This is a genomic window from Adlercreutzia sp. ZJ242, assembly GCF_011038995.1.
GTDB lineage: Bacteria > Actinomycetota > Coriobacteriia > Coriobacteriales > Eggerthellaceae > CAAEEV01.
Window position 1 is genome coordinate 1 of the sequence record NZ_JAAKEE010000022.1, and the last position, 40,627, is coordinate 40,627.

Below are 40,627 nucleotides of genomic sequence, written 5' to 3' on the forward strand. Positions count from 1 at the left end.
CCGGAGGCGGGGGCGACGCGGGCCGGCGCCGCGCCGGGAACGGGGACCGCGGGGGTCGCGGCGGCGGCTGGCGGCACGGCACCCGCGGCGACGCCCGCAGAGGCGCCGGGGACGCCCTGCGCGCCCATGAGCGCCGCGCGCTTGCGGGAGAACAGCTCGACGCGCAGCCACTCGGCCTGCTGCTTGGTGAGGTAGGGCACCTGGACGGCCTTGTTCGACGCCCCGCCCGCCGTGTCGATGGACACCGTGCACACGCCGAAGAGCCGCTGCAGCAGGCTCGCGCGCTGGTCGACCGACTGGACGCGCTGGTAGGGCACGTGCACGCGCTTCTTGTTGATGATGCCGCTGTGCAGGTTGAACTCGTCAGCCGAGAGCATGAAGTAGAGGTGCTTGTAGGAGACGAGCTGGTAGGCCGCGAGCGCGCCGATGAGCACGACCACGCCCGCCACCGTCGCGGCGATGGCGATCGTCGCAGCGAAGGCGTCCTCAGCTGGGGCGCCCTCGCTCGCGCCCGCGATGAAGCTTATGACGCTCGAGAGGGAGGCGACCATGACGGCGAGCAAGACGGCGAGCGCCGTGCGGATGGAGCCGAGCCAGATATAGCTGTGGTGCACGTGGTGCTTCTGCAGCTCGCCGGGCGCGGGCGCCCCCGGCTGGGGCACGCCCTGCTGGGGCGCGGCGTACGCGGGCGGGACGGCCGCAGGGGCTCCAGACGCGGCGTATGCGGGCGGCGTGACCGCAGGTGCTTCGGGCGCCGCATACACGGGCGCCCCCTGCTGGGGCACGTCCGGCTGGGGCGCGGCGCCGTAAGGCTGCTGACGAGGATTGCGCGAGTCCATGCTACACGTCCTCCCGCGCGATGCGGGCGAGCTCGGCGGCGCGGTCGCGCAGGAGCTCGGCCTCCTCGTTGCCGAGGCCGGGGATCTCGTGCTCGCCCGCCGCCGTGGCCACCGTCACGCTCGACAGCCCGAACGCGCGCAGGATGGGCCCCTGGCGCGTGTCGGTATTCTGCACGCGGATGAACGGGATGATGAAGCGCTTGCGCCAGATGATGCCGCGCGCGATGTCGAGGTAGTCGTCGGAGAGCTCGTAGCGCCAGCGCGCGTAGCGAATGGGCGGCAGCACCACCAGGAACAGCACGGCGAGCGCCACGAACCCCGCAGCCACCACGGCGAGCACCATGAGCGCCCACCCGGCATCGGGGTCAACGGCCGCGGCGATGGCGAACGGCACGAAGCACACGAGGAAGCACACGGCGATCCACAGCCCGTCGCTGATTCGCCACACCATCTTGATCTTGGGGTTCAGCTGATGAGCTGGCATCTCCCGCATGGTCACTCCTTCTTCTTCACGTACTACCCTGTCCGAAACGCTTCGCCGCGCACGTGCGCCGGCTGGAAAGCGAAGGCTCCTTCAGATTCTGTCGGCTCCCATTGTGACATATCCTCTCCCGCCTCGACGCCGCATCCGACATTCTCGAAAGCAGTTGAGGTAAAGAACCGCAGCGCGAAAACCCCCTTGAGGCCGAGGCACCCTTCGGCAGCGGGCGCCGCGGCCCCTTCCCCTTACGGTTTTGCAAGGTTCACGGGAGCTGGTCTTCTCGGAGCTTCCCCGCGCGCTACAATGGCGAAGACGCCGAGGCGTCACGTCGCGCGAGCGCTCACCGCAGGGGCGGCAGGCGACGGCAGACCGGAACCGGCTGTCCCGCTGTTCGGCTGTTCCGCTGTTCCGCGCCATCCGCGGACGCTGCCCGTCGCGCGACGCAGCTTGACCAGGAGGTTCCCATGACCAGCCGGATATACATCATCGAGGACGACGCGGCGCTGCGCCGCGAGCTGGCCCACCTGCTGGAGCTCTCGGGATTCGAGGCGCGCTGCTGCGAGCAGTTCACGCACGCCGCAGCCGACGCGCTCGCGACCAACCCCGACTGCGTGGTGCTCGACCTGAAGCTTCCCGGCACCGACGGGCACACCGTCTGCCGCGACATCCGCGCGCGCTCAAGCGTGCCCATCATCATGCTCACCTCCTCGAACAGCGAGTTCGACGAGGTCATGGGCATGAACCTCGGCGCCGACGACTACGTGTGCAAGCCCTACAGCCCCGCGGTGCTCATCGCGCGCATCCAGTCGCTTTTGCGCCGCAGCTCGGCGGGAGCGGCCAGCCTCAGGATAGAGCACAAGGGCGTCACGCTCGACGTGGGCGCGGGCGCGGTGTCGTTCGAGGGCAAGCAGGCCGAGCTCACGCGCAACGAGCTGAAGATCCTGCACATCCTCATGCGCAACCCCGGGCTCGTGATCTCGCGCACCGAGATCATGTGCGACTTGTGGGAGTCCGACGCGTTCATCGACGACAACACGCTCACCGTGAACGTGAACCGCCTGCGCAAGACGCTCGGCCACCTCGGCGTTCCCGACACCTTCCTCGTCACCCGCCGCGGCCAAGGCTACATGGTGTAGGGCCCGCGCCCCTCAGCCCATCAGGTGCTTGCCGCGGTTGAGCGCCAGCACCTTCCGGCTGATGGAGTCATAGCGCTCGAACGCCCCGTCCTCCAAATCGCAGATGTCGGTTCGGAAGGTATCCACGATCCCCGGCGTCATGCGCTCGAGCTTCCCGAGGCCGTCTTCGGTGATGACGAGCAGGTTTACGCGACGATCAGCCGAGCTGCGGACCCGCGTGACGCGGCCATGCCGCTCGAGCTTCTCCGCTGCCACGGCAACCTCGTTCGAGCGCAGAAGCAGCGTGTTGCAAACATCCGACGGCCGCATGCCGCTGGGGCTCGTGCTCAGCAGATACAGGATGCGGTACTCGTTGAGGGATATGTTCGCACGACGCATGTGCCGACTCAACGCGTTCATCATGACCAAGCTGGCATCCACGTACGCGTTCTCCACGGAGAGCTCGCCGCCCTTCTGATAGGCCAGGCGATGCGCAATGGCGGTGTTGGCCGAGTCCTTGAACGTAAGCTCGAGCTCGTCAGCCGTGTACACCGACCAGAACTCATGGGCCAGGGCGTGGATCGACGGATCCGCCAGCTCAACTAGATGCCGTCCCTTCTCGCCGAGCTCCACGTGCACCACGCGCCGGTCGCTCTTGCTGTAGCGTCGCTTGACCGCCTTGCGGGACTCCAGGTCGTTGATGTTGAGCGTCACGGTAGACGTGGCGAGGTCCAGGTCCTGAGCCAACGAGCTGACGGTGCGGCTGCCTTCGGACATGATGAGGCGCAGCAAGATGCGGTACTGGGTCATGGAGATCCCCGCGCGCTCGTGAACGATTGCACCCGCTGCGCGGCTGAGCAGAACGACGGTGGTGATCCAATCGGAGTGACCCTCGTTGGCAAGCATGGCTGCCTCGTCTCAAGTAGTTTGGATAATGCCTCATTTTACGAGAATCTACTTGATCAATCTAGGTTCTCTTTTCTCCATATCCCCTTTTCACGGCTTTATCCTTATATCCGACGAAAGACCGTCAGCGCGTTCGGGAGGAGCATGTCGGCTTTTCTGGCAGCCGACACGCAGCCAACCGAGGCATGGCGGTCTCAAACGAGAGGAGGCAAGCCATGTCAGAGGAGAAGTGGGTTTGCACAGCCTGCCCTGGCTGGGGCGACCATGAGTTTTGCGCCATCAAGACCATCACCAAAGACGGCGAGATCGTTCGCACCGAGCACATCGACTACCAGGGCGCCGAAGCCGGCGAGGGCCACATCTGCCAGAAGGGCATCATGTCTTGGCGTCAAGTGTACGCCGATGATCGTCTGCTCTACCCCCTCAAGCGCGCCGGCGAGCGCGGAGAGGGAAAGTGGAAGCGCATCAGCTGGGACGAGGCGCTCGACGAGATCGCCGAGAAGCTGCTCGACATTCGCGAGAAGTACGGCGCCGAATCCGTCACGTTCTGGAACATCACCACGTCGCTGCCTCCGTCGCAAGGTCTGGACAGCCTGCTTGGCGAGCGCCTGAACTGCCTGTGGGGCGGTACTGACCCCTTGAACGCGTATGGCCTCGACAACGGCCCGTACTACTCCAGCTACTTCGACCTGGGCGAGTTTTACAAGTACATGATGATCGACCCCGTCAAGTTCGACGGCTCCCAGTACATCATCGTATGGGGCGGCAACCCCGTCGAGAACCAGCAGCGCGTAGCCAAGCACATCGTCGAAGCCAAGTCACGTGGAGCCAAGATCGTTGACGTGGGCTTGCTGTTCGACGGCACGGCCGGCTACGCCGACTGGTTCATCCCGGTCAAGCCCGGCTCTGACACGGCGCTGGCCCTGTGCATGGCGAACCAGATCGTGCAGCGCAAGGAGTACGACGAGCCCTACTTGATCAAATACACCGTCGCCCCCCTGATGGTCGATGTGGAGAGCGGGCTGTACGCTCAGCCCGAGGACGGCAAGTTCTACTGGTTCGACGAGGAAGCCGGCCAGATGAAGGTCGCTGAGCGCGGCCAGGAGGAGTACCCCGGCAAGCCGGCGCTCGAGGGCACCTACCAGATCGACGGCAAAGACGTCAGGCCCGCGTTCCAGATGCTCAAAGACCACCTGAGCACCTACACGCCGGAGTACCAGGAGTCCATCACCGGCGTTCCCGCGCACGACGCCGTCAAGCTGGGCGAGGAGTACTCCTCCCACCGTCCCGCCTTCATCGTGGGAGCCCTGGGGCTCCGCTACCAGAACCAAGGCGACGCGTATCGCGCGTTTTACCTGCTCGGCATGCTCACGGGCAACCTCGGCAAGCCGTGCGGCGGCGTGACCTCCGAGATTCAGCCCTGCGGCTTCCCGCTGCTCTTCAACAACCTGCCCATCGTCTACCCCGAGGGCCGCGAGAACGACAAGGCCCATTACGTGAAGCAGGCCGACTACTTCGAGGACGTGAAGAAGGGCAAGTACAAGGCGTTCCTGAACGTGTCAGGCAACCCGGTCCACAACTGCCCCAACCGCTCCCGTTGGATCGAGGACACCTTCCCGCAGATGGAGCTCATCGTCGACATAGACATATGGATGACCGACACCGGCGAGTACGCCGACTACGTGCTGCCCGCCTGCATGCCCTTCGAGCGCACTGAGCTGATCGCAGCCGCCCAGTACAACCACATCGTGCTGCAGGAGCCAGCGGTCGAGCCGAAGGGGGAGGCGAAGGATCCCAGCTACATCTACCGCGAGCTCGGTTGCCGCCTGGGCTTCGGCAAGTACTTCGAGGGCATGGAGGCAGAGGACTGGATCGCCATCCGCCTGGACAGCCAGTCTCCGTTCATCGCCAACATCGAGCCCAAGGTGACCGTCGAGCGCCTGAAGGAGGAGAAGATCATCCGGGCCGCCGTACCGCCTGTTCCGTGGGATCCTTTCCTGGGAATGAAGTTCCCCACGCCCACCGGCCACATGGAGTTCTACTCGAGCCGCCTGGCAACCATCGGCGTTCCCATGGCCTTCTACCATGAGCCCTACGAGGTTCCCACGCTCAAGACCGAGCGCGAGGGCACGTCCAAGTTCCCCTACCAGTTCTTCAGCGGCCGCCAACGCTTCTTCATGCAGTCCATGTTCACCGACGATCCGGTGATGGCCGAGCTCTCCGGAGGGAAGCCTACCGGGCGCATCAACCCCGTCGATGCAAAGCGCGAGGGCATCAAAGACGGTGACAAATGCGAGGTGTTCAACGACCGCGGCCACTGCATCGTGGAGATGCGCATAGACAACGCCATGCCTCCGGGGACCATCCAGGTTTGGTTCGGCTGGCGCAAGCGCGCCTTCGAGGACGGCGGCATGTACTCCGAGCTGCTGGTTCCCCTGGGAGAGAAGGACACCATCGACAAGGCGGCCGAGTTCTGGTGGGACTGCACCGTCGCCGACTGCGCCGTCGGCCCGCTGCTGGGCGGCGCCTACAGCGGCATGGCCGGCGCCTGGGACACGATCTGGGACTGCGCTTGTGACATTCGCAAAATCGAGGACAGCGAGAACGAGGAGGAGGCAGAGTAGTCATGGCAGAGATCAAAGAGAGCACCATATTCGTCGATCTGCTTCGCTGCACCGGTTGCTGGACCTGCGCCCTATCCTGCATGACCGGCAACAACCTGAAGGACGGACAATACTTCGTCGCCGTTCGCACCAACGGCTCGGGCGAGGGCATCGACCGCCCCTCCGGCACGTGGCCTGACCTGCGCATGAGCTGGATGCCCATCTACTCCAAGCACTGCGTCAAGTGCGCCGACCGCACCGCCGAGGGCCGCGCCCCCTACTGCGTGGGCATGTGCCCGAACAAAGCGCTGAGCTGGGGCGAGGAGGTTGAAGGCAAGATCGAGGCTTGCCGCGAGCGCGGAAGCCGCATCTTCCAGCTTCCCCGATGGGAGAACTCCCGCGAGGACGTGATCTACGCATCGGCTGATCGCGAGATCATCTGAGAGCTTGCCTAGCAGAAAGTTCGCAGATGTGGTGGCGCCCTTCCCCAAAGGGCGCCGCCTTTTTCACGCAGAGGCCTCCGGCGCGTAGCCGCTGTCCCTGAGCGTCCAGATCTCACCTCGTTGCTCTCGCCCGCTGCCCCCGCGTTCGGGAGCGCTATTTCGTCGCAGGACGGGCAGGCTCTCTCCTGTCGGCCGTCGATCATGGTGTATCCTTCGTTTTGAGAAGCGGGCGGCCGCATGAGCGGGTGCGCATTCAAGCTAAGGAGGCTCTTTGCAAGGCAGAGACGGCAAAGCGGGGTCGGCGGTCGTAGGGTACGGCCTCGCGATACTGCAAGCCGTCCTCTACTCCACGCTCGGCATCTTCGGAAAGCTCGTCTACGCGACCGGCCTCAATGCGCAGCAATCGGTCATCCTCCGCTTCTTCTTCGCAACGGTGCTGCTGGGAATCTTCATGCTCATCTGGAAGCGGCAGGCGTTCGTAAGCCGACAGCCCTCGGTGTACCTTCAGGCCGTGTTCTTCTACATCAGCTCGATCTTCTACTTCTTCACCGTCGAGCGCCTGACCGCCGGCATGACCACGGTGATCTTCTACGCCTACCCAGCCGTGGTTGCCGTGGCCAGCCTGTTCGTCTTCAAGGAGCGGCTCAGCGTCTCCACCGTCGTCGCGTTCGTGCTGGCCATCAGCGGCCTTGCGATGGTGTCGGGGGTGGCGGCAGGCGAGGTCACGCTGGATGCGCTCGGCATCCTGTTCGGCATCGTCTCCTGCGTGGCGTTCGCCGCCTACACCATCCTCATCCAGAAGACCGGCCGCTCCGAGAGCCCCCTGACCGTCACCTTCACGCTGTCTTGGACGAGCCTGCTGGCCTCCTGCATCGTCTTCGCCCCGTCCCTTCCAGGGCTGCTCGACCTCGACGCGTACCAGCTCATGCTGGGCGCCCTGATGGCGCTGTTCGCCACCATCCTCCCCATCTTCATCTACATCGAGGCGATCAAGCGCATCGGCGGGACGAAGTCGTCCCTCATCGGCATCAGCGAGACGCCGTTCTCGCTGATCATCGCATTCCTCGTGCTCGGGGAGACGCTGACCTTGGGGCAGGGCATCGGCTCGTGCCTCATCGTCGCCAGCATCGCGGTCATCACCATAGCGCCGCTGCTGGCGAAGGACAAGAAGCCCCGCTGACCCGCCGAACGCACCGCCGAGAGCTGCTTCATTCGGGTCGTCCGCTTGCCTCGGGGTCCTTTGAGCTCAAGGCCCTCGAAATTCTCGAAACCCTCGAAGTCCTCAAGGCCCTCGGAACACCGACAACGCCCTCTTTTCATCCATGCTTCTAAAAAGATGGATGGAAAATGCCCGTTATCGGCGATTCGAGCCCCGAAAACCACCGACAACGGCGCTTTCGCATCCACTTTTCTCGGGAAATCGCCGATAACGGCCCCTTTTCATCCAGGATCGCCTGAGGGGTGGATGGAAAAGCGCCGTTGTCGGTAACGTCGTCAGCACCGGCAGGTGGGACAACCAGCAGGTGGGGCAACCGACAGGTGGAACAACCAGCAGGTGGGGCAACCGGCAAGCGGGACGACGGGCAAGCCGGCGAAGGCCGTTTCGTCCACAATGACCGAAACGGCATGAAACCCGCTGACCCGCCAACCAGCTACGCCTCGTCGCAGGGCAGACACCTCCCTTACAAAACTGCAAGCAAGGCGTCATCGCGCGCCCTTTTCCGGCAGATGCGCTATCCTTGGAGGCATCGAGAGAGGACCTGCCCCCATGCCCGACGCCGCCGACATCCCCCGCTTCACGTTCGCCGCCTATGCGCGCGACCGGTGGGCGGCGCTGCTCATCGGGGTGTTCTGCCTGGCGGGAATGGCCTGCATGCTGGCGATCCTCGGCATCGGGGCGCACGCCTGCCTGCTGGTGACGGGCTTCGTGGCAACCTGCCTGATCGTCCTCTTCGTCAGCGACTTCGCGCGGCGGGCGCGGCACTACCGCGACGCGGCTGAGTTCGTCGTGCAGATCGGGCAGGTCGGGCAGTTCACCTCGCTCGTGGAGGAGCCCGCGTTCCTCGAGGGCCGCATTCTCTACCACGTCACCGACCAGCTCGCCAACGTGGCGAACAGCGAGAACGCCGCCGAGCGCGAGCAGGCGCAGGCGCACCGCGAGTACATCGAGCTGTGGATCCACGAGATCAAGACGCCCATCGCCGCCGCGAAGCTCATGCTCGCGAGCATGCACGGCCAGCAGGCCACGAAGCTCAAAGGCGAGCTCGAGCGCATCGAGGCGCAGGTTGACCAGGCGCTCTACTCCGCGCGCTCAACCTCCGTCTCCAACGACTACGCCATCCGCGAGCTCAACCTGGCCTCCGCGGTGCGCGCGGCATGCCGCAAGAACACCCACTTCCTCATCGAGCGCGGCGTGGAGCTGCGCGTGCAGGTCCCCGAGGAGACGTCCGTGCTCGCCGACGAGCCGTGGCTCACGTTCATGCTCGGGCAGGTGATCACCAACGCGGCGAAGTACGGCGCGCACGCCATCACGTTCTCGGCGCGCGAGGAGGAGCCCGGCACGCCGCGCGAGCGCACGGTGCTCGAGGTGCGTGACGACGGCTGCGGCATCCCCGCCGCCGACGTGCCGCGCGTGTTCGACCGCGGGTTCACCGGCAGCGTGGGGCGCGCCCAGGGCTCGGCCACCGGCATGGGGCTCTACCTCGTGGCCGTCATGTGCGCGCGCATGGGCCTCGGCGTGGGCCTGGCCAGCGAGGAGGGCGTCGGCACGCGCGTGCTCTTCGCCTTCCCCCATGACCGCCGCCGCGCCCTGAGCGAGCACCCGTCCCCGTGGCGCTTCGACGGGTGAGGGAAGAGGCGCTTGCAGAGGCAACGGCGGCTAGGGCAGGTTTCGCTTGTCGAGGGCGCTGGCAGGATCGACGTTGCGGATGAGGCTCGGAGCGTCGAAGAGAGCCGTGCAGACGAGGTCCTCGCGATTGAGGGCGTGACGCCCGCGCCCCAGGGCGTTCTCGAAGAAGGCCGCCAAAAACGACTCGTCGGGGAAGATGCCGGCAGCGGCGTTGCGGTACATGGCGCGCACGAGGGCGTCGCGAAAGTAGAGGGCGCTGCTTTCGAAGGGCTCCCTCGACACGTCAAATCCCAGGTGGTTGAGATAGAGCGCCGAGAACACCGCCACCGTGCGCGTATTGCCCTCGTAGAAGGGGTGAACCTGCCAGAGGAACGCGACGAAGTGGCAGAAGCTGGCAAGCTCGTCGCGTTCCAAGGCGGTGTAGAGCCTTCCCTGCTCCGTGGCGAACGCGCCCTTGAGGGCCATGTCGTAGACGAGAGGGTCGGCGTACAGAACGCTGTCGCCGTTCAGGATGTCCTCCTGCTTCACCATGCGCTCGGCCTTGAACTCGCCGGGATGGTACACCGCGGGGTCGAGGTCTTGGAACAGGTAGCGGTGCACTTCCACCAGCATATCGGGCGCAAGGCAGAAAGGCGCAGCCGCCAGGAGCTCGGCGATGCGCTGGGCCACCAGGTCGGCTTCGCGTGTGTCAGCATGGGCGGCGGCGTTGTGGTAAGCGCGCACGAGCCGCCCCGTTTCCTCGAGGGTGCGCTCGCCGCTCACATAGCCGGCGGCCGCTTCGCGCACGTAGGGGGAAACCTCCAGGCCGTCAACGCGCTGCAAGCCGATTGCCACGGCCCAGTAATGGCGCCGCGCCGCTTCCGACTCGCGTGAGCGAGCGGGCTCGTATGCGAAGCTGTCCAGACCTTCAGCCGTCATGGCCGCCCATCATTTCTCTCGGGAACCCAACGGACCCACCTTACCACGAAACGCCTCCCGTCGCAGAAGGCAGACGGACGCAGCGCTCCTCGTTCCCCTTCCCATCGCCGCACGCCATCTCCCTCCCTGCTCGCCTAACAAAGCTGTAAGCTAACCGTAAGCGGGTTCGATGGATGCCTTGCGGGCGCGTCCGTAAGATGAGAGCATCCCCGAGAAAAGGAGGCATCTCACAATGAGCGAGACATTCGCAACGCCGTCGGCCGCAACGCTCGGGTCGGCGGCTTTCTCCCGCAGCAACTACGGCACGGGCGCCCACGCGAGCGGAGGCTCGGGCCGGGGCGTCGGCGCGCCCATCCTGAGCGTGCGCCACATCGAGAAGGTGTTCGGCTCGCGCGACTCGGTCACCCACGCGCTCGCCGGCGTGAGCTTCGACGTGGAGGCCGGCGAGTTCGTCGGCATCATGGGCCCGTCAGGATCGGGCAAGACCACGCTTCTGAACTGCGTCTCCACCATCGACAAGCCCACCGGCGGCCACATCCTCGTGGACGGGCGCGACATCACCGGCCTCTCCAAGCGCGCGCTGGCGAAGTTCCGCCGCGACGACCTGGGCTTCATCTTCCAGGACTCCAACCTGCTCGACACGCTCACGGGCTACGAGAACATCGCGCTCGCGCTCACCATCAAGCACGACGCCCCCTCCTCCATCCCCGCGCGCGTGGAGTCGGTCGCGCGCTCGCTCAGCGTGGAGGGCGTGCTCAAGAAGTACCCCCACCAGATGTCGGGCGGGCAGCGCCAGCGCGTGGCGGCGGCGCGCGCCATCGTGAGCGACCCCAAGCTCGTGCTCGCCGACGAGCCCACCGGCGCCCTCGACTCGCGCAACGCCCAGATCATGCTCGAGACGCTCGACCTCATGAACCGCGACATGGGCGCCACCATCATGATGGTCACGCATGACGCGTTCGCCGCGTCGTTCACCAACCGCGTGCTGTTCATCAAGGACGGCACCTTGTTCAACGAGATCCGCCGCGGCGACATGGCGCGCGAGCAGTTCTTCAACCGCATCATGGAGGTCATCGCGTTTCTGGGAGGTGACGCGAGCCATGCTGCTTAAGCTCGCCGCGCGCAACATCCGCCGCTCGGTGAGGGACTACGCCATCTACTTCGTGACCCTCGTGTTCGGCGTGGCGGTGTTCTACGCGTTCAACTCCATCGGAAGCCAGAAGATCCTGTTCAGCATCGAGGGCGCCGACGCGAGCGCCTTCGAGGTGACCCAGGAGCTGCTCGGCACGTTCTCGGTGGTCATCGCGTTCGTGCTCGGGTTCCTCATCGTATACGCGAACCGCTTCCTCATCAAGCGGCGCAAGCACGAGTTCGGCATCTACCTCACGCTGGGCATGGGCCCGGGCGAGGTGTCGCGCATCGTGCTGTACGAGACGGTGCTCGTGGGCCTCATCTCGCTCGCCGTGGGCCTGGTCTGCGGCGTCCTGCTGTCCCAGGCGCTCTCGTTCGCCACAGCGGCGCTGTTCACCATCCCGATGACGCACTACCAGTTCGTGTTCTCGAGCACGGCGCTTCTCATGACGCTCCTGTGCTTCGTGGCCATCTACGTGGTGGTGGCGCTGTTCAACCTGCTCACGGTGCGCCGCTACAAGCTGATCGACCTCTTGAGCGCCAACGTGCGCAGCGAGCGGATGCCCGTGCGCAACCCCTGGGTGTGCCTGGCCGCGTTCGTGGCGTCAGCGGGCGTCCTGGCCGTGGCGTACCGCCTGCTCATCGAGAACGGCATGGTCTACTTGGAAGACCCGAAGTTCGCATGGGCGACCGTGCTCATGCTGGCGGGGACGCTCGTGTTCTTCTGGTCGCTCGCGGGGTTCGCGATCGCCGTGGTCACGCGGGCGCGCGGCGCGTACCTGCGCGGGCTCGTGCCGTTCACCGTGCGCCAGATCGCAAGCAAGGTGAACACGGCGTTCGTGTCGCTGTGGGTGGTCTGCGTGCTGCTGTTCCTGTCGATCACCACGTTCTCCACGGGCATGGGCCTCATCGAGGTGTTCTGCGGCGGCATGGAGAAGGCAGCGCCCTACGACGCCACCATCCGCGCCGACGTGTACTACGAGGAGGAGACCGACCTCGTGCACCCCGCGTCCGAAAGCCTCACCGCGCGCGCCGAGAGCATGGCCGCGGAGCACCCCGCGACGTACGCCGACGGCACAGCTTACGGCTGGGACATCGAGGCGAAGCTGCGCGACGCGAACCCCGCCTGGGATGACTTCGTGAAGGAAAGCGCGCAGATCGACTACTGGGAAGTGCCCGGCTCAACGTACGCGCCGCTCATGGAGGCCGCGGCAGACGTGGAGCTCTCCACCGTCTTGAACGAGGAGAACATCAAGAGCTCGAACATCCAGGTGGTGGGCGTCTCCCAGCTGAACGCGCTGCGCGCGATGACGGGCGCGGACCCGATCACGCTGGCTGACGACGAGTGCGCGCTGGCCAACAACATGGACGCAACCGACGAGCTGGCACATGCGTTCATCGAGAAGGGGAAGGTCGCGAGCATCCTCGGGCATGACCTGCGGATCCAGGATGAGATCCTCGACGTGCAGTTCTCCGACAACGCCATGACGGCCACTGCGCTCGTGTTCGTCGTGCCTGACCAGGCGGTGTCCGAGCTGCGCGCCGGCGGCGCCATCCCGATGACGAGCTACCTGAACCTCACGTACGCCGACGGCCTGAGCGCCACCGAGGGCGACGAGGCGCTCGCCGAGGGGCTGGCGATCGCGCTCCCGAAGGGCTCGCCCTCGGACCTCGAGACCAGCTACACGTACGCCGACGACGCCTACTCCTTCCAGCCCGGGCTGTGGCCGGCGTCGACCACGTACACCAAGGCCGAGATGAGCTCGCAGGCGGACGGGCTGCGCATGATGATCACGTACCTGGCGCTCTACGTCGGCTTCATCTTCCTCGTGGCCACCGCCGCCATCCTGGCCATCCAGCAGCTCTCGGAGGCGGCTGACTCGCAGCAGCGCTACCGCCTGCTCGCGAAGCTCGGCTGCGACGAGCGCGCGCTCAACCGCTCGCTGTTCACGCAGGTGCTCGTGTACTTCCTGGCGCCGCTGGCCCTGGCGGTGTGCCACTCCGCGTGCGCCATCGGCGTGATGTCGACCACGCTGTTCGAGGCGCTCGGCGTGCCCGTGCAAGGCCCCATCATGATGGCAGCCGGGTTCACGCTCGTCATCTACGGCGGCTACCTGCTGATCACCTACTTCGCCAGCAAAGGCATCATGAGGCAAGCCATCCGCGGGTAGGGGGAAAGTGCGGCGCCAAGCCCGCAGGAACGCGGAAGAAGCCCCCATGGGGTAGAAAAGGATCTGAAAAGAACCGCAGAACCCAAGAGCCCTAGAAGCACCGAAGGACGGAGCCTGGCATCTTACGACGCCGGGCTCCGTCCTCTAGGGGATTAGCAAGCGATGCTCCCTACAGCATGCTGCGATCGTGAATGCCCGTCTTCTGATAAACGTTCCGCACATGAGTGCGCACCGTGTTGATCTGGATGTTGAGCTCCTCGGATATCTGCTTGCGCGTCTTGCCAAGCTTGAGCAGCTCGTACACCTGCCGCTCACGTGGCGAAAGCAGGGAGGCTCTGTCCTGCTCAAGCCCATCTGCCGTCGAAGCGTCTGAGCGCTGCAAGTGCTTCTCCATGATCTCCTGCGCAAAGCGGCTTGCTCGCGCGCGATCGCCTGACACGACGCGGTTGACATTGGATGCGTAGGCTATTTCATAGACGAGCGCGCTCAGACCGGGGAAGCTCTTTTCAAAGACAACGACGAGCGACTCCGCCGCCGCCCGCGTGAGAGCCGCGGCCACGAGGTCAAGCGCCGCATCCTGCTCACCCTGATTCGATCGCGCGCACGCCTCGCCCACCTGCGACTCAATCGAGAGCAGAGTAAGACCCGCTGTTCGCGCCTGCTCCTCCACCTCGGCGAACAGCGGGGCCGCTTCGGCGCAACGACCCTCCATCATCCATATGCGCGCACGATAGCAGCGAATCGACAGCTCCGAGAGCACGTCCTGCTGAGCCACCCGAGACGCTGTTTCCTCAAGCACGCTCAGCGCCCGGGCAGCCTCGCCAAGCCCCATGAGGCATTCGACCAGGGAAAGAAGGCAAAGCAGGTCGATGCCGCGGGGCACGCGATCGAGATGTATCAGCTCATAGTTCTCCAACAGCAGGTCATAGGCCTCGTCAAAAGATCCGTCCGCCATCTTGACCTGGGCGAGGAGCGTGCGGGCTTCAAGATAGCCGTCGCGGTTGACGGCAGGGCGCAGCCGCTTGAGCGCATGCCCGAGCCAATTCCGTGCCTTCTCCACATCACCCCATCCGAGATACGCGCGCGCCATCCCCACCTGCAGAAGCCCCACCGGCCACGATTTCTCGGACTCCTCCTCCGTGCAGGAAGACAAGCTGCGCAGGAGGATGTTCGATGATGCGTCCAAGTTGCAGCGCAAATACTGGATATAGGCCATCTCACTCGAGCAAAGCATGTCGATCACGCGCCGACCCGCAAGCTCAGCGTCAATGCGCGCTCGAGCGAAAAACTCGTACGCATTGTCGAAACGCCCGAGGCGCACCAGCGCCTCACCCACGTTGTGCATGACCGTGCACCGCAGAAAGAGCTGAGGACCGCCGAGACGCTCAAGCGAAGCCATGCCGAAGCTGACGGCTTCCTGGTACCTGCCGGAGAACACAAGCGTCCCCGTCTTGACAGCGCACGACACGTTCTCCGTTCCCCGCAGCACACCCTCGCTCGCAGAGGCTCGTGCGCGCTCAGACCTTTCCAACCACGTCAGCGCTCGCTTCGTCTTGCCGCCAACGAAAGCCGACCACGCGTGCAGCAGGCAAAACAGATACTCGTAGCGGTTGCCTTGATAGGAAAAGCCCTCGAGCCATCGAGAAAGGTCTCCGCCCAGGTCTTTCGACAGAACTGCGTACAGATTGTCGGAGAGCACCTGAAATGCGCGGTCGTACGCTTTGACAGCGAGGCTCGTCGTTATGGCCTGCGCGTAGAAACCGCGGGTCTCGTACCAGCCGATAGCGAGATCAGACACCGCGCGAATCTCATCTTCGTCAAGCATCAGGTAGGCCCGTCGCCTGAGCTCGGCAGCGAAAAGCGGATGGACTCGATAGCGAACGGCTGCGCCTTGCGCCACAGCGACCCTCTTCCGCACGAAAAGGTTCTGCGCAACCGCCTCCTCCATGCAGCGTGACAACTCATCGCTTTCGACGAATGCGCCGACCAGCCGCTCGTCAAACTCATCGAACAGGCTCATCTTGAGCACGAACCGACGCATGCCACGTCCCAAACGCGAAGCCGCCCCATGATCGAGGTACTCATCAACCCACGGCTGGATGGCCTCGGGTGATTCCATGACCGCACGAGGATTGCTCGCGCCACCCGCGACTGCCGCTATGATGCGCAAACCGATGATCCACCCGTTCGTGCGCTCTGCAAGCAGCGCCGCGTCATATCCCGCCAAGGCCATGCCCCTCCGCATGAAGAAGGCCGAGATCTCTGCTTCGGTAAGCGCAAGGTCATCTGCGCCAAGCTCGCACACTTCCTCGTTTGCCCGCAAATGGAACAGCACGATGCCGGGATTCCGCTGCCCTGACACGATGATGTTGACTCGCTCGGGAATCGTCGTGACAATGTGGTTCAATGCGCCGAGAGACGTCTCGTCGAGGTTCTCGATGCCGTCGAGGAACAGGGCAACCCTCCCCTGGATCGCACCGAGCGCGCGAACGACATCGCCCCACCGCTCAAGCCCACGGTCGGATGCAGCGTCGATCAGCTTGGCTGGGGCAGCCATTTCCTGGTCAGGCATGTGGGCGAAGGCGCTGATAATCTCCCCGACCAAGTCAAAGGGACGCCGTGCGCCGCGATCGGGCGCCAATCCCAGCCAAGCCACATGCCACTGGGGCTTCAGAGAGAGCGAGCGCGCGAAGCGAGAGAGGATCGTCGTCTTGCCGAAGCCCGTCGGCGCGCAGACGAAGACGAAAGGCTTGTCAAGCCCACGTTCAAGCTCCTGGCGCAGCCTCGCCGAGCAGTACTCCTTCCGCACTGGGCCCGGCGCAGAATAGCGAACCGTGATACCCATGACCCCCCCCCCCGAGAGGAAAGCTTCTGACGCTTCAAAGGCGCCCCTTCCGACAACTTTGGCAGAACGCAGGCGGGCCCCAAGCCCAGATTTATCTTACCCCTCCTCGAAGACCGCGTGTTCCATAATCCAGTCTGTCGCCATGCGATGCATGGTCATCTCACGGAGCGCCGCCTGCTGCTCCTGATTGAACTCCTCGAATGCCACGCCGGCAGGCATCCCGCTGTCCTCGGCAAGCTGAGCCACGGTCTGGCGCAGCTCGGCATCGGTTACCTTCAAGCCGCGCAAGCGGAACAGGCTCTCCAAGGCGAGGTTCTCACGCAAGACCGTCGAGGACTCCTCCCGCATTTCGGAGAGGACATCGGCCTCCGTCAGATTGAGGAATCGGCTGTATTCGGCGAAGTCGACGCCCTGCTTCTTCAAGTCGGCCTTGAATGCCTGGAGCATCCGTTGGGCGGAGGCGTCAATCATGGCGTCATCCGGGCCGCCTTCCAGAAGGTCGGCCAAAGTCTCACGCGCCGCCTTCTCGCGAGCGTCCTCCACCTCGGCCTCGCGTTGCACCGCGAGCTCCGCCTTGATCTTGTTGCGCCAAAAAGCAAGGTCTTCGTAGCCAAATTCCTGAGCAAACGCATCGTCAAGCTCGGGCAGCGAGCACGAGGCGACGCGGTTGACCACGACGTCGAAACGCGCGTCCTTCCCAGCGATCGCAGGGTTGGCAAAGTCAGAGGGAACCGTGAACTCGATCGTCTTGCTCTGGCCAGCCGTCATGCCCACGAGCCCTGCCTCAAAGGCAGCGGGCAAAAGCTCGCTACCGACCGCGTAAGCGTAGCCCTTCACAGAGCTTCCCTCGTAGGGCTTCCCTTCGACGAAGCTTTCGAACGAGAGCTCCACGATGTCGTTCTCAGAGATCGGCTTGGCGGAGTCCTTCTCGACCGTGGCGCTGCGACCGCGGATCTCCTCCAGCCGCGCGTCAACATCCTCGTCGCTCACCGCCGTGTCCGCCTCGAACCTCACCACGAGCTTGTCAAAGGGCTTCAGATCAAACTCGGGCACCACCTCAACCTCGACGCTGAACGAGAAGGGCTGCCCCTCCTGAACGAATGCAGCGATCTCGCTTTTCGGGTTGGCCGACAGCCGCAAGCCATGCTCCTCGACTGCCGCGCGTATGGCAGACTCGGCTACCTCACGCGTAGCTCGCGAGAGAACGGCGTTCTCCTTGGTCTGCTCGGGGTTCTCCCCAAGCTGCTTTACGCCCAGCGGCCGGCGGCTCAACTCGCCAACCGTCGCGCGCGCCCGCTTGACGGCTCGAGCCACATCCGCCTCGTCGACCACAAGGTCAATCCTTCGACGCTTGCTATCCAGCTTGGTTACGATGCTCTCGCCCATCTCAAACCCTCTCGCTCTCATTCAGCTCTTTCTTCAAATGTCCCGCTCCGACGCCCCCCACGGCGGCGTCGATCCTGATGGCCCCGTACCGACATGCCGCCACGCAGGCTCGGCAGTTCCGGCAGACGTGCCGGAGAACCTCCAGGGGCAACGACGGAGCAGCCGATGCGCCCGCGGGCGCTTCTGCCGACACGTCCGCCGACGTGCCCGCCGAAACGCCCGCCGTCGCACGGTTCGGCCTGATCACACCCAACCCGCAGACACGCACGCAGGCCAGGCACAGCGAGCAGGCAACCGCATCGATGACCGGGTGAAAATCAACGGCCCGGTAGAACTCCGGTGATGACATGGCCGCTCCTTAGAAGCGGGGGAGGCGGGTCCTCGTGCCCATTCTCAAAGGCCTAGGCGCAGAACCCAACAGGCCGCCTCCCCCTCACGCTCGAAAAACGTTACTGCTGATGGATAGCCCACTCAAGCGGCGTATCCGGGCAGGTCCCCCACTCGGGGCCGTAGGGACCGTAGTTGTCCTCGCGCACCGGGCCCATCGGGGTGAGCTTGCGCTCAGCCGGCGGGATGTAGGGCGGGATGGAGTCCTCGATCGGAACCTTCGGCACGATGTGCTCGCTGGGGAACGCCTCGTCGCAACGGTACACCTTCACCAGGAAGCCGCGGTTGTACCAGCAGCCGCACGCCGGGTCCATGGTCTCCGGATCGGAGTTCGTCAGCACGTTGGCATTGGACTCGAATGCGCCGCCGAGGCTCGGCTCGGTCATGGGCATCTCGGGGAACCACCAACTCGCCTGGCACGTGATGACGTTGAGGTCGATCGACGTGGTCAGCTTCGCACGCTGGCGGATGCGACCGCGCTTGTTCTCGATCCAGCACCAGTCGCCGTCGCGGATGCCCAGATCCTGGGCAGTACGGCGGTTGATGGTGAACACCGGCCACGGCCACTGCTCGCGCGTGCCGAGACCCAGCTGGCGGAACTCGGAGTGGAACATCGGGATGAAGCGACCGCCCGTCGTGCAGGTGATGGGGTATTCCTTGGCCATCTCGGGGTCAGACTGGATCGTCTCCGGCAGCTCGCGATACTCGGGAACCGGGTCGAAGCCCAGGTCCTGGATGATGGAGCTGTACAGCTCAAGGCGCTTCGACACCGTTGCGAAGCCGCGCTTGAGGCCGTTGGGAAGCACCTCCTCATGCTTGTTGAAGCGCATCTCCGAGAACAGCGCACCCTGGTCGATGGCTTCCTCGTACGAGAGGCCGACGCGGGCGACGCGGTACTCGATGGAGTCCTCGTAGGTCGGCCACGGCCAGTACTCCTCCTGGCCAAGACGGATCCCCAGGCCGCGGAAGAAGTCGTAGTCGACATGGCGCTCGCCCTCGGGAACCACGGCGCGGTCGCCGAGGCACATGTAGTCGGACGAGTCCTCAGACGTCGTGCAGGTCGGACGCTCCATCCAGTCAGCCGCCGGCATAACGTAGTCAGCCAGGGCCGCCGTCGGGGTGATCCAGTAGTCAACGACGACGAGAAGGTCGAGGCTGCGCAGCGCCTCATGCACCATATGGGTGTCAGCCATCCACGCCATGGGGTTGGACGACCAGGCGATCAGCGCCTTGACGGGGTACGGCTTGCCCGTGATCATCGCACGGAAGCCGATGGGCGCCGACGCGAGGAGCTGATGGACCTGAGGACGCGGAATGCGCCACATCTTCCTGAAGCACTCGTCGATGGGCTCGAATCCCTTCCAGCCAACCAGGCGGTTGACATCGCCTCCGAGAAGATCCTCGCGATCCTCGGGCTTGACCATGTGGGAGAGCTCCATCTCGGACTCACGCAGCGGGAACATGCCGTTAGCCATGACAGGACCGGGCTCGCCCACGTACTCACCGCCGAGCACGTCGACGTTGCCCGTGATGGCGCGCAGGATGGTCTTGGCGACGGCGCAGCCGGTGGCGTTGAATCCCACCTGGTCGCCGCCACCGATGCCCCACACGATGACGCCGGGGGTGTTCTCGGCGTAGCAGCGCGCCGCCTCGCGAATCTTGCGCTCGGGGATGCCGGAGACCTGCGACGCCACGTACGGGGTGTTCTCGCGGATGCGGTCCCACAGCTCCATCATGGCCGTCTTCGCCGCAATGCTCGTGCCGTCGGCAAGCGTGACCTGGTAGTCGTTGCCGAACAGCTCGGTCTCCACGCCCTCATGCTCGAAACGGCACTCGTCAGAGATCCACACAGCCGCCTTGCCCTGGGCGGTATCCCACACCACGAAGTTGTTGGAGGAGCCGCCCTCGCGCACGTCGCTCTCACGCAAGAGCTTCTTGGTGTCGGCGTTGATCAGGAAGGGGGCGTTCGTCCAATTCTTCAGGAACGCCTCGTCATAGAGGCCCTCGGCCAGGATGACGTTGATCCAGGCGATCATCACGGAGAGGTCCGTGCCCGGACGGACCTGCAGCCAGTAATCGGCGTGGCGCGTCATCTCGATGCCCTCGGGATCGACCACGATGATGCGCGGGCGCTCTGCCTTGGCGAGCACCTGCTCATAGAGGCGCCAAGCCGGGGCCTTCGGGCCGTACTTCTGGTTGGGGTTGATGCCCCATTGCACGATGCAGTTCGAGTAGAAGATCGTCGGCGGCAGCGACAGCTCGATCTGGAAGCCGCAGATGGCCATGTTGATGGCGTAGATCCAGCACCAGCAGATCTGGCCGGGATCGAGCAAGTTGCCCGGGTTGCCGAACAGGTTGGTGAAGCGGGCACGAGCCCACAGATGACCGGAACGGTACGTGCCCTCGGCGATGGCCAGCGTCTTCGCGCCGTATTCTTTCTTGAGCGCATCCAGCTTAGCGGCGATCTCGTCAAGCGCCTGCTCATAGGGAATCTGCTCCCACTTGCCCTCGCCACGCTCGCCGACGCGCTTGAGCGCATAGTTCACGCGATCTTTGTGGTAGTGGAACTTGATCATGCGCTCGCCATGTTCGCCGACGCGCTCGCACATGACAGTGTCCTGCTCGGCATTCGGGCGGATCTCCTTGATCGTGCCGTCAGGCTTGACGCCAACGAGCATGCCGCAATTGCAGTGACAGCCCCAGCAGCGGGATTTCACCCACATGATGCCGTCTTCGTCGATCTCGCGGTTCTTGTACATTTGGACGTGCAGTCCGTCGCTGCGCGTACCGCGTCGACCGAGCTTCAAAGGTTCTTTCTTCTCTTCAGCCATGCTAAAACCTTTCTCTCGTGTTCAGGTCTCAAGAGCAGGCTGCGCGCAAAAACGAGCTCCCGACCCATGACGCTTATGATCAAGCGCGACGAGCGTGGGGGGTATCACCCCCCAGGGTCAGTCCTCGCTCACACACTTCCCGCATGGCACCAGGAAAAGATGCGGAGGCACGTAAAAGGAGGCCCCGCACTATGGCGGAAGCCTCCTTCTTCAGGTTCCCGCACATGTCGGGAACGCTTGGTTGCGTCGAGACGCTAGGCAGCCAAAGCCTCCCTCTTCGCCTCTTCCTCGATCTCGACGAGCTTCTTCTCCTTGCGCGTGAGCAGCATGAACACCACGGCCACGATCATGCCGATGATGGAGATGACGAACGACCCGTTCCATCCCATGGAGCCTTCGGCAACGCCGGCGAGCAGCGGCACGCCAACCGCGTCTCCGAAGCCCTTGATCATGAAGATCGCGCCCCAGATCTGGCCGTAGTGCCTCGTGCCGAACGTCCGCGCTACAGCGTTCGAGAAGCAGATGATGCCGCTGTTGAGGTTGACGCCGAAGCAGAAGCCCGCGATGTAGAGCATTACCGTGTTCCCCGCCATGCCCAGCAAGAGCATGCCGATGCCGATGACGCCGAGCACGTTGATAGCCAAGTAGGCGATCTTAGGACCGAATTTGTCAACCACAACGCCGGTGCAGAGACGACCGACGACGCCAGCGAACGAGAGGAACGACAGGAAGGCCGCCACCTCGGTCATCTCGAGGCCCTCAGACACGAGATAGGCCGACATGTTCTGGAACAAGCCCATCTCGGCGAAGCCGTTGAGGCCGTAGGCGATGAAGATGAGCCAGAAGGAGACCGTCACAAGCGCCTGGCCGCGCGTCATGCCAATGACCTTGCCCTTCTCGGCAACCCTGCCCTTCTCAAGCTCGGCCTCCTGATCATAGGACTCTCCGTCAGGGAACAGCCCCTCATCCTGCGGACGCCACTTGAGGAAGAACGAAGCGGCAACGAGCACGATGGCGGAAATGATGCCGAGAGCGACAGCGGCGCTCTGCCAGCCAGCCGCCGCGCCGACGTTGGCCACGATGAAAGTCGAGCACAGCGAGCCAGGCAGCATGCCGCACCAGATGACAGCCGTCGCCAAACCACGTTGCTTCACGAACCAGTTCGACGCGATGGCCGTGACCACAACCACGCCGCCGAAAGCGCTGCCGATGCCCATGATGATGTACACGGCGTAGACCATCCAGAGCTGGCTCACCATGGAGAGCAGGAAGAACGCTCCACCGTAGAGAACCGCCGAGATCCACAGCGACACACGCAGGCCGAATCGCTCGATGACGTCGCCGACGAACAGGCCGCTTATTGAGATGGCGATGGTATAGCAGGAGAAGCCGCCTCCCACCGCCGCCGCAGAGACGCCGAGCGCCTCAGTCAGGTTGACCTTCAGCATACCGTAGGAGTACAAGCCAAAGCCCTGCGTAATGATGGCGACGACAAACGCAATGGCGATCATGACCCAGCCGCGGACGAAGAACTTCCCTCCTGTTTTTTCTTGAGATGCCATGTTTTCCCTTTCTACCCCACTATAGACAGGCGCGGAGCGGAGGTGCTCGGCCTGCGCGCGTGCCGGCACCCCAATCCACATGGGGAATCGTCGGAGAAAGCGAGCTGACGCGTAATAACCCCCCAGGATGAGGACGGGTGCGAAGACGAAGATGCGCCGTCCGGCAGAAGAGACGAAAACGCCCCGACATCAGCGTGCCGGGGCGTCAAAAAGGATGCGAGGAGGCCATGCGGCATCTCTTGCGCGATAAGCTCGCCTGAGGCGAGCGGAACTAAAAAACCTAGTAGAGTCCGAAGAAGTAGTCGAGCTCGTCTTCCCATTCGTCTTGGTCCATGACCCACTTCCCGTTCTTGTACTCCACGTCGACGGAGAAGTAGCCGTCCTGCTCCATGTCGGCCTCGTTCACGGCCTGCATGAACAGCTCGCCGATGCGGGCGTAGCCCTGCTCCTGCGTCATGTTCGGCGCCTCGCCGGACGCCTTGAAGTCGCTGAGCAGCGCGTTGAAGCGGTTGAGCACGTCGAACACGTCGCGGCACGTGACGTCGAAGGCCACGAAGCCCTCGGAGCTGCGGTCGACCACGTACATGCTCACCTCGTAGTCGAAGCCCTGCGTCATGACGCGCGCGTACTCCACGGGGTCGATGCCGCACTGCGCCATGGTGAGGCCCGTGCCCTCGACGAAGTCCTCCTGGACTATCGCCGCGATGGAGGCCAGCATCGCCTCGTCGCCGGTCTTGATCTTCTCGAGCTCGGCGCTCACCAGGTCGATGGCGGCCTTCTCGTCCTCGGTGTAGCCAGACCCCGCGACGTCGCCCGAGGACGCCTCGCTCGAGGACACGAGCCCCGAGCCGGAGCCGATCTCGTCCGCCGCCATCTGGGACACGGCCATGCCGAAGAACGCGAAGTAGCTGACGACCGCGATCACCGAGAACACGATGCCCAGCACGCCGCAGATGCGGCCCGCCTTCGCCGTGCCCGCCGTGCCGCCGGACTTGAGGTAGCTGCCGGCGAGCACGATGGCGACGATGCCGAGGATGATGCTCGGCACCACCGAGCTGGCCAGCAGGATGGCCAGGATGCCGCACACGAGCGCTCCCGTGGCCTTGCCCGCGGACGCGGGAGCCGCGGCGCCCGGATAGGGCTGGCCGTAGGGCTGCGGGCCCGCCGGCGGCTGCCCGTAGGGAGGCACCGCACCCGCCGGCTGCTGGTAAGGCTGGTAGGGCTGGCCGGCCGCCGGCTGGGGCGCGCCGTAGGGGTTCGCGCCTGGGGCGCCTGCGGCGCTCGCAGCGCCCGGGGCACCTGGGGCACCTGCGGCGCCTGGGACGCCTGGGGCACCCGAGGCAGGGGCTCCGTAGGGGTTCGCGGCGCCCTGCGCGGCCGCGGGGCCAGCCACGCCGCCGTACGTCTGCTGGTAAGGGTTGCCCGCAGGCTGCGACTGCGCCTGCGCGGCTCCCGCAGCCGCAGGACCCGCAGCCGCGTACGTGCCTGCCGCCGGCTCGGCCGCGGCGGGCTGCACCGAGGCGTAGGGGTTCGCCGGCTGCGCCACCTGCGGCGCGTCATCGGCCGAGACCACCGGCTCCTCCACGCCGCCGTACGGGTTCACCACCTGGATGGGCGACGCGTCGTTGTCGCGGGAGTCCGTGCCGAACAGCGAGTCGTCGCCGCTCTGTCCCTGGTCGTTGTCGTTGAAGATGTCGTCTTGGCCGGCCATGCGCGACCCCCTTCTCCTGTGTGAAAAAATGAGCCCGGGCGTTCAGGCCCAGGCTCATTGTACCTAACTTCGGAGAGCTTACGGCTCGCAACGCCGCCGCGCTCTCCCGCGTTTCGCGCTTTCGCGCCTCGCGCGGCGCACGGCCCGGATGCGCAACTCGGACGGGCGGCGCGAGACGCCGCCCCGCGCCGCAACCTGCGCGCTCGCGCGCCCCTAGTGCGCCATGTCCTTCTCGGTCAGGCGGCCGCGGAACGTGCGGTAGATCACCACGTGGTAGACCAGCACGAGCGGCAGGCCGATGCACAGGATGATCGTCATGTACGTCAGCGACAGCTCGGAGGCGCCCGCGCTCATGAGCGTGATGGCGTCGCCGACGCTGCCGGCGCTGGCCACCACGAGGTTCGGGAACATCGAGCACGCGAGCAGGCCCACGAGGCACAGCGCCGCGGCTGACTGCGCCAGGAAGGCGAGCAGGTCGCTCTTCTTCCCCGCCACGAAGGCAGCCACGAGCGCCGCCACCACGAGCGCCGCGAACAGCACGCGCAGGATGCCCAGCTCGGGAGCCATCTCGGGGGCCACGCCGCCCGCCAGCGCGAACGCGCTCACCACGACGAACACCGCGAGCGCCGCAACCTGCAGCGGCATGCGCAGCTTGGCCGCGCGCGAGCGCAGCTCAGAGCCCTCGGGAGCCTTCAGCGCCAGCCAGCTCGCGCCCGCAGCCATGAACATGACCAGCCCGAGCACGCCCGTGAGCAGGGTGAACGGCGTCACCAGGCCCAGCAGCGGAATGCCCGCGTAGTCGCCGTTGGCGTCCATCGGGATGCCCGCGAAGATGTTGCCCACGGCCACGCCCAGAAGCAGCGCCGGGAGGAGCGACCCCAGGAAGAAGCACACGTCCCACAGCTTGCGCCACGCGCGGTCGCCCGCCCAGAACTCGAACGACACCGCACGCACGATCAGGCCGAACAGCACCAGCATGACCGCCAGGTAGAAGCCCGAGAACGTGGTGGCGTACGCCGCCGGGAACGCCGCGAACAAGGCGCCGCCCGCCGTGAGCAGCCACACCTCGTTGCCGTCCCACACCGGCCCGATGGAGCGCCGCGCGACGGCGCGCTCCTCGTCGTTCTTGGCGACGAAGGGGTACAGCACGCCCACGCCCAGGTCAAAGCCGTCAAGGATGAAGTATCCCGCAATGAGGACGAAGATCAGGAAGAACCACAGCACGCTGAGAACGGTCATTATCGATCGCCCCCTTCCTCGGAAGCCTTCGCAGAGACTGCTTCGCCGCCCGCGGCAGGAGCCTTCGCGGCAGCTGCGCTCACGAACGAGCCCGCGGCGCTTGCGGCGACGGCCTCGACGTCGGAGTCGTCCTCGACGGGGCCGGCCGCGATGAACTTGGAGATCACGCGCGCCCAGCCGACGAACAGCAGCAAGTACACGACCAGGAACAGCACGACCGTGATGAGCAGCTCGACCGGCGTGACCGAGGCCGACGTGCCGTCCGCGGTGAGCAGGGACACGCCGTCAGGGCCGGTGGTCGAGGGGTACACCACGTAGGGCTGGCGCCCGAGCTCGGCGGTCATCCAGCCGCACTGGATGGCGAGGAACGGGAACACCGGGCAGATCAGCAGGAGGTACTGCAGCCAGCGCATGCCCTTCACCCGCGCGCCCTTGCGCGAGAACACGAGCGCGAGCACCACGCACAGCGCGATGGCGCCGAACATGGCCACCATGAGGTGGTAGGTCTGGAACACGAAGTTCACCGGCATGGTCTCAGGGTCGATGTCGGCGTACTTCTCGGTCTGCGCCAGGTCGTTCAGGCCGGGGAACTCAGTGTCCCACGTGCCGGTGGCCAAGAAGCTCGTGCCGCCGGGGATGGAGAAGGGCGCGAGCACCTCTTCGCCGCTCTCGTCAACCCAGCCGAACGCGTACAGCGGCGGAGCCTCGGACTCGTACATGCCCTCCATCATGGCGAGCTTGGTGGGCTGCTCCTCCGCGACGATGACGGCCGAGGCGTGCGCGGTGCCCAGCATGACGCAGGTCGCCACGATGCCCACGACGGCGCCCACGCGCATCATCTTCATGGCGGCGCCCTCGTGGCGCTTCTTGATGAGGTACCACGCGGCCACGGCCATCGAGACGAACGCGCCCATGATGAGCAGGCTCACCACGGTGTGCCCGTAGCGCGACAGCGTCGAGGGGTTGAACGCGGCGGCGAAGAAGTCCGTGATCACGGCCTGGGTGCCGTCGGCGGAGAGCTCGGCGCCCGCGGGCGTCTGCATCCACGAGTTGGCGATCAGGATCCAGAGCGCGCTCAGGCACGAGCCGAACCACACGAGCCACGACGACGCGAGGTAGAACTTCGGGCTCACCTTCTTGCGCCCGAACAGGAGCACGCCCAAGAACACCGACTCCAGGAAGAACGCGAACAGGGCCTCGGCGGCCAGCGGAGCGCCGAAGATGTCACCCACGAAGCGCGCGTAGTCGGCCCAGTTGGTGCCGAACGAGAACTCCATGGTGATGCCCGTGGCCACGCCGATGGCGAACGTCGCCGTGAAGATCTTCACCCACATGCGCGCGAGCGCATCGTCCTCCGCGGACTTCGTGCGGTACGCCTTCGTGGCGAAGATGGCCATGATGAGGCCGATGCCAATGGTGATTGGCACGAAGATGAAGTGATAGCTTGCCGTCAGGGCGAACTGCAACCGCGCCAGCAAGACCGGATCAGCCAAGAAATCCATGAACCCCCTCCTTACCTTTCCTCAATTGCTACTAACTGAGTAACATTGTAACCTCTCGGCGCATCGTTAAGAAGCACGATCAACGTTTTTCTGAGCGAATGTTGCCGAGATGTTGAGGGGGCCGCGCAAGACGAGCCGGAGAGCCGCGCGAGGCGCGGGCAGCGCAGGGGGCGTGAGGACGCGGGGGCAAGGCTGCCGCTGGTTCGCGCGCAGGGCAAGCGGAGGCGCGGAGCTCGGGCGGGGGCAGGAAGCGAACGGGCGCAGGAAGCGAGCACGGCGTGGTACACTGTCGGGCATGAGCCTTTACGATGACATCCTCGCCTTCGAGCCGTTCAACGAGCAGGAGGCGGCCGACAAGCCGGTGATCCTGCGCGCGCTGCGCGAGGACCCGGCGTGCTTCGAGCGCGCGGCGCAGGCGCACATGGCGTGCTCCATCTGGGTGGTCGACCCCACGTTCACGCAGACGCTGCTCGTATACCACAACATCTACGACTCGTGGAGCTGGATCGGCGGGCATGCCGACGGCGAGCGCGACCTGGCGCGCGTGGCGCTGCGCGAGCTGGAGGAGGAGACGGGCGTGGCGGGCGCGCGGCTTCTGCCGTGCGGGCCGGGCGGCATCTACTCGCTCGAGGTGCTCACGGTGGACGGGCACGTCAAGCGCGGCGCCTACGTGAGCTCGCACCTGCACCTGAACGTGACGTACCTGGCCATGGCCGACCCCGCCGAGCCGCTGCGCGTCAAGCCCGACGAGAACAGCGGCGTGCGCTGGGTGCCGCTGAGAGACGCCATCGCGCTCTCGACCGAGCCGTGGATCCGCGACCGCATCTACCGCAAGCTCATCGACAAGCTGCCCGCCGCGCGCGCCGCCAGCGGCCTGCTCTAGCGCGCCGCCAGAAGCCTGCCCGAGCGCATCCCGCCCCGCTCAGGCAGCGCGGCCCGCTCGGTCGGACGCCAGCAACCTGCCCGGACGCGCGATCTTCCCTCGCCTTAGCTCTAGTAGTAGCGGTAGTACGCGGCGCAGCTTCCCTCGCTCGAGACCATGCAGGGTCCCACGGGGTTCTCAGGCGAGCACACCGTGCGGAACAGCGGGCAGTCGCTCGGGGGCATGATGCCGCGCAGCACGTCGCCGCAGCGGCAGCCCTTGTGCTCGACGGTGGGCTCCACCTCGGGCGCGAAGCGGCGCATGGCGTCGAAGTCGGCGAACTCCTCGCGGATGCGGTAGCCCGACCCGGGGATCTCCCCCAGCCCGCGCCACGTGGAGGCGCAGGTCTCGAACACCTCGTCGATGGCGGCGAGCGCCACGGGGTTGCCCTCGGGCATGACGCCGCGCGCGTACGCGATCTCGATCTCGGCGCGGCCCTCATGCAGCTGGCGCATGATCATGGCGATGCCCTGCAGCACGTCAACTGGCTCGAAGCCCGTGATGACGCCGGGGACGCCGTACTTCTCCGCGAGGAAGCGGTAGGGCTCGGCGCCGATGATGGTGCTCACGTGCCCCGGCAGGATGAGCGCGTCCACCTTGAGCGCCGGGTCGTTGATGATGACCTCGAGCGCGCCGGGCATGTTCTTGTGCGCGGCGTACACGCTGAAGTTCGCCAGGCCCGCCGCCTTCGCGCGCTTGACAGCCATGGCCACGAGCGGCGTGGTGGTCTCGAAGCCGACGCCCACGAACACGATCTGGCGGTCGGGGTTGTCCTGCGCGAGGCGCAGCGCGTCGAGCGGCGAGTACACGATCTCCACCGAGCGCCCGGCGGCCTGCTCCTGAAGCAGGCTCGAGGTGGAGCCCGGCACGCGCGTCATGTCGCCGAACGTGGCGATGGTCACCTCCGGCACGCGCGCGAGCGCGATCACCTTGTCGATGTCGTGGTTCGACGTCACGCACACCGGGCAGCCCGGGCCGCTGGCCAGGCGCGTGCCCTCGGGCATGAGGCCGCGGATGCCGTTGCGCGCGATGGCCACCGTGTGCGTGCCGCACACCTCCATGAGAGTGACGCCCGCCGGCGCCAGCGCGCGGATGGAGCCGATCAGGCCCCGTGCCAGCTCGGGGTCCTTGAACGCCTTGAGCTCTGCTCGCAGGTCACCCATCTCTCACGCCCCCGCGACGGCGATCTGCTCTTCGGAAACCCCCAGGTCCTCGCCTACGAGATCGGGGAACTGCCTGATGAGGTCGATGGTTTCCAGCGCGAACTGCTCGTCGACCACCTCGATGGCGAAGCCCGCGTGCACGAGCACGTAGTCGCCCTCGCCCGCCTGCGGCGTGAGGTCAACCGAGATGGAGCGCGTCACGCCCAGGATGTCGACCGTCGCCAGCCTGCCGTCCTCGATCTGGGTAATCTTCGCCGGAATCGCCAAGCACATGTCTGCCTTCTTTCACCCTCCGGTGTCGCGCGCGGAGGAACGTCACATCGCCTTCGTTTTCGCCCATGCTACCACAGCCTGGCCGAGCGAGACGCTTCCGTCGTTGGGCGGCAGGTCGCGGCTGATGGCGACCGTGAAGCCCGCGTCCTCGAGCGCAGACAGCGCGTGCTCGACCACGTAGCGGTTCATGAACACGCCGCCCGCGAGCACCACGGCCTCGATGCCGTACAGCGCACGCACGAGCTCGGCCGCCTGCGCGACGGCGCCCACCACGGCGTCGTGGAAGCGCCGCGCGATGACCGGCACGGGCACGCCTGATGCCACGTCGTCGAGCAGCCCGCGGAAGGTGGGCTCGGCGTCGAGCAGGACCACCGAGGTGTCCTGAGCCGTGCTCGCCTCGGTGGCCGTGTTCTTCACGACCGCCACCGCATAGCGCTCGGCGGCATCCGCAGCGGCGGCAGCTCCAGCGGCGTCCGCAGCGCCGACGACAGCGGCGTCTTCCGCATCGCCGGAGGCATCCCCTTCCGCGAGGTCGCCGATGGCCGCCTCCAGCAGGCACGCGCCCTCGCCCTCGTAGGCGGGCTCCGCGCAGACGCCGAGCAGCGCGCTGGCCGCGTCGAACAGGCGCCCGACCGAGGAGGTCAGCGGCGTGTTGATGCCCTGCTCGATCATGGCGTCGCAGATGCCCGCCTGCGCGCCGAGCGCCTCGAGCGTCGGCGCGGCGCCGGGGTGGTCCAGCAGGTCGAAGGCCCACAGCACGCCGTAGGCCATGCGCAGCGGGTGCTTGATGGCCGCCGCGCCGCCCGGCATGGGCACGTAGGCGAAGTTGGCGAAGCGCTCGAACGCCTGCAGGTTCGCGAGCATCACCTCGCCGCCCCAGATGGCGCCGTCGACGCCGTAGCCCGTGCCGTCGAACGCGATGCCGCACACCGCGTCGCGCAGGCCGTGCTCGGCCATGACCGCAGCCACGTGCGCGTGGTGGTGCTGCACCTCTGTCACGGGAAGCGCCTGGCCATGCGCCCACTTCGACGTGAGGTACTCGGGGTGCAGGTCGCAGGCGACCACGGCGGGCGCAAGCTCGAACAGCTCCTCGTAGCGCCGGCGCGCCGCCAGCCACGCGTCATAGGTCTCGGCGTTCTCCATGTCGCCGACGTGCTGCGAGACGAACGCCTCGGCATCCTGCGCGCCCTTCTCGCCTGCGCGCAGGAGCGCGAAGGTGTTCTTCTGCTCCGGCCCCGTGGCGAAGATGACGGGCGGAGCCGCGGCGTCGGCTTGCTCCGCCTGTCCCGCGAGGGCGAGCGGAACCGGAAGCGGCGCGTAGCCGCGGGCGCGGCGGATGAACTGCACGGCGTGCCCCGCGCTGCCCGCGCGGATCACGCGCACCACCGAGTCGTCGAAGCGCGTGAGGATGTCGCGGTTGTTCCCCAGAAAAGCGTCGGCCACGTCCGCCAGCTTCGCGTAGGCTTCCTCGTCGCTCACCACGATGGGCTCGTCGTGCAGGTTCCCCGAGGTCATCACCAGCATGGGAGGGAGGGCGCCGCCTTCCCCCGCCGCAGCGGCTTTGGCAGCCCCGACGACCCCGGCGGCACCTGCGCCCGCCCCCGCCGCAGCGGCGAAGTCGTGCATGAGGAGGTGCTGCACGGGCGTGTAGGGCAGCATCACGCCGAGCTCGCCCAGTCCGTCGGCGAGGCGCGGCGCGAGGTGCGCGCCCGCGCGCTTGCGCAGAAGCACGATGGGCCGCTGCGCGCCGGTGAGCACCGCCTCCTCCACCTCGTTGACCTCGCACACCGCGCGCACGTCGCCCACGTTGGCCATCATGACCGCAAACGCCTTGCCCTCGCGCCGCTTGCGCGCGCGCAGGCGCGCCACCGCCTCGGGGTTGTTCGCGTCGCATGCCAGGTGGAAGCCGCCGAGGCCCTTCACCGCCAGGATCTTTCCCGCGCGCAGGAGCTCGACCGCCCGCGCGAAGATGGCGTCGCTCTCCGCACGCGTCCGCCCCTCCGAAACCAGAAGGTCGCCTTCTCGCCGACGAGCAGGCGGAGGGCAGGCGCCTGTCGGAGCCGCAGCGTCAGCCTCGTCCGCTTGCCGCCAGGCAAACGAGACGACGGGGCCGCAGTCGAAGCAGGCGTCGGGCTGGGCGTGGAAGCGGCGGTCGAGCGGGTCGGCGTACTCGGCGGCGCAGCGGCCGCACATCGTGAAGTCGCGCATCGACGTCTTCGCGCGGTCGTACGGGAGCCCCTCGATGATGGTGAAGCGCGGGCCGCAGTTCGTGCAGTTGATGAACGGGTAGCGGAAGCGCCGGTCGTTGGGATTGAAGAGCTCGCGCAGGCAGTCGTCGCAGGTGGCGAGCTCGGGTGACACGAGCGTGGTCTGCTCTGCCGCGGCGGCGTCCGAGAAGCGGATCTCGAAGCGGTCGAAGTCCTCGAGCGGCACTTCCCTAAGCTCGATCTGCGTGACCTGCGCGGCGGCCGGCGCGTTGTCCGAAAGCTCCAACACGAACTCGTCGAGCAGCTTGCCCTCGCCTTCGGCGTGGATGTGGACGCCGTCAGTCGCGTTCAGAACCCAGCCGTTGATCAGGTACTTCTTCGCCATGCGATACACGAAGGGGCGGAACCCCACCCCTTGGACGATGCCCTGGACGTGTATGTCGAGCGCCTCTACCACAGCCGCGCTACTCGGCCTCTGCAGGCGCGGGCGCGGGGGTCACCACGGCGGTCACGCCCTCGACCTCATGCGCCTCGGCGCCCGCCGCAACTGCCGCAGCCGCCGCCGCAGCAGCCTCGGCCTCGGCAGCCGCGGCCTCCTCGGATTCGCGGTCCTCCGCAGCCGCGGCCTCCTCGGCCAGCGCGCGGTCGGTCATGATCTCGGCGATCGTCTCGTGCACCACCTGCGCGAGCATGCGCAGCGTCACGCCCGAGTTGTCGGGCAGGTGCAGGTGCACGCAGCGGCGCCCGCGGTTCGCCAGCGTGATCAGGTCTCCCGACGCCTGCGCCTTCGCGAGCGCGCCAAGCGACTCGGCCTCGCGCGGCAGCGGGATGTCCTTGAGCTCGTCGGCCGACAGGATCAGGAACACGCCGCAGTTCGGGCCGCCCTTCTGCAGCTGGCCGGTGGAGTGCAGGTAGCGCGGGCCCACCTCCAGGCACGACACCACGCCGAACGCCTCGGCCACGCCGTGGCGGATGGCCTCGAGCGCCTCGCGGCGCCCCTCGCCCGTGAACGGCAGAAACGCGTTCAGCGCGAAGAAGTCGCCCGGCTGGACCGACGAGAGCAGCGCGTAGAGGCTCGAGCGCATGTCGTCGCAGCCCTCGAACATCGGCGCCTGGCGCACCTCGACGGTGCCCATGTGGATCTCGTCGGTGAAGTTCTCCTCGTAGTCGGGCGCGGGCTGGCCCTCGCGCAGGATGTCGAGCACCACGGCCTTCGCCGACGCCACGTCAGGCTGGTCGAACGGGCACACCTTCATGAGGTAGCCGCACATGGCGATGGCGTACTCCCACATGACGAAGTGCTCCGCGAGCTCCTCCACCGAGTCGATGCGGTAGTTCTGGCGCGGGATGGACGAGTCCACGTAGGCGAGGCTCATCTCGAAGTTGCGGCGCTCGTCCCACAGGTCGGTCTTGGTCTGGTACATGATGACGCTGCGGTCGCCCGGGTCCTCGGTCAGAAGCAGCGAGTCGATCTCGATGTTGGGCAGGATGCCCTGGCCCTCCTTGCCCACCGACTCGGCGACCAGCTGCTCGATCCACAGGCCGAGCACGCGCCCGCGCTTCGGCGTGAGGAACGAGAACTTGTTGCGCCCCGCATGGTAGTTGTCGTACAGAAACGCCGCCAGGTTGATGGCCGGGTTGTCGATGGCGTCCTCGCTGCAGCGCTGCTCGGCCTCCACGGCGTGCTCGATGAACGCGTCGAGGTCGATGCCCGCGAGCGCCGCCGGCAGAAGCCCGAACACGGAGAGCGCCGAGAAGCGCCCGCCCACGGTGGGCTCGCCGGAGAACACCGCGCGCCAGCCTTCCGCCTTCGCCTGCTTCTCCAGGTCAGAGCCCGGATCCGTGATGGCGACCAAGTTCTTCGCCACGGCTTCCTCGCCGATCTGCTTGGCGAAGCTCTCGCGCAGCGCGCATGCGAGGAGGCGCGGCTCGATGGTGCCGCCGCTCTTCGACGAGATCACGACCAGCGTGGTGGCGGGGTTGCACGCCGAGAGCAGCTCGCGCATGCGCACCGGCGAGTCGGAGTCGAGCGTGCGGAACTTGACGCGGTTGGAGTCCTGCTTGTTGTACTTGGTGATGGTCATGGGAGCCTGCGTGGAGCCGCCCTGCCCGATGAGCACCACCGTGTCATACCCGTCGGCGACCACCTCGTCGGCGAACGCCTGGATCTCCTTGATGTCGCACTGCGGATGGCTGGCCAGGTCGGCCCAGCCCATGAAGTTCTCGGCGCACTTCTGCGCCTCCTCGGAAAAGTCGTACAAGGTGGCGTCCTTCGCGAAGATGCGGCTCGCCACGCACTCCTTCACCAGCGTCTTCGCTGACGGGTAGAGCTTCTCCATTTCTCCGGAAATCATAGGTTCCTTCTTCTCGAGGCGCCCCTCTCCCCTGCTTTCCCGGCAAGAGGCGCAAAAAGACCAAATTATGGAATTGCGGACATTCTAGCAAAGTACCTGCACGCGGCCTATTTCCAACCCTGCGTGTGGCGGTTCTGTGAAACGAGAGGCAGCCCGCAGGCTGCCTCTTGCCACTTGATGCCGTTTTCCCGGCTGTTCGCTACCGTCCTCGCGGTTTCGCGACCTTACAGCCCGAGGGCCTTCTTGAGGGCGCTCACGCGGCGGCGGGACACGGGGATCTTCTCCTCCACGCCGTTCAAGGTGAGCAGCAGCGTGCCGCCGGAGACCGACTCGATCTCCTCGACCAGGGACAGGTTCACCAGATACCCGCGGTGCACGCGGAAGAACCCGTGGCCGTCCAGGCGCTTCTCCAGCTGGGCCAGGCTCACCGTGGAGAAGTAGCGGTCGGTGTCGGTCTGCAGGTACGCGTAGTCGTCGCGCGCCATGACGAAGCGGATCTTGTCGATGCCGATGAGGATCTTCTTGCCGCCCTTCTCAACCGGGATGCGCTCGGACTTCTGCGCCTGCATGTGCAGCGACACCTGCTCGCGCACGCGCGTGATGGCCTGCGCCAAGCGCTCGGTCTCGACGGGCTTCACCAGGTAGTCGATGGCGTTCACCTTGAACGCGTCAAGCGCGTGCTCGCTGTACGCCGTCACGAACACGACCGCCGGGGGGAACTTGAGGTGACGCAGCGCCTCGGCCAGCTGCAGGCCGGTTGCCTCGGGCATGTTCACGTCGAGGAACATGACGTCACAGGGGTATTCCTTCAGCTTCTCGATGGCCTCGCGAACGCTGGCCGCCTCGGCGACCACTTCGACCTGGCCGACTTCATCTAAGAGGAAGCGGAGCTCTGAGCGCGCAGGGGCCTCGTCGTCAACGATGATTGCCTTGAGCACGTTTGCCTCCAAACACGGTACGGGAACGTAAAACTTCTTTCGTATTATAGAGCAGAACAACGCCTTTCGCCGAAAAAGCATGGCGATTTGTGTAGTTATTATGATGCTCGGCCAACGAACGCGGATGCCGCTCGCGGAGAGAATGCGCCCGCTCGCTTCCGAATGCCCGCCGTTCGCCGCGCCCGCGCGCTTCGCGCTAGCCGAGGTCGAGCTGCTGCAGGTCGAACAGCGCCAGCGCGTAGATCTTGAACGCGGTCTGCAGCTGCGCGACGCTCACGGTCTCGTCGGGGCCGTGTATGCCGCCGGCCCACGCGGGCATCTCGAGCCACGGCATCTCGGGGCCGAAGCTCGAGCCGCGCGTGAACTCGCGCGCGTACGTGCCGCCGCCGATGGTGAACGCCTCGCGCGACTCGCCGGTCACGTCGTTGTACGCGGCGAGCAGCGCCTGGATCTCGGGCGTGTCGGGCTCCACGAGGAACGGCTCCATGAGCAGGGTCCGCTCGAACGTGGCGCCGATGGGGTCGGTGAGCGCCGTCAGCGCCGCCGTGATCTCCTCGGGCGTGATCGACGTGGGGAAGCGGGAGTCCATCGTCTGCGCGAGGCGCCCGTCGGAGAGCGCGATGGTGCCGCCGATCACCGTGAGCGGGCCGAAGTAGTCGTCGGACGTCGCGATGCCCACGCCCGAGCCGTCGGTGGCGCCAAGAAGGCGCTGGTCGAAGGCGAGGAAGGCGCGCTCGGCCTCGTTGCACAGCGCGTTTTCCAGCAGGTAGTCCACGATGAGCGCGATCGCGTTCACGCCGGTCTCGGGCATGGCCGCGTGCGCGCTCTTGCCCGCGGCCTCGATGCGCGCGAGGCCCGGGCCCGCCGGCGTTACGGTCAAGCGCTCGGCGGCGGGCAGGCTCGCCGCGTCCGCCCTCACCACCGCATGCGCCTGCCCCGGCACCGCGTTGGTGGCCGCCCCGCCCTCGAACTCCACGATGACGCCGTCGCCGAGCGGCGCGCTCGTGATGCGCGCGTCGAAGCCGCCCTTCTCGCCGTAGCACACGGGGAACTCCGCGTCAGGCGTGAACAGGAACGTCGGGTCGGCGTAGCGCGCGCGGTAGTAGGGGACGTCGCCCATGCCCGACTCCTCGTTCGCGCCGAAGAGGAAGCGCACCGTGTGGCGCAGCGGCAGGCCGAGGCCCGCGAGGAAGCGCATGGCGTGCAGCGCCACCACCGAGGGCCCCTTGTCGTCGAGCACGCCGCGCCCCACGAGGCAGCCGTCCTTGACCGTGACGTCGTAGGGCTCGAAGCTCCAGCCCGGGCCCGCCGGCACCACGTCCATGTGCCCGATGATGCCGATCTGCGTGCCAGCCGTGCCCTCGAGGTCGGCGAACCCCATGTAGCCGTCGACGTCGCCCGTCGCGAACCCCATGCCCGCGGCGATGCCGAGCACCGCGTCGAGCGCGGCGCGCGGCCCCGGGCCGAAGGGCGCGCCGGGAGCCGCCGCGCCAAGGTCCTCGAAGCTCGGGATGCGCACCAGCGTGGTGATGTCCTCGAGCATGGCGGGCCAGTTCTCTTCCACGTACTTCTCTGCGGCGGTCATGACGTCGTTACGTTCCATGGCTTTCCTTTCGTCGGAGTGTTGCGGCAGGATGGTGCGGCGGGATGGTGCGTCGGGAGCGTTGCGGTAAAGCGTCAGCGGAGCATTGGCAGAGCATCGGAGGGCGTTGCGGCGGTGCGTCACGTCAGGCGCTGCGGCCGAATGCCCGTCAAGGCATCGCGGCGGAGCGTCGGCGACGAGGCGTTGCGGCAGGCACGGCACGAGCGCCGCGCCGTGAGCGCCACGTCACAAGCGCTGCGTCATAAGAGCTGCGTCACAAGCGCCGCGTTGCAAGCGCTGCGCCGTGAGCGCCACGTCACAAGCGCTGCCCTCCATTATGGCGGCTCGGCGCCGGAAAAGCACGCAGAACAGGGAATTGTTTTTCGCCCGGAATCACGTCGGGCCCTCGACGCTGCGCAGCCGTTCCGCTATACTAGGTCGATGCGCCCGGGTGGTGGAACGGCAGACACGTCGGTCTCAAAAACCGATGCCGAAAGGTGTGTGGGTTCGAATCCCACCCCGGGCACCATTCTTTTCGCACCGGGATCCACATATCCGCACTTACTCGCGTAAGCCTGTCGAGATTCGACTTACTTTTAGCCCAGCTCGTCAAATCAGATCGCACAACGAAAGCTGGAAGGGCCATGGCCTACACTCCCTTGAAGAAGGTCTCTCACCCCTCAGGTGATTCTGGATGAAACAAGGCCGTTATCGGCGATTTCCCGGGAAAAGTGGATGCGAAAGCGCCGTTGTCGGTGGTTTTCGGGGCTCGAACCGCCGATAACGGACGTTTTCCATCCAGCTTTTCAAAATGGTGGATGCAAAAAGGGCGTTATCGGTCGCCCGGGTCCCGAGGGGTCGAAAGGGCACCCTCTCGCTTCTCTACTCGCCTTGGAATAAGAGAGAGGGGGCTACAGCAGAAAGCCTCCGCTTCCCCTGCTTCGAGAAATTGAACAAGCAAGAAAAGAAGCGAGCTGCCCGCTTTGGCAAAAGATGATATGACGTCCATGCTACAATACGGTAATACCAGATGGAGCTACCTCAGAGAGGGCTAACATTGAACAGGGTGTTCGTGCTGGACAGGGTGATGGAGCGCCATCCCGAGCTGACGAAAGAGAACGCCGCCCATGCTTGGGAATTCTGCATCAGGAGCATGCCGAGGCTCGGCAAAGAGCCGGAAGAGCACGTCGGAATCGGATACGACGCAAGCGGACGACTCGTCGAAGTCGTAGCCATCAGAAGCAACGCGGGCGATTGGCTGATAAAGCATGCGCAGACACCGCCGCAGGAGTCGATAAAGCGCGAGCTTGGCCTTGGAAGGAGGAAGTCATGAGCGACAGGGAGCTGTGCGAGATGTTCGGCACCACGCTTGAGGAGGTGGAGGCCGACGTCGAGCGATACGAGAACGAAGATTTCTCGGACTTCGGCTTTGGCAAGCCAATCGACGGAAGACCAACGGCGAAGATGAGGACGACCTCGCTGAAGCTCTACGACTTCCAGCTCAAGGCGATAGACAGGGCCGCGAAGAAGGAGGGCGTCTCACGCTCGGAGTTCGTGCGCCGCGCGATAGACAACGAGCTTGTGGCCCTGGCATAGCCCTCGTGGACTCTACGCGAGGCGAGGGCAACGAGGAGGTCGTTGGCTTCCGACCTAGGGGCGCCGGCGAGAATAGAGCCAGATGTCCGCCGCCTTCTCGAGGACGGCCCCGCAGGACAGGCACTTCCGAGATGCATCGTAAAACGCTTGCATCTCAGGCGACAGCGGCTTCTCGCAGCGACCACGCCCCATGCAGAACAGGCGCACGCTACTCTTCGCCTTCCCTCGCCACACCTTCCCACGGCTGGAGCCGATCGTAGTCAAGGCCGAACTGCCCCTCGCAAAAACGCCCGCCCCGCTCATCAGCGTGGGCGAGCGTTTTGCTGCTCAAAAAAAGGCACCCGCCGCGGGAGTGCGGCGGGTGCCTTCGAGGTGCTTGCCAGACGGCCTTGCCGCCAGACTTGCCAGACTTGCCAGACGGCCTTGCCGCCGGGCCTGCGCGGCTTGCGCTTCGCTATGCGGCAGCTCAAGCTGGCTTCGCTTGCGGCGCGAACCTTGCAGCGCTTCGCTTGCGGCGCAAGACTTGCAGCGCTTCGCTTACAGCGCGAACTCCTTCTCGCCGTTGAAGACCGCGAGGGCGTCCTCGACGCTGTAGTCGGCCAGCGTGATGGCGCTGATGGCCTTGGTCAGGCGCACGGCTTCGTCGAGCGAGCGCTGGTGGATGTTGCGGCCGGTGGCGTTGCCGCACGCGCCGCCCACGTGGATCTGGTCGTGCAGCTGGGTGAGGAACGTCTCGGCGTCAACGGTGGAGCCGCCGGCGCACACCAGGCCGGTGCGGCCGGAAGCCATCGACGCGATCTTGAGCGCCTCGGCCGGGGTGCGGCCGTCCTCGGGCTTCGGCGGGTTCACCTTCACGAAGTCGGCGCCCAGGCACAGCGCCACGCCCGCGGCGCCGGCGATGAGGTCCGGGTCCTTCTCGGCGGTGACGGCCTTGCCGCGCGGGTAGATCCACAGCACCACGAGCAGGCCGTTCGCATGCGCCTGCGCGATGAGCTCGCCCGCCTCGGCCATCATGGTGGACTCGTACTCGCTGCCCAGGTAGATGGTGTAGCCGAGGCCCACGATGTTCACGCCCGCCTCGCGCATGGCGAGCACGGCGTCGAGGTCGGTGAGCTGCGGGGAGTACGGGTCCTCCTGCTTGGTGCCCACCAGGTTGGTCTTGGAGTTCATCTTGACCAGGTAGTTGATCTCAGGGTAGTCGGCCGCGTAGCGCGCGATGAGGCCGCGCTGGCCGGCCAGCACGCCGCAGACGCCCTGGCTGCCGATCTTGAACAGGTGCTCGGGCTCGGCGTCGGCGATGTCAATGCCCTCGCCGTAGAAGTCCTTGTTCAGGTGCTCGATCTTCTGATCGCAGGCGAACAGCATCAGGCGGCCCGTCTCGCGCGTGGCCTTCATGTAGTTGTCGACGTACACCTCACGCATGTCCGGCATGACGTCGGCCGGCACCTTCACCTGATCACGGGTGATCTTCGGCATGGGTTTCCTCCTTAAGGTTGGCTGTGCACGGAAGCGCCTCGCGCTTCCCAAACGTTCTTCTATTGTACCGAAAAGGCGCCGCCTCGGTAACGGCAGCAGGGCGGCATCAGGGCGAAAGACCTGTTTTCCGGCTTATTTTCGCGACCCGTAGTCACGCGGGTCGAGCTTCTCGAGCTCGCCGGCGCCCTCAGACACCACCGCGCGGCGCTCGAGCAGCCTTATGATGCGGTTGTAGCCCAGAACGCCCGCCACGGCCACCAGCGCGGCGACGGCGAAGATGATGGCGCTCTGCAGGTAGTCGCCCTGCACGATGCCCGCCGCCGCGTACGTCGACACGACGATGCCCGGGATGCGCGCGATGTTCGACAGCAGCAGAAACGCCCGCATGCGCATGTCGGTGAGGGGCACCAGGTAGGTGAACACGTCCTTGGGCAGGCCCGGGATGAGGAACAGGACGAACACCACCATGTTCAGCTTGCCCGACGCCTCGAAGCGGCGGAACTTGTCGAGGAACTTGGTGGGCACCATGCCCTGCACGAACGGCGCGCCGAGCTTGTGGACGAGCACGAAGACGAACGCGCTCGAGAACACGCAGCCCACGAGCACCACGGCGGCGCCTCCCCACGGGCCGTACAGCATGCCGGCCGCGATCTGCACCACCTCGCCGGGGATGAAGGCCACCACGATCTGCAGGAACTGGATGGCCAGCAGGATGGCGACGCCCGCGGGCCCGGCGTGCTGCACCTTCTCCATGACGCGGTCGAGGCCGCCCGGCTCGAACATCTCGTGGACGTAAGGCCAGATCAGCACGCATATGCCGCACATGAGCACGAAGAACGTCACCAGTCCTGCGAACTTGAAGATGTCGGCGGCGCTCATGACGTGGCCGTGGACGACCTTCTCCTCGTGCGCCTTGTCCTTCAGCGCGTCGATGCGCGGGTGCTCGTGGCTGTGGGCGTGCGCGTGCGCGTCCGCCGAGCTGCGCGCGCCCTCGTCAGCCGCAGCAGGCGCGCCGCCGTGCGCGTGCGCACCCGCGGCCGCGGCATCGCGTGCGCGTGCGCCTTCGGTCTGCCCTGCGGGCTCTTCGCTACTCTTTTCGCGCTCTGTCATATTCCTCCTTGAAGGCGGAGAACATGCCGCCTGCTTTCCTCAGGTGCGACCCCACCGCCCGCGCCGCGCCCTCGGCCCCCGCGCTCGC

30 protein-coding genes and 1 tRNA gene are annotated in these 40,627 nt (G+C 66.0%); 11 read left to right on the forward strand and 20 right to left on the reverse strand.

Features of this window, described 5'->3' with window-relative positions:
• Positions 1-839 (reverse strand): PH domain-containing protein (locus G7Y49_RS06800; protein ID WP_241157310.1); only part of this gene is annotated, 839 nt, incomplete at its 3' end.
• Position 840: 1 nt separating this feature from the next.
• Positions 841-1,332, reverse strand: coding sequence for a PH domain-containing protein (locus tag G7Y49_RS06805; protein WP_165172322.1), 492 nt, complete (start codon positions 1,330-1,332; stop codon positions 841-843).
• Between the two features lie 452 nt (positions 1,333-1,784).
• On the opposite strand from G7Y49_RS06805, the gene G7Y49_RS06810 reads away from it, so the two are divergent.
• Complete coding sequence (locus G7Y49_RS06810) at positions 1,785-2,456, forward strand: response regulator transcription factor (RefSeq protein WP_165172324.1); 672 nt, start codon at positions 1,785-1,787, stop codon at positions 2,454-2,456.
• A 12-nt stretch (positions 2,457-2,468) separates the two neighbouring features.
• Here the strand turns inward: G7Y49_RS06810 and G7Y49_RS06815 are convergent, their stop codons facing one another.
• A complete protein-coding gene (locus G7Y49_RS06815) occupies positions 2,469-3,341 on the reverse strand; it encodes a MarR family winged helix-turn-helix transcriptional regulator (RefSeq protein ID WP_165172326.1) in 873 nt (290 codons plus the stop codon).
• A 215-nt stretch (positions 3,342-3,556) separates the two neighbouring features.
• Between G7Y49_RS06815 and G7Y49_RS06820 the strand changes: the two genes are divergently transcribed.
• The 4 genes from G7Y49_RS06820 to G7Y49_RS06835 all read left to right on the forward strand — a co-directional run bounded on the left by G7Y49_RS06820 (position 3,557) and on the right by G7Y49_RS06835 (position 9,235).
• A complete protein-coding gene (locus tag G7Y49_RS06820) occupies positions 3,557-5,965 on the forward strand; it encodes a molybdopterin-dependent oxidoreductase (protein WP_165172328.1) in 2,409 nt (802 codons plus the stop codon).
• A gap of 2 nt (positions 5,966-5,967) precedes the next feature.
• Entirely contained in the window at positions 5,968-6,387 is a 420-nt protein-coding gene (locus G7Y49_RS06825; RefSeq protein WP_165172330.1) for a hypothetical protein, read from the forward strand.
• Between the two features lie 271 nt (positions 6,388-6,658).
• Positions 6,659-7,567 carry a DMT family transporter gene (locus tag G7Y49_RS06830; RefSeq protein ID WP_165172332.1) on the forward strand — a complete coding sequence of 303 codons (909 nt, stop codon included), beginning with the start codon at positions 6,659-6,661 and terminating at the stop codon, positions 7,565-7,567.
• A 588-nt stretch (positions 7,568-8,155) separates the two neighbouring features.
• The gene (locus tag G7Y49_RS06835) at positions 8,156-9,235 is read left to right on the forward strand and encodes a HAMP domain-containing sensor histidine kinase (RefSeq protein WP_165172334.1); all 1,080 of its coding nucleotides are present in this window, start codon (positions 8,156-8,158) and stop codon (positions 9,233-9,235) included.
• Positions 9,236-9,265: 30 nt separating this feature from the next.
• Here G7Y49_RS06835 and G7Y49_RS06840 read toward each other — a convergent pair whose 3' ends face one another.
• Positions 9,266-10,153 (reverse strand): Fic family protein, encoded by an 888-nt coding sequence (locus G7Y49_RS06840; protein ID WP_165172336.1) that lies wholly within the window; start codon positions 10,151-10,153, stop codon positions 9,266-9,268.
• 232 nt (positions 10,154-10,385) lie between these two features.
• Between G7Y49_RS06840 and G7Y49_RS06845 the strand changes: the two genes are divergently transcribed.
• Positions 10,386-11,264, forward strand: coding sequence for an ABC transporter ATP-binding protein (locus G7Y49_RS06845; RefSeq protein ID WP_165172338.1), 879 nt, complete (start codon positions 10,386-10,388; stop codon positions 11,262-11,264).
• A complete protein-coding gene (locus tag G7Y49_RS06850; RefSeq protein ID WP_165172340.1) occupies positions 11,254-13,455 on the forward strand; it encodes an FtsX-like permease family protein in 2,202 nt (733 codons plus the stop codon). Before G7Y49_RS06845 ends, G7Y49_RS06850 begins: the two co-directional genes overlap by 11 nt.
• 169 nt (positions 13,456-13,624) lie before the next feature.
• Here the strand turns inward: G7Y49_RS06850 and G7Y49_RS12410 are convergent, their stop codons facing one another.
• The 8 genes from G7Y49_RS12410 to G7Y49_RS06890 all read right to left on the reverse strand — a co-directional run bounded on the left by G7Y49_RS12410 (position 13,625) and on the right by G7Y49_RS06890 (position 26,918).
• Positions 13,625-16,300, reverse strand: a complete 2,676-nt coding sequence (locus G7Y49_RS12410) for a LuxR C-terminal-related transcriptional regulator (protein ID WP_165172342.1) — start codon at positions 16,298-16,300, stop codon at positions 13,625-13,627.
• A 96-nt stretch (positions 16,301-16,396) separates the two neighbouring features.
• The gene (gene tig / locus G7Y49_RS06860) at positions 16,397-17,686 is read right to left on the reverse strand and encodes a trigger factor (RefSeq protein ID WP_165172344.1); all 1,290 of its coding nucleotides are present in this window, start codon (positions 17,684-17,686) and stop codon (positions 16,397-16,399) included.
• Position 17,687: 1 nt separating this feature from the next.
• Positions 17,688-18,035, reverse strand: coding sequence for a 4Fe-4S dicluster domain-containing protein (locus tag G7Y49_RS06865; RefSeq protein WP_165172346.1), 348 nt, complete (start codon positions 18,033-18,035; stop codon positions 17,688-17,690).
• A gap of 100 nt (positions 18,036-18,135) precedes the next feature.
• Positions 18,136-20,904: a molybdopterin-dependent oxidoreductase gene (locus G7Y49_RS06870; RefSeq protein WP_165172348.1), complete on the reverse strand. Its 2,769-nt coding sequence runs from the start codon at positions 20,902-20,904 to the stop codon at positions 18,136-18,138.
• Positions 20,905-21,158: 254 nt separating this feature from the next.
• Positions 21,159-22,466: an MFS transporter gene (locus tag G7Y49_RS06875; protein ID WP_165172350.1), complete on the reverse strand. Its 1,308-nt coding sequence runs from the start codon at positions 22,464-22,466 to the stop codon at positions 21,159-21,161.
• Positions 22,467-22,746: 280 nt separating this feature from the next.
• Complete coding sequence (locus G7Y49_RS06880; protein ID WP_165172352.1) at positions 22,747-24,177, reverse strand: hypothetical protein; 1,431 nt, start codon at positions 24,175-24,177, stop codon at positions 22,747-22,749.
• A gap of 213 nt (positions 24,178-24,390) precedes the next feature.
• Entirely contained in the window at positions 24,391-25,416 is a 1,026-nt protein-coding gene (cydB, locus tag G7Y49_RS06885; RefSeq protein WP_165172354.1) for a cytochrome d ubiquinol oxidase subunit II, read from the reverse strand.
• On the reverse strand, positions 25,416-26,918 hold the full coding sequence (locus G7Y49_RS06890; protein WP_165172355.1) for a cytochrome ubiquinol oxidase subunit I: 1,503 nt from the start codon (positions 26,916-26,918) through the stop codon (positions 25,416-25,418). The genes cydB and G7Y49_RS06890 overlap by 1 nt, the downstream gene beginning before the upstream one ends.
• Before the next feature lie 295 nt (positions 26,919-27,213).
• Here G7Y49_RS06890 and G7Y49_RS06895 point away from each other — a divergent pair, with 295 nt between their 5' ends.
• A complete protein-coding gene (locus G7Y49_RS06895) occupies positions 27,214-27,801 on the forward strand; it encodes an NUDIX hydrolase (protein WP_165172356.1) in 588 nt (195 codons plus the stop codon).
• A gap of 110 nt (positions 27,802-27,911) precedes the next feature.
• On the opposite strand, the gene hypD is transcribed toward G7Y49_RS06895, so the two are convergent.
• The 6 genes from hypD to G7Y49_RS06925 form a co-directional block, all read right to left on the reverse strand.
• On the reverse strand, positions 27,912-29,003 hold the full coding sequence (gene hypD, locus G7Y49_RS06900) for a hydrogenase formation protein HypD (protein ID WP_165172357.1): 1,092 nt from the start codon (positions 29,001-29,003) through the stop codon (positions 27,912-27,914).
• Between the two features lie 3 nt (positions 29,004-29,006).
• Positions 29,007-29,276 carry a HypC/HybG/HupF family hydrogenase formation chaperone gene (locus tag G7Y49_RS06905; protein WP_165172358.1) on the reverse strand — a complete coding sequence of 90 codons (270 nt, stop codon included), beginning with the start codon at positions 29,274-29,276 and terminating at the stop codon, positions 29,007-29,009.
• A 42-nt stretch (positions 29,277-29,318) separates the two neighbouring features.
• Complete coding sequence (locus G7Y49_RS06910; protein ID WP_165172359.1) at positions 29,319-31,940, reverse strand: carbamoyltransferase HypF; 2,622 nt, start codon at positions 31,938-31,940, stop codon at positions 29,319-29,321.
• 7 nt (positions 31,941-31,947) lie between these two features.
• Positions 31,948-33,837, reverse strand: a complete 1,890-nt coding sequence (locus G7Y49_RS06915; protein ID WP_165172360.1) for a glucose-6-phosphate isomerase — start codon at positions 33,835-33,837, stop codon at positions 31,948-31,950.
• 224 nt (positions 33,838-34,061) lie between these two features.
• Positions 34,062-34,775, reverse strand: coding sequence for a LytTR family DNA-binding domain-containing protein (locus G7Y49_RS06920; protein WP_165047174.1), 714 nt, complete (start codon positions 34,773-34,775; stop codon positions 34,062-34,064).
• Positions 34,776-34,971: 196 nt separating this feature from the next.
• Positions 34,972-36,378, reverse strand: a complete 1,407-nt coding sequence (locus tag G7Y49_RS06925; RefSeq protein ID WP_165172361.1) for a Sapep family Mn(2+)-dependent dipeptidase — start codon at positions 36,376-36,378, stop codon at positions 34,972-34,974.
• A gap of 424 nt (positions 36,379-36,802) precedes the next feature.
• Here G7Y49_RS06925 and G7Y49_RS06930 point away from each other — a divergent pair.
• The 3 genes from G7Y49_RS06930 to G7Y49_RS06940 all read left to right on the forward strand — a co-directional run bounded on the left by G7Y49_RS06930 (position 36,803) and on the right by G7Y49_RS06940 (position 37,953).
• Positions 36,803-36,886, forward strand: a tRNA-Leu gene (locus tag G7Y49_RS06930).
• Positions 36,887-37,387: 501 nt separating this feature from the next.
• Entirely contained in the window at positions 37,388-37,690 is a 303-nt protein-coding gene (locus G7Y49_RS06935) for a hypothetical protein (protein ID WP_165172362.1), read from the forward strand.
• Positions 37,687-37,953 carry a CopG family transcriptional regulator gene (locus G7Y49_RS06940; protein ID WP_165172363.1) on the forward strand — a complete coding sequence of 89 codons (267 nt, stop codon included), beginning with the start codon at positions 37,687-37,689 and terminating at the stop codon, positions 37,951-37,953. Before G7Y49_RS06935 ends, G7Y49_RS06940 begins: the two co-directional genes overlap by 4 nt.
• A 537-nt stretch (positions 37,954-38,490) precedes the next feature.
• Here G7Y49_RS06940 and G7Y49_RS06945 read toward each other — a convergent pair.
• A complete protein-coding gene (locus tag G7Y49_RS06945; protein WP_165172365.1) occupies positions 38,491-39,429 on the reverse strand; it encodes an aldolase in 939 nt (312 codons plus the stop codon).
• 132 nt (positions 39,430-39,561) lie between these two features.
• Positions 39,562-40,539 (reverse strand): TVP38/TMEM64 family protein, encoded by a 978-nt coding sequence (locus tag G7Y49_RS06950; RefSeq protein ID WP_241157311.1) that lies wholly within the window; start codon positions 40,537-40,539, stop codon positions 39,562-39,564.
• Positions 40,540-40,627 lie beyond the last annotated feature (88 nt).

Excerpts from the sequence above, each read along its gene's own strand:
- G7Y49_RS06805 (WP_165172322.1), bottom strand. The coding sequence starts at position 1,332 with ATGCGGGAGATGCCAGCTCATCAGCTGAACCCCAAGATCAAGATGGTG.
- G7Y49_RS06810 (WP_165172324.1), top strand. The coding sequence starts at position 1,785 with ATGACCAGCCGGATATACATCATCGAGGACGACGCGGCGCTGCGCCGC.
- G7Y49_RS06815 (WP_165172326.1), bottom strand. The coding sequence starts at position 3,341 with ATGCTTGCCAACGAGGGTCACTCCGATTGGATCACCACCGTCGTTCTG.
- G7Y49_RS06820 (WP_165172328.1), top strand. The coding sequence starts at position 3,557 with ATGTCAGAGGAGAAGTGGGTTTGCACAGCCTGCCCTGGCTGGGGCGAC.
- G7Y49_RS06825 (WP_165172330.1), top strand. The coding sequence starts at position 5,968 with ATGGCAGAGATCAAAGAGAGCACCATATTCGTCGATCTGCTTCGCTGC.
- G7Y49_RS06835 (WP_165172334.1), top strand. The coding sequence starts at position 8,156 with ATGCCCGACGCCGCCGACATCCCCCGCTTCACGTTCGCCGCCTATGCG.
- G7Y49_RS06840 (WP_165172336.1), bottom strand. The coding sequence starts at position 10,153 with ATGACGGCTGAAGGTCTGGACAGCTTCGCATACGAGCCCGCTCGCTCA.
- G7Y49_RS06845 (WP_165172338.1), top strand. The coding sequence starts at position 10,386 with ATGAGCGAGACATTCGCAACGCCGTCGGCCGCAACGCTCGGGTCGGCG.
- G7Y49_RS06850 (WP_165172340.1), top strand. The coding sequence starts at position 11,254 with ATGCTGCTTAAGCTCGCCGCGCGCAACATCCGCCGCTCGGTGAGGGAC.
- G7Y49_RS12410 (WP_165172342.1), bottom strand. The coding sequence starts at position 16,300 with ATGGGTATCACGGTTCGCTATTCTGCGCCGGGCCCAGTGCGGAAGGAG.
- tig (WP_165172344.1), bottom strand. The coding sequence starts at position 17,686 with ATGGGCGAGAGCATCGTAACCAAGCTGGATAGCAAGCGTCGAAGGATT.
- G7Y49_RS06865 (WP_165172346.1), bottom strand. The coding sequence starts at position 18,035 with ATGTCATCACCGGAGTTCTACCGGGCCGTTGATTTTCACCCGGTCATC.
- G7Y49_RS06870 (WP_165172348.1), bottom strand. The coding sequence starts at position 20,904 with ATGGCTGAAGAGAAGAAAGAACCTTTGAAGCTCGGTCGACGCGGTACG.
- G7Y49_RS06875 (WP_165172350.1), bottom strand. The coding sequence starts at position 22,466 with ATGGCATCTCAAGAAAAAACAGGAGGGAAGTTCTTCGTCCGCGGCTGG.
- G7Y49_RS06880 (WP_165172352.1), bottom strand. The coding sequence starts at position 24,177 with ATGGCCGGCCAAGACGACATCTTCAACGACAACGACCAGGGACAGAGC.
- cydB (WP_165172354.1), bottom strand. The coding sequence starts at position 25,416 with ATGACCGTTCTCAGCGTGCTGTGGTTCTTCCTGATCTTCGTCCTCATT.
- G7Y49_RS06890 (WP_165172355.1), bottom strand. The coding sequence starts at position 26,918 with ATGGATTTCTTGGCTGATCCGGTCTTGCTGGCGCGGTTGCAGTTCGCC.
- G7Y49_RS06895 (WP_165172356.1), top strand. The coding sequence starts at position 27,214 with ATGAGCCTTTACGATGACATCCTCGCCTTCGAGCCGTTCAACGAGCAG.
- hypD (WP_165172357.1), bottom strand. The coding sequence starts at position 29,003 with ATGGGTGACCTGCGAGCAGAGCTCAAGGCGTTCAAGGACCCCGAGCTG.
- G7Y49_RS06905 (WP_165172358.1), bottom strand. The coding sequence starts at position 29,276 with ATGTGCTTGGCGATTCCGGCGAAGATTACCCAGATCGAGGACGGCAGG.
- G7Y49_RS06915 (WP_165172360.1), bottom strand. The coding sequence starts at position 33,837 with ATGATTTCCGGAGAAATGGAGAAGCTCTACCCGTCAGCGAAGACGCTG.
- G7Y49_RS06925 (WP_165172361.1), bottom strand. The coding sequence starts at position 36,378 with ATGGAACGTAACGACGTCATGACCGCCGCAGAGAAGTACGTGGAAGAG.
- G7Y49_RS06935 (WP_165172362.1), top strand. The coding sequence starts at position 37,388 with ATGGAGCTACCTCAGAGAGGGCTAACATTGAACAGGGTGTTCGTGCTG.
- G7Y49_RS06940 (WP_165172363.1), top strand. The coding sequence starts at position 37,687 with ATGAGCGACAGGGAGCTGTGCGAGATGTTCGGCACCACGCTTGAGGAG.
- G7Y49_RS06945 (WP_165172365.1), bottom strand. The coding sequence starts at position 39,429 with ATGCCGAAGATCACCCGTGATCAGGTGAAGGTGCCGGCCGACGTCATG.
- G7Y49_RS06950 (WP_241157311.1), bottom strand. The coding sequence starts at position 40,539 with ATGACAGAGCGCGAAAAGAGTAGCGAAGAGCCCGCAGGGCAGACCGAA.